The sequence below is a fragment of the Rhizobium sp. BK591 genome, from assembly GCF_014195045.1.
GTDB lineage: Bacteria > Pseudomonadota > Alphaproteobacteria > Rhizobiales > Rhizobiaceae > Rhizobium > Rhizobium anhuiense.
The window spans coordinates 627,730-684,668 of sequence record NZ_JACIAZ010000002.1 but is presented as its reverse complement, the minus strand read 5'-3'; the positions used below and the strand labels follow the sequence as shown (position 1 = coordinate 684,668).

Below are 56,939 nucleotides of genomic sequence, written 5' to 3'. Positions count from 1 at the left end.
TCATCGAAATCGGCGCCGTCGCCTTCACCTTCAACGATGACGGCGCGATCGGCGACATCGTCGGCATTTATGGCGGCCTGCAACAACCGTCCCGGCCGATCCCGCCCGAGATCACCCGGCTGACGGGCATCACCGATGCGATGGTCGAAGAACAGGTCATCGATATCCAGGCGTTGCGGTCCCTGATCGAGCCGGCGGATCTGATCATTGCCCACAATGCCGGTTTCGACCGGCCGTTCTGCGAGGCCTTCTCGACAATTTTCGCCGGCAAGGCCTGGGCATGCTCGGTGTCGGAGATCGACTGGAGCGCCCGGGGTTTCGAGGGCACGAAGCTCGGCTATCTCGTCGGCCAGGCCGGATATTTCCATGACGGCCATCGCGCGGTGGACGATTGCCACGCGCTGCTGGAAATTCTCGATCGAGAGCAGGGCGAGAGTGAAAGCCCGTTCACCGAGCTTTATCGCGCCAGCCAGCGTTCGCGCATCCGTATCTTTGCCGAACACAGCCCGTTCGAGATGAAGGACCACCTGAAGGCGAGGGGCTATCGCTGGTCTGATGGAAGCGATGGCCGGCTGAAGTCGTGGTGGATCGAGGTCGACGAAGACGGCCTCGGCGACGAGCTTTCCTATCTGCGCGCGGAGATTTACCGGTGGAAAGAAGCAGAACCACCGCTCGTGCGGCTGACGGCCTTCGATCGCTTCAAATCCTGATCGCGAAGCGGTTCCGATCGTGACCGCGAAATCGCCCATAGATAGCGACCCATGCAGGCACCGCATAGGTGCAGTGATGCATTGGCGCTGCAACAATCGAAGGTCTCGTACTATATAGAACTCATCGAAGCGAACGAAGCGCCAAGGACTGGCAGCTAGGCTTCGAAAGCCCACGGAAAGGGGATCATTATGAACGTAGCACGCTCTTTTAACAACTGGCGCAAGTACCGTCAGACGGTCGCTGAACTGGGTCGCATGTCCGCACGCGAACTGGACGACCTCGGCATCGGCCGCAGCGAAATCCGCAATGTCGCCCGCGCAGCCATCGCCCGCTAACGGCAACTAAGACTACGCATTTTCGAGACTGTGCCCAGCGCCTGATTCCTCCCGAGCGGGCGCTTTGCTTTTGTGTTTCCGGTGGATGGATCACGGGCAGTCGAGCCGCCCGCTTTTCGCATAACGCATAGCTGCCTTGCAAAGAAATGCCTATCAACTGGGCAAGAAATAAGTATGATTATTTCTATCGAAGCGATGCACCTCCTCCCGCATCCCTTCGATATACAGGCGCCCCATCCTCCTCCCAGGGTCGTCTGTGGAACGACAGCACTCCTCCTCCCAGCTGTCGTTCGGTTCTTTTCGAAAGCCTGCCGCACCTCCTCCCGCGGCAGGCTTTTTCGTTTTGGCCGACATAAATTCGAGCGGGGCTGAGAAACGAGCACCTGCGATCCATCGCTCGGAGATGACAGTTTTCCCGCTTGTGCTTGATTTTATTCCGGATTTCCCGAGGCCGCTTGCTGCCGCGAGCGAGCCTGCAGAAACATATTGACTTCGAACTTGTCGTACAACTATGTAACCGTATGGTTCATTGCCGAGCGGAACGGACGGTCGAACCGAGCCGGCTTTCGCGACAGCAACAACGCTTGACGACAACGAAAACTGAGGAAATTCGACATGCAGATCGACGTCAGACATGCCTCCCATCCCGAGGCTGTGCGCAATTTCGACACCGAAACGCTGCGGCGTCACTTTCTGGTCGAGACCATCTTCGAAGGCGGCGAGATCCGGCTCACCTATTCCCATTACGACCGCATGGTCATCGGCGGCGCCACACCGCTCGATACCGGGCTGACACTGACGGCGCCGACGGCGATCGGACAGGAAACCTTCCTCGCCGAGCGTGAACTCGGCGCGCTGAACATCGGCGGCGCCGGCCGTATCGTCGTCGACGGTACCAGCTACGATCTCGCCAAGTATGATTGCCTCTATGCTGGCAAGGGTGCCAAGGATATCCGGTTCGAGAGCGCCGATGCCGCCAATCCGGCAAAGTTCTATCTGGTCTCGACTCCGGCCCATCAAACGCACCCGACCGTGTTGCTCACCCGCGAAAAGGCCCGTCACCTGACGCCCGGTGAAGCCGCGACGGCCAACAAGCGGTCGATCTACCAGTTCATCCATCCGGACGTCTGCCAGTCCTGCCAGCTCACGCTCGGCTTCACCATGATCGAGCCGGGCAGCGTCTGGAACACCATGCCGGCCCATACGCATGACCGCCGCATGGAAGCCTATCTCTATTTCGATCTCGAAGCCGAGCAGCGCGTCTTCCACTTCATGGGCGAGCCGCAACAGACCCGGCATATGCTCGTCGCCAACGAGCAGGCGGTCATCTCGCCGCCCTGGTCGATCCATTCGGGCGCCGGCACCAAGAACTACAGCTTCATCTGGGCGATGGCCGGCGACAATAAGAGCTTCACCGACATGGACCATATCGCCATTGCGGATCTGAGGTGAGCGCCGTGGCCAATCCCTTCGACCTGTCCGGCAGGACTGCCGTCGTTACCGGCGCCAATACCGGCCTCGGCCAGGCGATCGCGGCGGCGCTGGCCGAGGCCGGCGCGTCGATCGTCGCCGTCGGCCGCTCCTCGATGGACGAAACCGAGGCGCTGGTGAAGCAAGCGGGAAGCCGCTTCCATGTCATCAAGGCCGATCTCGCCAGCATCGAACCGGTAAAGGGGATCGTCGCCGAGACCATCCAGACTTTCGGCGGCCTCGACATCCTCGTCAACAATGCCGGCATCATCCGCCGTGCCGATGCGCTCGACTTCACCGAGGAGGACTGGGATGCGGTGATCGACGTCAATCTGAAGACCGCCTTCTTCCTGTCGCAGGCGGCCGGCCGCCATATGGTTGAGAAGGGCAGGGGCAAGATCATCAACATCGCCTCGCTGCTTTCCTTCCAGGGCGGCATCCGGATCCCGTCCTATACCGCCTCGAAAAGCGGGCTTGCCGGACTGACCAAGCTGCTGGCCTGCGAATGGGCCGGCAAGGGCGTCAACGTCAACGCCATCGCCCCCGGCTACTTCGTGACCAACAACACCACGGCGCTGCGCGAGGATGCCGACCGCAATGCCGCCATCCTTGCCCGCATCCCGGCCGGGCGCTGGGGAACGCCGTCCGAACTCGGCGGTGCTGCCGTATTCCTGGCATCGTCGGCGTCCGACTACGTGCATGGAACGGTGCTACCCGTCGATGGCGGTTGGCTGGCGCGGTGATCCGCCCATTGAACGACGACTGCATAGTTCAAAGTGCGACAGCGCCGCGCGTCTGAGAAGATACGCGGCGCTGTCGGCATCAGGCTGCCGTGACCGGCGTCATTTTGCCTTTCCCGCCGGCATGCGCTAGCAAAAGGATATGAGGCCGGCGCAGCCGCATCGACAGGCAGGATTCAATAGGGATGACGGACAGGGACAAGGTGGTCTTCAACACCATGCGGCAGCCGGTCAATAACCTGCGCAGCGGCCTTGCGGATACGTTGACGGCGCAGATCGAGTCCGGCGACCTGAAACCCGGCCAGCGTCTGCCGACCGAACAGGCGATCATGCAGGCGACCGGCGTCAGCCGGACGATCGTTCGCGAAGCGCTCGCCGCGCTGCGCGCGAAAGGCCTGATCACCACGCGGCAAGGCCTTGGGGCTTTCGTCGCGAACGATCCGACGACCCGATCCTTCTCCATCATTCCCAACGACCTGCAATCGATCGACGAGGTTCTGCGCGTGCTGGAGCTGCGCATGGGGATCGAATACGAAGCCGCTGGCCTTGCCGCATTGAGACGCACGCAGGACGATATCGACCGCATGCAGGATCGTCTCGATGCCCTCGACAAGGCGCTCGAGGAGGGCGGTTACGGCGCGCAGGAGGATTACGCCTTCCACAGGTCCATTCTGGTCGCGACGCAGAACTCCTATTACAGCCGCCTCTTCGATACGTTCGGGGACATCATGGTGCCGCGGCAATGGGCGCGCCTGGACAAGATGACGGCAGTCGAGCGCAAGCGCCATGCGGCACGCATGCGCCGGGAACACCACGCGATATTCGCGGCGATCCGTGACCGCGAGGAGGCCGCCGCACGCCGTGCCATCCGGACCCACCTGTCGAAAAGTGCGGCGCGCTTCGAAGTGTTGCGCGACGCTACGGTATAATCCTTTTTACAGCTCAGGCTTCGGCCTCATCAGCCGCCGCCAGGCGGCGTGGTCGGTGTGCAGATCGACGGAAGCGTGGATCGCGGGAAGAAGCGGTTTGCGTTTGCGCCGGCCGAAGCGCCGTTTGAAGCCCAGGATGTTTTCGACGAAGCTCCTGGTGTAGAGGCCGGGGCCGCTCGAATAGATGCGCCATCCGCCGTCGACAGCGATCTCTCCCGCCTTGACGCGCTCCCATTCGGCCGCCGCCTGGTAGCGGTCATGGAAAGCCGCATCGCTGCTGCTGAAATAGGTATTGCGCTGGCGCAGCGACGCATGCGGCAGCGCTGACGTGATCGAAATCGGATTGACGACGGCGATCGCCTTCCAGAGCTTTTCCGCCTCGGCCTCCAGCGCCAGCGTTTCGCAATAGCGCAGATGCGCATGTACATACATCAAGCCGATCTCGCGGCCGAAGAAGGAGGAGGATTCGGCCCGGCGAAACAGCGTCTCGGGTCCGCCGGCATAGGTCGCCGGCTTCTCCATCAGCCGCACGCCGTCGGGGAAGAGCAGATGCTCTTTAATCAGCTTCATATGATCGCGTCTCTGCGCCGGCGTGAACAGGCCGCCGAGCATTGCCTGCGTCATCGAGATCAGCGAGAAGTGCAGGCCGGTGCGCCGGTCGCTCGGGTGCAGCAGCAATTCGACGCCGTCATGGGCGGGATCGAAGATACCGTAGCCGGCAACGACGCCGTCACGCACGAGATGGTGGTTGAAATCCCGGCGCATCGCGGTTGCGATCTTCCGCAGTCCCTTGGCCTTGTTGCCATGGCCGAGGCGGCGCAGGATCGCGGAATAACGGACGATCTGCTCATAGAGCAGGGCGACGGTCCAACTGCTGACCATCCAGTCGCGCAGATGCGGATCGGCCGGCTGCAGCGAATCGTTCCAGTCTCCCTCGCCATAGCGGATCAGATGCGTTCCCGGGATGAACGCTTCACGGACGGTATCGAGCAGCTTCTCGACATGGATCGCGATGGTATCGGCTTCCCTCGCCCTGGCCATCGTCTTCTCATCGCGCCAGGAGACTTTCTCGTCGAGGAAGGCGAGATCGCCGGTCGCCTCGATATAGTCGCAGAGCGCCTTCAGCGGCCAGACGACGATATCGCCGTGGCTATCGCCCGCCCGGATATTGGCATAGGGCTCCAGCATGAACCATTGCGGCCAGTCGCCTTTCTCCAGATATTGTTCGCTGAAGACGGTCTTCAACACCTCTTTGGCTTCGCGGTCATGCTCATAGGCGAGCAGGAATTCGATCGGACCCTGGCAGGCGTCGCGTGTACCCCAGGCAGCGCCGGTATATTGTTCGAGGCCATGCGGCACGCTCAAATGCACGATGGCGTCATGCGCGAGCCAGGGTAGCAGGGCCGTCTGCGCCGCAAGATCGGGCGAGGTGCTGCCGATCGTTACGCCGCGGACGGCGTTGCGCCAGAATTTTGATGCCGGCGCAAGCATGGCCTCGTCGGCGACGCCGGCCTCATAGCGCTGCGCCAGGCGCTCGGCTTCCGCCGCATCGGTCATCGAACCGACGACGGCGAAGGAAATCACCCGCGTCGGTCGGGATCGGAGCGCGACGAAGGCGCCGTTGCGCGCCACCCCATCGCTATAAAGCAGTTCGTCGCCGCCGATCTCCTCGATGGCATCGGGTGTCGAACTCACCAGCCAATAGCCGGCATCGGGATAACGCTCGCCCCAGAGCCAGGCCGGGTCCGGCCGGAAAAGGATGCGTTTGCCCGAGGTGTCGAATTCGATCTGGCCGCCCGCATCATATTCGCGCTCGCCGAGCACGACATGGCCGAACACCAGGAAGCGGCACGGCGTGCCCTCGACGGAAATGGTCCACTGCATCGCCGCATCCTCGCCGGAGGCGACCGCCGAAACGATGATCGTGCGTTCGGGGAGGCGATAGATCCAGCGGCAATCGCTGAGACCCATTTCGAAAGCCGACGGTACCGCCAGCAGCTGCCAGCCGGCGCCAAGATCCGCCATGATGCGCAGCCCGCTGGCGCGCGTCAGATTGTAGGGGTCGCGGGACACGGAAAAGAGTTTGTGAAAGGAGGTATTGCCGATCGTCAGCTGCGCGGCGAAAATGCCCTGCATCCAGCAGGTCGCGGCAAGCGTCCCATCGTCGAGCAGCATATTCTGGCCGCTACGAACGATCGCGCCGTGGCGGCGGGCCACCATGAGTTCCTTGTCGCGCAGCACGACATGGCGGTTCAAAACGCCGTCGGAGACAAAAAACGACAACAGCTTTCCGCCGACCCGCTCTTCGAGGCTGCGCTGGGGGTAAAGCTGGCTGATCGCCTTTTTGTCCAGCGTTTCGGCCTTCAGCAGGGCGGCATCCTGCAGCAGGCTGCGCACCGGCGCCGCCTCTGCGATATCGGCGGCCGTATTGTCCGTCGTCGCCAGCCCATCGAGCCGCGAAAGGTCGGCATCGCTCGACGCCTCGGGATGGTCGGCGGCGAAGACGGCAAAGAAGGTCGCGGTCGCCCCACTTGCCGGCACGGAGAGCGATTTCGACTGGATGGCGGGACATGCCGTCTCCTGCTGGCGCCGCTTGCTCGGCAGGCTGGTGCCGAAGGGGCCGACCAGCAGATCGTCGAGACGGTTCTTCGCCTGCACCAGCTGGATCGCATCCGTGGCATAGGCAGCCGCGCCATCGACGCAGCCCTGCGCGAGCCAGGGATTGCGGGCGCCCGACTGCTTGAGATTTTGCCGGTTCATCACCACAGGGCCGAATGTCTGATGATCGGCAATATGGTGATCGACATATTGCGAGGCATAGGCTTCGCTGTTCATCAGGAAGCCGCGATCGCCGAGACCGACGTCCTGGATCAGCACCAGATCCGCCGGCAGCGTCCCATCCTTCCGATGCCGGATGGAGACGCGCCAGAACCAGGCCGTTTCGGAAGGATGCAGCTCAAGACGGACGGCGTAGCCGATATCGCCTGTTTCGCCGCTCCAGGAAAGGCTCGTCGCATCGTGCCCGAAGCCGCCATTGGCGCGGGGCCCGACAATCTCGACGACCTCAGGCGCCGCGCCGCCGATGCGCAGATAAAGGCGACTGACGCCGCCAAACAGCGGCGATCCCTGGATCTGGTTGATCTGCACCGTTCCCTTGTCGTCGGCATATTCGATGGCAAACAGCGTGCCGTTCGGCAGGGCCGATACCGACAGGCCGGACCCGTTGCTGATCGTGACGAGGCCAAGCTCCTCGCGTCGAGGCATTTGAAAACTGCGCGTGAGGTTCGGGGCCATTGAGATCTCGTCGATTGGCTTCAGAGGGGAACTGGAGGATGACGCAAAATGATTGAGAGAAATCTTACCGGCGATCGGAAGATCGGCAACTTATCACCTTGGTTTTCACGTTGACGCCGGCCGCCTGGCGAAGGGGACTGAGAGCAGGGCGCAGCCGGTCAGGACGGCGATGACCAGCCAGGCTTCGTTGATCGCCTGGACGCTTGCCGCGGTCTGGACCAGCGGATCGAGCACCGCCGTCGTGTCCGCATCGAAGCTGCCGCTATGTCCCGATATGGCCTGGAGAGGTGCGCCGACAAATGTCGCAGCCTCGATATCGCCGGTTTGAAGACGGGTCCAGAGGCTTTGTCCCAGCGGTTCCGAGCGCGTGTAGATGATGGTGTCGATCAGCGCGATGCCGATCGCCCCGCCGAGATTGCGCATCAGATTGAAAAGACCGCTCGCATCGGGGATGCGATCCGGCGGAAGCGTGCCGAGCGCCAGCCGCGTCGGCGGCAGCAGGCAGAACATGATGGCGACGCCGCGCACGACCTGCGGCCAGAACATCGCGTCATAATCGGAGCGGGGATCCTGAAACGCGCTCATTCCGACACCGATCGCAAACAGGGCGAAACCGGCGGCCGACAGCAGCCGCGCATCCATGCGCTTCTCCAGCGCCACCGCGATCGGCGCGGTGATCAGTTGCGCAATGCCGGTGACCAGCATCGTCATGCCGATTGCGAGCGCGTCATGTCCCCTGATGAAAGCGAGAAAGACCGGCATGAGATAAACCGAGCCGAAGAGGCCGATGCCGAGCACGAAGCTCAGCACCGAGCCGACGAGAAAGTTCCGGTCGCCGAAATTGCCGAGATCGACGATCGGCCGGCTTCGGTAGAGCGTTCGCCCTATGAACGCGCCTCCCGACGCAAGACAGAGGGCCAGCAGGCCGAGCACATAGGCCGAGGTCCAGCCGCTGGTCGGCGCCTCTTTCAGGCTGAGTTCCAGGCTCGTCAACGCGGTCGCCATCAAGAGAAGCGACAGAACGTCGAGATGCCCAAGCTCGGACGGATCGGCCGCCTGCCGCGGCAGGAAGCGCGCCGCCAGAATTGCCGAGACGATGCCGGGGATGATGTTGATCAGGAACAGCCAATGCCAGGAATAGGTCTGCGTCAACCATCCGCCGACGATCGGCCCGACGGTCGGCGCCAGCACCGCCAGCACGCCGGCGATGGTCGTCGCCAGCGCCTGTCGCTCGTTCGGAAAGAGGATGAACACGGCTGAAAATACCGAGGGGATCAGGGTTCCACCGGAAAAACCCTGCAGCACCCGCCAGGCGACCAGCTCACCGAAACTGCCGCTGGCCGCGCAGCCGGCGGAGGCGGCGACGAACAGGCTGATGGCGGTGACGAACAGCCACCGCATCGTCAGAAGCCGCGTCAACAGGCCGGTGAGCGGGATCGCCACCACTTCGGCGATGAGATAGGCCGTCTGTATCCAGCTCATCTGATCCGGATCGATGCCGAGCGCCGACTGAATGGTCGGCAGCGATGTCGCCACCACCTGGACGTCGAGGATCGCCATGAACATGCCGACGCACATCGCCAGAAAGCCGAGCCAGACGATGGCGGGCGTTTCACCAGAACGGGCAGATTCAAGTCGTTCCGACATGCGATGATCCCGCGCACTGCATTCTTCGCTCCCGACTGCGAAAGCCAAGGCTGATCGCGTTTACGATCGAGACGACCGACGGCATGGTTCAAGCAAAGAAATGGACCGCGATTCCGCCAATCGCGACACCATAGTTCGGATGAGGACGGAAGCGATAGAGCCTGCCCACACAAATACGTCACCAACGCAATCGAGCCTGACCGGGAAGGCCAGGCTCGATGTTCGATCGGCGAATGCGGTCCGGGCGTTCTATGCGCCCGGCTCCTTTTGCGGCCAGGACGATTAGCCGCGGAAGAGCGACAGGATGTTCTGCGACGACGAATTCGCGATCGACAGCGACTGGATCGCCAGCTGCTGTTGTGTTTGCAAGGCGGAGAGTTTGCTCGACTCCTCCTCCATATCGGCATCGACCAGCCGGCCCACGCCCGAGTCGATCGAATCGGAAAGCGCACCGACGAAGTCTTCCTGCAGGTCGATGCGCGTCGAGATCGAACCCAGTTGCGCACCGGCAGAGGTCATTGCCGATAGCGCGGATTCGATGGTCGACAGGGCCGACTGGATCTGACCGGTGGTGAAGTTCGTGATATCGAGCGAATAGACGGAATTGCCATATGCATCAGCCGTTCCGAGAATCCCCGTGGAGGTTTCGATCGACCCGCCGCTCATGCCGAACAACACATTGCCCACGGAGCTGGTATCCAGGGTGTATTCCGTCATTTTAACGGAAACGGCGCCGGAACCGTCGCGAACGAAGGAGGATACGACACTTTTCGTGCCATCCGCGCCCGCAACCCAGTTCTCGCCCGAGAACGACGCCGACTGGGCAATGCTCGCCAGCTGTTCCTGCAACTGGCTGATTTCTTCCTGGACCTTGGACTTGTCGACACCGTCCTCGGTTGCTGCGACGAGCTTGGATTTGATCTCGTCGACGACGTCAATCGCATTGTCCATGGCCGTATAGGCCGTATCGACCTTTGCTGCGCCGAGGCCGAGCGCGTCGGACACGGCGGAGAGCGCCTTGTTGTCGGACCGCATCGTGGTTGCGATCGACCAGTAAGCGGCGTTGTCGGATGCGGTGTCGACCCGGTAACCGGTGGAAACACTGTTCTGTGTCGTTTCGAGATTGGAGTTGATGCTGCGCAGCGTCTGAAGGGCAGACATCGCTGAATTGTTCGTATTGATGCTCGTCATGGGAAATTCGCCTGCTTCGGAGGTTGAATGTGTTGCATCCCGGGGAACATCCCGGCCGTGGCGAGCAGCCTCATGCTTATCGATCCGTGTTTCCGATCAATTCGCCACCGTTGGGTTAATTATCGTACTTAAAAGTACCTTAATGGTTAACGCGGCGCGCATGGCCCGATATTTTTCTCGAAACGGGACGTGAAACCTCGGAAGACCCTGATCCGCCGGCCATCTCACGGGCGAATCCTGCATTGATTTCTGCCGAAGAGCTGAGCCGAAAGGTCGCTGCAGAAATTTGAGATCGGCAATTGACGGGTCGGCGGGAAACTGACTATCAATATTAAATCAATTTGATTGACTCCAAAAATAAAGCACAAGGGGAACGTTGGAATGAGATCGAGCAAGAGGGCAATCCGCAATATTTCCGTGTGTGCCGGCTGGGCAGTAGCAACCGCCCTGACGGCATTCGTCGTTTTTGGAGCGGGGGGTGCAGCCGCTGAATCGGTGCTGACGATGCACATCGAAGAGCAGACCAGCTGGGTGCAGAACTTCAATCCCTTCGACCTGGCCGGCCGCCGGCAGAGCACGATGGATTTCATCTACGAGCCCCTGGTCATCTTCAATGCCGAGGATGGCGGCAAGCCAGTGTTTCGCCTGGCGACTGATTATAAATTCTCCGAGGATATGAAATCGGTGACCTATACGCTGCGGTCAGGCGTGAAGTGGTCAGACGGCCAACCGCTGACGTCGGCCGACGTGAAATACACGATCGATCTGATGCTGAAGAACGCCGCCCTCGACACTGTCGGCGTCGGCGAGAGCGTTGCCTCCGTCGAAACGCCGTCGCCGACCGAGGTCAGGATCGATCTCAAGGCGGTGAATTCCGATTTCCCGGAATCGCTTGCGGATCTGGCCGTCGTTCCCGAGCATATCTGGAAGGACGTTTCCGATCCGGTCGCCTTCAAAAACGAGAAGCCTGTGGGCTCCGGCCCGATGACGGAGCTGCGCCGCTTCACGCCGCAGGTCTACGAGCAGTGCCGCAACCCGAATTACTGGGATGCTGCCTCGCTGCACGTCGACTGCCTCCGGCTGCCGCAGATCTCCGGCAACGACCAGATGCTTGCCATCCTGCCGGAGGGCAATATGGACTGGATCGGCTCCTTCATTCCGCAGATCGACAAGACCTTCGTCGCGCTCGATGCCGATCACAACGGCTATTGGCAGCCGCCGGCCGAAACCGTCGCCTTCCAGATGAACTTCAAGAGCGGCAATGAAGGCAACCTCGAGGCCTATAAGGACCTGAATTTCCGTCACGCCTTCAGCCTTGCCATGGACCGCACGTCGATGGTCGATATTGCCGGCTTCGGCTATCCCGTCGTCAACGAACATGCGACCGGCCTGCCGCCACGATTCGAGACCTGGCGCAACAAGGGCGCGGAAGGCGACAAGGACGCCTTCATGGGCTTCGATACCGAGAAGGCCAACAAGATCCTCGACGATGCCGGCTACAAGAAGGGCGCCGACGGCTTCCGCACGACGCCAGGCGGCAAGCCGATCGCCTTCCCGATCATCGTTCCGAACGGCTGGACGGACTGGATCGACGCCGTGCAGATCGCGGTCGAAGGACTGCGCGCCGCCGGCATCAACGCGTCGGTTGCCACGCCGGAATACGAACAATGGCGCAAGCAGATCATCGACGGCAGCTTCGAGGTCGTCATGAACTCCCGCGCCGACGGCGCAACCCCGTTCCGCGGCTATTATCAGAGCCTGTCGACCGCCTATGGCGGGCGCATCACCGGCGCGCCCTCGCGCTATTCGAACCCGAAGCTGGACGCCCTTTTCGATCAATATCTGAAGGCAACGTCGGAGGATGATCACAAGAAGATCTTCAACGACATCCAGCTGCTGATTGCCGACGACTTCCCCGTCGTGCCGGTGTTCAACGGGCCGACCTGGTATCAGTTCTCCAGCAAACGCTTCACCGGCTGGGTCACCGACAAGGATCCCGTCATGAATCCGGAGGATCATGACAATAACCGCATGCGCCTGATGCATCTGCTGCGCCTCAAGCCGGTCAGCTGAGCCTCGCGAAGGAGCGGAAATGCGCGTTTCGAGCCGGCGCCTCGGCGTCTATGCGGTCGCCCTGGCGTTCGCTATCGTCATGAACTTCATCCTTCCCCGGCTCATGCCGGGGAGTCCGGTCGATGCCATGGTCGCCCAGCTCGGCCCGCGGGCGACACCCGCGGCCGTTGAGGCGATCAAGGCGCGCTTCGGCGCGGTCGACCAGCCGATGCTCTGGCAGTTCGTCGATTACGTGAAGGGGCTTGCGACCTTCGATCTCGGCGTCTCGGTCAAATATTATCCCCAGACCGTCGTCCAGGTCCTTGGCCGCTCGACGCTCTGGACGGTCTTTCTCGTGACGACCGCGGTCATCTTTTCGCTCTGCGTCGGTGTCGTGCTTGGCGCGATCTCGGCCTGGCGCCGCGGCGGGCGCTTCGACACGATCGTCTCGCCGCTCTCCGTGATCATGATTTCGGTGCCGCCTGTCATCGTGGCGCTGACGACGCTGTTCGTCTTCGCGGTCTCGCTGCGCTGGTTTCCTGTCGGCTATGCCTATGATCCGAACCTCGATCCTGCCTTCGATTTCACCTTCGTCGGCAGCGTCTTCGCCCATGCGATCCTGCCGGTGCTGACGCTGTCACCGTTCCTGATCGGCGAATTCCAGACGACGATGCGCTCGTCGATGATCTCGGTGCTCGGCGAGGATTATGTGACTATGGGGCGTGCCAAGGGCCTCAGCCACCTCACGGTCATGTTCGGTTACGGCGCGCGCAATGCCATGCTTCCGGTGCTGACCAACCTGGCGCTGATGCTCGGCGCCGTCTTCGGCGGCTCGATCGTTACCGAGATCGTCTTCAACTATCCCGGCTTGGGACTGACGCTCTATACTGCGAGCATCGCCCGCGATTACCCGGTCATCCAGGGACAGCTACTGCTGATGACGCTCGCGACGCTCGGCGCCAATTTCCTCGTCGACCTCATTTATGGGCTCGTCGATCCCAGATTGCGGGAGGCCGTATAATGGGCTTCGGACTCCGGCCTATTCTCAGGCAGAAGAAGGCGCTGGCCGGCCTCGTCATCATTGTTGCCCTGTGGCTGATGGCGCTGTTTGCGCCGATCGTCGCGCCCGGCGAGCCGGGAGCGCGTGTCGGGCGCTCGCACCAGCCGCCATCGATCGAACATGTCATGGGCACCACGAAGATGGGGCGGGACGTCTATCGCCAGTTCGTCTGGGGCGCCCGCAGTTCTCTCTCCGTCGGCTTTGCCACGGGGATTGCCATCACCGTTCTCGGCACGGCCATCGGCCTCGTCGCCGGTTATGCCGGCGGCAGGACCGATGCGGTGCTCGACCTTGCGACCAACGCCGTGCTTGTCGTGCCGAACATGCCGCTCTTAATCCTGCTCGCCTCCTTCGCCGGCACGGTGGGGCCGATGACGATCATGGCGATCATCGCGCTGACCTCCTGGCCCTGGGGCGCCCGCATGACGCGCTCGCAGACGATGGCGCTTCGCAACCGTGATTTCGTCACGGCCTCCAAGATGATCGGAGAGCCGGCCTGGCGCATCATCTTCGTGGAAATCCTGCCGAACCTGACGACGCTGATCGGCATCAACCTCGTCGGCAGCATCATCTACGCCATCGTTGCCCAGACGACGCTCGAATATCTCGGCTTTGGCGATCCCTTGAAGGTCTCCTGGGGCACGATGCTCTACAATGCCCAGAATTCCTCGGCGATCATGGTCGGCGCATGGTGGGACATCGGCGTGCCGGCAGCAGGCATCGCACTGACGGGGCTTGGCCTTGCGCTTTTGAATTTCACCTTCGACGAGATCGCCAATCCGCAGCTGCGCTCCGGCCCGGCGCTGACACGTTGGTTCCGCCTCACCCGCGCCCGCAACCGGGAACTGGAGCTTGGCCGATGAGCGACAATCTGCTGGAAATCGACAAGCTCAATGTCGACTACCTCGTCGACAAGGGAGAGTTTCGCGCCGTCAAGGACGTCTCCTTCACTATCGGCCGCGGCGAGATCTTCGGGCTGGCCGGTGAATCCGGCTGCGGCAAGAGCACGATCGCCTATGCCATCACCCGTCTTTCCAAGGCGCCGGCCTGGATTAGCGGCGGCAGCATCCGGCTCACCGGACAGGATCTCCTGAGGTTGCCGGAACGCGAGCTGCAACGTATCCGCTGGAAGCGCATCGGCATGGTCTTTCAGAGCGCGATGAATTCGCTCAATCCACTGATGCGGGTCGAGGCGCAGTTCCACGACGTTCTCTCCCGGCACACCGGTTGTTCGCGCGAGGAATCAAGAGCTCGGGCCGAGGAGATGTTCCGCCTTGTCGGCATTCCCACCCATCGCATCGGCGATTACCCGCACCAGTTCTCCGGCGGCATGCGTCAGCGCATCGTCATTGCGATCTGCCTGGCGCTGAGGCCCGAACTCATCATCATGGACGAGCCGACGACCGCGCTCGACGTCGTCGTGCAGCGGGAGATCCTCGAGCAGGTCGTCGATCTGCAGCGGAGCTATGGTTTCTCGGTGCTCTTCATCACCCATGACCTGCATCTGATGGCGCAGCTCTGCCAGCGCATCGGCGTCATGCTGAAGGGCGAACTCGTTGAAGTGGGCGACGTGCGGCAGGTCGCCCAGGCGCCGCTGCACGCCTATACCCGCAAGCTCTGGAATGCCATTCCACAGCTTCCGGGCAATCCGCATCTCTCGGGGGTCCTGGCATGAAAGCGGAGACTGATGCTGTTGTCACGGATGCCGTGATCCGGCTCGAAGACATCAAGCGCAATTTCGGCCCGGTCCAGGCGCTGAAAAGTGTGTCCTTCTCGCTCTTTCCCGGCCGGGCATTGGCGCTGGTCGGCGAATCCGGCTGCGGCAAGACGACCTGCGCCCGCATCATCGCGCGTCTGGACAAGCCGACCGGCGGCAGGCTGTTTTTCCGCGGACAGGATCTGACCGCCCGCGGCGAGGCCAAGGATGAGCATCGCTACCGCCGAGAGGTGCAGATGGTCTTCCAGGATCCGTTCTCGTCGCTCAACCCGGCCTTCACCGTCAGCCATCATCTGGCGCGGCCGCTGCAATTGCACCGGCAGAACGGCGCGAGGGCGGATCTTGCCGAAGAGATTGCCAGCCTGCTGGCAAGCGTGGGGCTGGAACCCGATTTGACCCGGCAAAAATTCCCGCATGAGCTTTCGGGCGGGCAGCGGCAGCGCGTCAACATCGCCCGCGCGCTGGCGGTCGCGCCGAGCGTGTTGGTCGCCGATGAGCCGACCTCGATGCTCGATGTCTCCATCCGCAAGGACATTCTCGATCTGCTCGCCACAGTGAAGCGTGAAAACGACTTGGCCATGCTCTATATCACCCACGACATCGCGACGGCCGCACATGTGGCCGAGGAGATCGTCGTGATGTTCGCCGGTCAAATGGTCGAATGGGGCGATACCGATGCCGTCCTCTCCGATCCCCGCCATCCCTATACGCGGTTGCTGCTTTCAGCCGTTCCGGATGGCAGCCGGCCGTTCGTGACGGGCGGAAGCGCGCGTTTCCTCGAACAGGCGGAAAAGGTGCGCTCGCTCAGCCGTCCTGAGTCCACCGTCGTCGAGCAGGTCGGCCCCAATCATTTCATGCGCGCGCTTGGCGGCTCGAATGCCGGAATGCTCGAGAGCTGATTTTCAAAAGGCCAATTCTCAAAAGGCCAATCCTCAAAAGGAAAGAGTGACCATGTCCACATCACGACCGAAAGCCCTGCGGCTTGAAACCCTTTGGAACCCGCCTGCCGACGGCAAGGAGTTTTCCTACGTCCTGCGCCTCAAGAACCTCGGCACCGAGCGGCTTTCGAATTTCTCGCTTTGCGTCAGCGGCCCGGGTCGTGTCGATCCGGCAGGTCGTGTCGAAGGCGCCACGGTTTCGCAGCGGCTCTCGAATTTCACCGAATTCCAGCCGCCGGCCAATTTCGTTCTCGGCGCCGGCGAGACGTGGACGATCTCGGTCTATGCGCTGAGCTGGCAGTTCCGCCACTGGACGGACGGCGCGACGAGCGGCTATCTCGCGCTTTCCGACGGCAGCACGATCGTGCTCACCATAGAGCCGACGCGATCTTCGGTCAGCAACGCGCCGCTGAAGCGTGGCGCCGAGATCTATCCGGTTCCCGTCAACGCGCCGGTTCAGGTGTCAATCATCCCCTGGCCGAACCATGTGGCCGTCACTGCCCGCCGGCCGCTGCCGGCCGGTTTTGCGCCGCAGGCGCAAAGCGCTGAAGGGGAGGCGGCAGCACGCAGCTTCGCAGCGCTGGTCGAGCATCTCTTCGCCGTTGAAGGCATCGTGCGGAGCGAGGCGGAAGGCGCGGTTCCGGTTGTCCTGAAGGAGGCCACCGGGTTCGGACCAGAGGCTTACCGGCTGAGTTTCGAAGGTGAGACGATCACCATCGAGGCAAGCCGCCAGAGCGGCTTCTTCTACGGTCTCGTCACGCTCGGCCAGATCTGGCGCGGCGCAAGGCTGCATCCCCAAGTCTTCCAGTTTCCGGCCGCAGGCGAGATCGTCGACGAACCGTCGATGGGCTGGCGCGGGCTGCATCTCGATGTCGCCCGCCAGTTCTACGGTGCTGCCGAGGTCAAGAAGCTCGTGGCGGTGCTGGCCTGGAACAAGCTCAACCGCTTCCACTGGCACCTTTCCGACGACGAGGCCTGGCGCGTCGAGATCGACGCCTATCCCGCCCTGACCGCGGTCGGCGCCTGGCGCGGCCATGGCCTGGCCGTTCCGCCGCTGCTCGGTTCGAGCCCTGCCCGCACCGGCGGTTATTACACCAAGGCTGCGATCCGCGAGATCGTCGCCCAGGCTAAGAGCTTCGGCGTCGAGATCGTGCCGGAGATCGATGTCCCCGGCCATTGCTACGCCATGCTGCAGGCGATACCGGAGCTGCGCGACCCGGCCGAGGTCGGCAGCTACTATTCGGTTCAGGGCTTTCCCGACAATTGCATCAACCCGGCCCGCGAGAAGACCTACGAGATCATCGAGACGATCCTCTCGGAACTCATCGAGCTCTTTCCGTTCAAGACCATCCATCTCGGCGCCGACGAAGTTCCGCTCGGCGCGTGGTCCGGCTCGCCGGAAGCGCTCGAGCGCCTGCGCACCGTGGCGGGCGACGAGGTGGCCGATGCGCATGCCAAGCGGCTGAACGTCGTGACCAATACCCATGGCGCCGACGACATCCACGGCTCGGGCGCCGCCATCCTGCAGGCGGAGTTCCTGAATCGTGTCCAGCGCTTCCTTGCGAGCAAGGGCTGCATCACCGGCGGCTGGGAAGAGGCCGCCCACGGCGATGTCATCGACAAATCGAAGAGCTATCTCTGCAGCTGGCGCAACGTCGAGGTCTCGGCCGAACTTGCCGAACGCGGCTATCAAATGGTGGTCTGCCCCGGGCAGGTCTATTACCTCGACATGGCGCTCAGGCCCGATTGGGACGAGCCCGGCGCCAGCTGGGCGGGGACTTCGGATGCGGAAAAGCTCTACAATTTCGACCCCATCGGCGGCTGGACGACAGCACAGAAACAGAAGCTCCTCGGCATCCAGGCCTGCATCTGGTCCGAGCCGATGACGGATCGCGCCGTTTTCGACCGCCTCGTCTTCCCGCGCCTTTCCGCCCTTGCCGAAACGGGCTGGACGAAGCCTTCATCCAAATCGTGGGAGCGTTTCAGGGCGCTCGCAGGACTGATGCCGCTGCTCTACGGGCTGCAGCAGTCGTAGCGCCCGGATAGGCCACGGGTTTTGATTTGCGGACTACCCTTGCCATCGCCGGAGGCGGTGATGGCGGGGGATACTGACATTGCTTTCAAAGGGAATTGTCCGGTGCCGCTTCATCTGCCGCGGGCGGCTGACATTCGGCTGCGGCGATACGAATCGGACGTGTTCCAATCGGCGCGCCGGTCGCGCGGTCGATGGTGACGGGATCGATCTCGGTTCCGGTCTCGGCGTCGAAGAAGCGGGTGACGTCACCGCCGCCGCGATGCTTGCGGCCCCAGGCACCGATCGCAAACAGCACCGGCAGAAAGTCGCGGCCAGCCTCCGTCAGCACATATTCATCGCGCGGCGGGCGCTCGGAATAGCGGCGTTTTTCCAAGAGTCCTTCCTCGGTCAACGATGACAGCCGCCCCGTCAGCATCGTCGGGACGATGCCGAGGCTTTTGCGAAATTCATCGAAGCGGGTCAGCCCCGCATGGGCGTCGCGCATGATCAGCATGCTCCACGCATCGCCGACGAGCGCCAGGCTACGGGCGATCAGACAGGGTTGATTCGAAAGATTCTTCATGTCGATATCTTTTTAGTAGTGACTTACTATCAATTTGATAGTAACAGGTTGCGCATAGATGTTCCATGACAAAAACGAAGGCAGACATTGATGAGCAAGAGAGAACGCGGCGTTGCCCTGGTCACCGGGGCTTCCTCCGGCATCGGGCTGGTGACGGCGAAAGCGCTGCGGCACGACGGTTACCATGTGTTCGGCACCAGCCGGAAGCCGATGCCTGATACCGCCGATGGCATCACCATGCTGGTCTGCGACGTCATCGACGATCAATCCGTGCAGGGCGTCGTCGACGAGGTTCTGAAACGCACGGGACGGATCGATCTGCTCGTCAACAATGCCGGGATCGGCCTGCTCGGCGGTGCCGAGGAGTCGACGACGGCGCAGGCCAAAGCCGTCTTCGACGTCAACGTCTTCGGCACGATGCGCATGACCAATGCAGTGCTGCCGGTGATGCGGCGGCAGCGTAGCGGCCGGATCATCAACCTGAGCTCGATCCTCGGGCTGATCCCGGCGCCCTTCAACGCGCTCTACGCAGCAACCAAACACGCGATCGAAGGCTATTCGGAATCCCTCGACCATGAGGTGCGAACGCAGGGCATCCGCGTCGTGCTCGTCGAACCGGGCGTCACTCGCACCTCTTTCGAGGAGAACATCACCCGGCCGGACAAGCCGCTTGCCGTCTATGATGCGGTGCGTGCCGATGCAGAGAAGCTGATGCGCGAGATCGTCTCGAAGGGCGATGCGCCCGAAGTGGTCGCCGCAACCGTCGTCCGGGCTGCCAATGCGCCATCGCCCAAGAGACGTTACACGGCCGGGAAAGCAGCAGGACAGGTGCGTTTCATCCGCCGCTTCCTGCCCGAGTCCTTCGTCGACAAGAGCCTGCGGAAATTCAACAAACTTCCCGATTGATCCTGGCTTGCCGCGCATTGTCGGCTCATCACAAACACGAAAGTTCGCCTTCATGAAAGCATTCCTGATCGATCGCTACAAGAAAGGCGGCGCCCTCAGGCTCGGCCAGAGCCCTGAACCGCAGCTGCGCGAGAATGACGTCATGGTCGAGATCCATGCCGCTAGCGTGAACCCGCTGGATGCCAAGATCCGGGACGGAGAGTTCAAGCTGATCCTGCCTTACCGGCTTCCGTTGGTGCCCGGCAATGATGTCGCTGGTGTCGTGGTCCGGGTGGGCGCCAATGTCCGGCAATTCAAGCCCGGCGACGAGGTCTATGCGCGCCCCGGCAAGGATCGCATCGGCACCTTCGCCGAGTATATCGCCATCGACGCTGCCGATATCGCCCTGAAGCCCGCCAATCTCAGCATGGAAGAGGCCGCATCCATTCCGCTTGTGGCGCTGACCGCATGGCAGGCGCTGGTCGAGCGCGCCAAGCTGCAGAAGGGGCAGCGGGTGCTGATCCATGCGGGCTCGGGCGGCGTCGGCACCATCGCGATCCAGCTTGCCAAACATCTCGGCGCCCATGTGGCGACGACCGTGAGCACGGCAAATGTCGATCTGGTGAAAAGCCTCGGCGCCGATTTCGTGGTCGATTACAAGAAGGACGACTTCGAAAAGGTGCTGAAGGGCTATGACGTGGTGCTGAACAGCCTCGGCAAGGATACGCTGGAGAAATCGCTCGCCGTCCTCAAGCCGGGCGGCAAGCTGATCTCGATATCAGGTCCGCCTGATCCCGACTTCGGCAGGGAAAACGGCTTCGGCTGGCTGCTGCAGCAGGTCATGCGCTTCTTGAGCTTCGGCATCAGGCGGAAATCGAAAGGCCTGGGGATAGGCTATTCCTTCCTCTTCATGACGGCAAACGGCGCGCAACTCGGCAAGATCACCGCGCTGATCGAGGCGGGCGCCATCCGCCCCGTCATCGACCGGGCCTTCCCGTTCGAGAAGACCAACGAGGCGCTGGACTATGTGGAAACGGGACGCGCGAAGGGTAAGGTCGTCATCGCGGTGAAGTGAGGTCTTTAGCCGAGGGGCTTTTGCAGGACATCAAGCGCGGATTGGTTTCGGAAAAGACAAGTGCGGTCGAGCGAAGGACTTCACTGTCGTTGCCGGTAGGCAGAGGGTGTGACGCCTGTGCCCAACTTGAATGCCCGTGTCATATGGCTCTGGCTGCTGAAACCGCAGGCCGAAGCGATCTGCGCGATCGGGTCCATGCCGCACAACATCGATTTGGCGCGCTCGACACGCCGATGGGCCACCCACCCATGCGGGGAAACACCATAGCTTGCCCGGAACATCCGCTGAAAATGAAAGGCGCTGAGCTGCCCGATCGTCGCCAGATCCTGTAGGCGGATCGTCTCACCGAGATGGGCCTCGATATACTCGAGAATACGGCGTCGCACATGAGGAGCGAGCCCGCCGCTGATTGCGCAGGGACGCATCCCGCCAAAACGCGGATCAACGAAAAGATCGTTGATCGCCTGCGTCATTGCTTCTTCAGCCAACAGATGACCGCCCGCCAACATCGCTTTCGTCATCTGCCGCAGCGTGTGCGCCAAGGCGGGTGCCTCTGCGAAGGTCACTTCGGGAAGAGCCATGAGCCGAGCATCGCGGTCAAACGTCTCGGAAAACATCCGGCGCATTTGATCGTCGGGAACATACAGATGCACGAATTCGAAGAAGTCGGTGATTTCCCATTCGGACGAGTGCCCCTGTGGCATGATGCACAGGACCCCTGGACGGCCGCGCACGGGGCTGCCGTCCAGACGACGCGTTCCGGCGCCGCCTCTGAGATAAAGACTGAACGTATGACCGTTCGGCCGCTCATAGCTCATCCTGTCGTGTGCATTGTTCCAGATGGCCGCTGATCGCCCAAAACCCAAATCGATGGATTGTGACATCCGCGCATTGGGAGATGCGGACAAAAACCTGAAAACCGAGAGACGGCTATCTTTCACCAATACTTCCCCATGCCTGGCCACGCCTTGCGAACAATACTGGTCGACGACCCGCATGGCGAGCAGGAAGTCCGGGCAAAGCGATTTCATAGCAAGAATGTGCAAGAGCCCTGCGCGCGGTTCGCCTATTGGTCGCGAAAACGAGGATCACTCCATGGCAAATGCCGCTCTCTTCATCGCGACCGTCCTCATATGGGGGACGACCTGGATCGCCATTGCGATGCAGGTCGGTCCCGTGCCGGTCCTGGTCTCGGTCTTTTACAGATTTGCAGTCGCAGCAGTGATACTCGTCGCCATCCTGGCTGTCATGCGGCGGCTCAAGCTCCCTGCCTTGCGCGATCAACCTTTCATCCTTGCGCAAGCGCTCTGCCTGTTCAGCCTCAATTTCATCTGTTTCTACAGCGCCGCCGCCTCCATCCCGTCCGGGCTGATCTCCGTGATCTTTTCGCTCGCAACGATCTACAACGCCGTCAATGCGCGCCTGTTCTTCGGCGACCGCATTACGGGCCGCACGCTTCTCGCAGCGGCGCTCGGAGCAACCGGGCTCCTCCTGCTTTTCGGCGAGGAGGTTGTCGTCGATTTCGATACGGGCACGTTGAAAGGGATCGGGCTCGCAGCGCTTGGCACGCTCTTCTTCTCGCTGGGCAATATGGCATCGCGTCGAAACAGCGCGGTCGGAATCTCACCGCTGACCGCCAATGCATGGGGCATGGCCTATGGCGCGATCATCCTCCTCTTCCTGATTGCCGTGACGCAAACGCCGATCGTGGCGCCGCCCAACATCACTTATATTGCCGCCCTGTTCTATCTCGCGGCAATCGGATCGGTGATCGGTTTCACCACCTACCTGATGCTGGTGTCCCGCATCGGTTCCTCACGCGCTGCCTATGCCACCGTCCTGTTCCCGATCGTTGCCCTGTCATTGTCGACGGTCTTTGAAGGCTACCACTGGAGCGGTCTGGGCCTGATCGGCCTGGCGCTGACGCTTCTCGGGAACGTGGTCATCTTTGCGCGACCTCTCGCCCGTCGCCCGCTGCAAGCAGATGCGAGGCAGCCGGCCGGCGGATGAGGCCGGCATCGGCAACCTCCCGGGCGCTCTAGCACTTTGAATCTACGCATCGCGCTTTCCGAAAATCGATTCCGATTTTCGGGCCGATGCGCTAGCCGAGCGGTTTTTGCAGGACGTCGAAGCGCGGATTGGTTTCGGAAAAGATCGGCAGCGCGGCGGCGCCGAGGATGGCCGTATCCTTGCCGGTCATGCCGATCATGACGCGAGGCGCGGTGCGCTTCTGGCTGGGGTCGATCGGGGTGTACAGCGGCTCCAGCCGCTCTGCCAGCCGAAGCATCAGCGATGTCGATATGCTGCCGCCGAGCACGATGGTCTGCGGATCGAAGGCCAGTTCCAGAAAATCGACAGTCTGCCGCAGCGGCTGGACGGCCTGATCGAGCCAGGCATCGAGACCCTCACCGCCCCTGGCGATCAGTGCGTCGAGATCGTCAGGCGAAAGCTCCTCGGCATTGGCAATGCCCATGAATTCGTAGGCAACGGTCGGCGAGATGTAGCGATCCAGACAACCGCGCTTGCCGCAGCTGCAGAGCTTGCCATGCGGTTCGACGATGATATGCCCGATCTCGCCGGCATTGTTGCGGCTGCCCTTGTAGAGGTGGCCGTCGAGGAACATTCCCGCACCGATGCCGCCGCCGCCGGCGAGGAAGAGATAGACGAAGCTGCCCAAACCGCGGGCGACGCCGTGAAGACGCTCGCCGATCGCCGCTGCCGTCGCATCGTTCTCGACGAGCACCGGCACCTTCACCCGCTGTTCCAGCTCATGCCCGACAGGAAAGTCCTGCCAGCCGGGCAGGCTCTGCGGGCTGAGAGAGGTTGTGCCGCCATCGGCATAACGGCCGGGCAGGGCCATGCCGACGCCGAGCAGCCGGTTCCGGTCGAATGCGAAGGCCTGCTGAAGATCCTCGACGATTGTCTGGAGAGCCGGCATGGCCCTTTGCGGATCGGGGTGTTCGACATGGCGCTCGATGCGTGCGCAAACGGCGCCGGACAGATCCGTCAGAACGCCGCTTGCGCGCTGGCGGCCGAGTTCGAGGCCAATCGAATAGGCACCGCGTGGATTGATGGTGTAGGGGATGATCGGCTGGCCGCGCGCCAGCTTCTGCGCCTCGGACGGGACGAGAAGGTGCGATCTCTCCAGTTCCTCGACGATATTCGAGACGGTCTGGGCGGTCAGCGCCGTCATCCGGGCGATCGCCGCGCGCGACAAGGGGCCGTGCGTGCGGACAGCCTCGATCACCACACGCCGGTTGTGAGACTTGGCCTGCTCGAGATTCGTGCCAGAGATCGCCTTCATGTCGCCTTCAAAGGAAATGGTGCGTCACCCTTGTCACAAGACGAACAGCGATGAAAGCTCCATTCTTCGCAACGTCTTATTTGCTCAACGGGCTCTGCGTCCTTGCAGGAAGCCGAGGAGCGCTATGCCGGATAATCCGGTGACGGCGCTCAGGATGGCGGTTCCCGAATAGCCTGTCATGAATGTGCCGGCGGCAAAGACCAGCGCGCCGATCCCGGCGCTGGCAAAGATGTTGACGGAGATCAGTGCGCTGCCGAGCCCCGGCCGGTCGGCGATGAGATCCTGCAGATAGGTGATCGGAAAGCTGATGATCGCGGCCGCTCCGATGCCTGCGAGCAAGGTGAGCCCATAGAGGTGCCACGGCTGCGAGGCAAAGCCGAGAAGGCTGAGAAATACGGCATAGATGACGGTGCCGGCGGCAAGCGCCGTCATCTGGCCGGTCTTCCGGGCAATCCGCGACCAGATGATGATGAAGACGACCTCCAGCAATGCGACGATGCCGACAAGAATGCCGACGTCGCTGAGCCTGCCATGCGCAGCACCGGTGGCGATCAACGGCAGAAGGGCGTCATTGAGATGCAGCGTGCTGGTAATCAGCGCCACCCCGCAAATATGCGCGGAGATGCGCGGCGAAACCACCTGGCGCAGCGCGCCGAGATAGCTGAGATGATGGACCGCGGCCATCTCCGTTGCCGACCGCTTGGGCAGGGCGAAGATGATGATTGCCTGGCAGAGCAGACATGAGATGGCGGCAAAGAGATAGGCCGGCAGCATGCTCGATGCGCCGGACAGCATGAGGCCTGTTATCCCCGGGATCAGCACCCAGGACAGCGAGATCATGGCGCGCACACCGGAGTTGGCCGTCACCATGTCGCTTCGGTTCATGCCGTGCATCGCCGCGCGCGCATTGGCAAACAGCAGCGAGTTCAGCGCCCCGTAAATCGGCAGCGGCAGCAAGCCGCTGATGACGAAGACGGCGGCTGTGGGAAAAGCGTAGACCATGCCGTAGCCGGCGATGCCGAACAGGCAGGCGCCGATCATCGTCGACCTGTACTCGCCCAGCCGATCGGCGAGATTGCCGAGCAGGATGCTGATGACGACGTTCACCGCCGCCGAGACAAAACTCAGGAAGGAATAGAGGCCGTCGCTCAAGCCCAATTCGCGGATACCGACGATCGAACGGTAGGGTGCGGTCATCGCCCCCGCCATCCCGAAGGTAAAAATGGCGATCATGCTGGCGCGGATCGCCGGATTGCGGAAGACATCGGGAAAAAGGCGGCTCATGCGGTCATCGATCCGAAGTAAGCCGGCTTCACAACCTGCTCCTCTCGTATTCCTCTAGAGCAATTCCAGGAAAAGTGCGAAGCGGTTTTTCGTCCGGAATTGCGTAAAAACAAAAAGTTAGAGCGGTTCGGCGCTTCCATGAAAAGATGAACCGCTCTGGATTTCAATAATGTTCCGATTGCGAGAAGGTCCGCGCCAGTTCGGCTTGGCCAGCCGTGAGGCCGCAATCGACTGGCAGGCAGACGCCTGTGATCGCTGCGGCAAGAGGACCGGCAAGGAAGGCCACGGCATTGGCGACGTCTTTCGGATCGACGACGCGCTGCAGCGGATACCAGCGGCGAGCTTCCTCGAAAACATTTGGATTGGCGCTTGCGCGTGCTTCCCAGGCCTGCGTCTTCACCGTGCCGGGTGCGACGGCATTGGAGCGGATGCCGAACTTGCCGTATTCCACGGCAACCAACCGGGTAAAATGCAGAAGGCCTGCCTTGGCGGCGCTATAGGCAGGGTGTCCGAAGACATGCAGGCCGTTGACCGAGGCGATGTTGACGACGGAGCCCTTCGAGGCCTTCAGCATGGGCTCGCATGCGCGGAAACATAAGAATGCCGCTTCGAGATTGAGCGCAACGTCCGCCCGCCAGATCTCCGGCGTCGTCTCGTGCAGGTTGGTGGCGCGGGCCGCACCGGCATTGTTGACGAGGGTCCGAACCACACCGATCTCCGCCGCACGCCTTGCCAATTCGGCAATGCTCGTCTCGTTGGTCACGTCGCATCCGACGGCCACGAAACGATTGCCCGGCCCGAGTTTTGACGCCACGGCAGCCGCAGCGGCAGCATCGATGTCGGCGAGCAGCACGACGTCGTGGTCATCGGCGAGCCGTGCGGCGATCGCCGCGCCGATATCGCCTGCAGCGCCGGTCACGATGGCTATCGACTGCGTCATTTCCTGTCGCTCCCGTTCATGAACCTCAATCTCCAAGCAATTGCCGGTCGTCGCCGTCGCGGTGAATGACCAGCTGCTGCTTGATGCGCCGAAGCGTGGTCGTCGCCTTTGGCTGAACGGCGTAGGCGACCAGGCTCGACAGAATATCGACCGTCGCGATGTAGGCGATGCGCGTGGAGGTCGGGCGATAGATATTGCTGCCTTCGGGAAGGTCGATCGGCACGACGATCTCGGCAGCCTTGGCAACCGGGCTTGCCGTCTGGGTCAGAGCGATCGTCTTCACCTTGGCCTGGCGGGCAAGCTCGAAGGCCCGCACCAGCTCCGTATTGCGTCCCGAGAAGGAGGAGCCGATCAACACGTCGCCGGGCCTTGCCGCGGCAGCCATCATCAGCTGCATGCTGTGGTCGGAACTTGCCGTGATGCGCAACCCGAGACGGAAGAGGCGATTCTGGAGTTCGTCCGCGATCATCGACGAATTGCCGCCCGAGCCGAAGGCGTAAATCATATCGGCCTTGGCGATATGCGAAACGGCGGCTTCGATCGCGGCGAGATCAAGCGACCGGTGCAGGAGAAACAACGCGTTCTGGGCCTTGGTGATGATATCCTGGGCCACATCGGCCGGGTCGGTGCTTTTCGATTCCGGTTTCAGATAACGCACGCCGATATGGGCGGTTCGGGCGAGCTGCACCTTGAAGTCGGAGAAACTTTCGCAACCCAGCCGACGGCAAAAACGGGTGACGGTCGGCGGCGATACCTCGGCCCGTTCCGCCAGCTCGATGATCGAGGCGTTCACGGCAAACTCGAAGTCGTTGACGATGATTTCCGCGATGCGGCTCTCGGAGGGGGAGAGCCGGCTCTTGTCTTCCTGCAATGTCGAAAAGATATCCAAACCCGTCCCCCCGATGGCGCGCTATCCATCCTTCTTCTTATAGGCCACGCAGTCGATCTCAACCTTGCAATCGACCATCATCGACGATTGCACACAGGCGCGTGCCGGCGGATGTTCGCCGAAATACTCCTGATAGATTTTATTGAAGGTCCAGAAGTCGCGCGGATCGTCGAGCCAGACGCCGACGCGCACGACGTCCTCGACCCCGTACCCGGCCTCATCGAGGATCGCCAGCACATTGGCGATCGTCTTGTGGGTCTGGGCAATGATGTTACCGTCGATGATTTCGCCATCTTCCATCGCAACCTGCCCGGAAACATACAGCCATCCGTCGGCTTCGACCGCACGTGCGAAAGGCAGCGCCTTGCCGCCGGCGCCGGTTTGAACAGTGCCATAGCGCTTGATGGGCATGCTGAAGTCCTTGCAAATTATTTTCTTGATAAGTTGACAAATGACCATAGAAAGCGGAATTTGACCAGTGAAAAACGCGATTTATGAAAAGAATTTCAATCCGGGGCAAACATGCGCGATCCTTTCCTAAATCCTTTCCCGTCCGACAGTGCCCGGTCTGCGATCTGGGAAATGCTCGTTCCGCGCGATATCGATGCCTTTCTGGCCGCCGACTGGTCGATGGTCGAGCATGACTTCGTCGAAGAGGGCTTCATCGGCATCGACGGTCAGAAGGCCGTCAGCCCCGACAAGTGGCGCCTCGCATTTCCGACGCTGTCGGCCTATCGCGAGGAATGGCTGAGGCAGGCCAGGGATTTCGCCGCACAGAGTTTCGCGGAAGATGCGCGCACGGCGATCTTCACCACGACGACGCTTGAGGATATCGAGATCGAAGGCGACATGGCGCTTGTCCGCAAGAAATTCGACGGCGGCATTTCCAAGCCTGACGGCACCCGCGATATCATGCAATGGCAGACGCTTTATTATTGCAGGCTTCACCAAGGACGCTGGAAAATCTCAGGTTTCACCGGCTACCTGCCGAACCCGATGGGTTGACGCGGGGACGACAACACGAAGGCCACTTTCTTGCGCATTTTCACCGCAGCACTGGCGACCGAGACCAACACCTTTTCCCCGATCTGCGTGGATCGCCGCGCATTCGAAGCCTCGCTTTATGCCCCGCCGGGCCAACATCCGGAAACGCCGACGCTCTGCACCGCGCCGATCACCGTCGGAAGGCGCGTCACCCGAGAAAAAGGTTGGGAGCTGATCGAGGGAACCGCCACCTGGGCCGATCCCGCCGGTCTCGTCAACCGGGCGACCTACGAAGAATTGCGTGACGAAATCCTCGATCAACTCCGCGCGGCAATGCCGGTCGACGCTGTCGTGATGGGCCTGCATGGCGCCATGGTGGCCGCCGGATACGAAGACACGGAAGGCGATCTTCTCGCGCGCATGCGCGAGATGGTCGGGCCCGACGTGCTAATCTGCGCCGAACTCGATCCGCACAGCCATCTCACGGCAAAACGCGTCGCGGCACTCGATTTCGCCGTCTATTTCAAGGAATTTCCGCATACGGATTTCGTCGATCGCGCCGAGGATCTCTGGCGCATCGCCGTGGAAACACTGGAAGGCCGGGTCAAGCCTGATATGTCGGTATTCGACTGTAAGATGATCGACGTCTTCCCGACATCGCGCGAGCCGATGCGCTCCTTCGTCGACAAGATCATGCGGATCGAGAAGGATGATCCGGACATCCTGTCGATCTCGGTGATCCACGGTTTCATGGTGGGCGACGTTCCCGAAATGGGAACGAAGCTGCTTGTCGTCACCGACGACAAGCCGGAAAAGGGCGCGGCTCTGGCGCGCGAACTCGGCCTGGAGCTGTTTTCCAAGCGCGGCACCTTCATGGTCCCGCAGATCGACGAGAAGGAAGCCGTGTCGCGGGCGATGGCCGCCACCGCATGGCCCGTCGTCATTGCCGACGTCTGGGACAATCCGGGCGGCGGCACGGCAGGGGATGCCACTGTCGTCCTGGGCGAACTCCTGGCCCGCGGCGTCACCAGCGCCGCGATCGGCACGATCTGGGATCCGGTGGCCGTGCAGATCTGTTTTGCGGCGGGCGAGGGGGCGGAGATTCCGCTGCGCTTCGGCGCCAAGTCGGCACCCGGCACCGGCAATCCCATCGACGGTACCGTGAAGATCGTCAAGCTCTTGAAGAATGCCGAGATGCAGTTCGGCGAGAGCCTCGCACCTTTCGGCGATGCCGCCCATATCGTGCTTGACGGCATCGACATCATCCTCAATTCCACCCGCGCCCAAAGCTTCGATCCGAGCCTTTTTTCGGTGATGGGCATCGATCCCACCAGGCAGAAGATCCTGGTGATCAAATCCACCAACCACTTCTTCGCCTCCTTCTCGAAGATCGCAGCGGAAATCCTTTACTGCTCCGCCGGAACGCCCTATCCCAATAATCCGGCAACGACGCCATACCAGCGGGCACCGAAGACCATCTGGCCGATCGTCGCCGATCCACATGGGATAGAACGCGGAGCCGCCTAGATGCCTGACACCCCGTTTGCCGTCGTCGCCAAGGCGGGCGACAGGATCGCCGATCTCTCGACGCCGCGTCCCGTGATCGACGAAGACAGGCTGGCGGCAAACATCGCCCGCGTTCAATCCTATATGGATCAGCACGGGCTGAACTTCCGGCCGCATATCAAGACGCACAAGATCCCGGCCCTGGCCGTCGCGCAGACTGCCGCGGGCGCCAAGGGCATCAATTGCCAGAAGGTGACGGAAGCCGAAGTCTTCGCCGCAGCCGGCTTCGAGGACATCCTCATCACCTTCAACATCCTCGGACCGCAGAAAATCGAGCGGCTGGCCAGGCTGAACGACAGGATTTCAGCGCTGAAGGTCGTCGCCGACAGCGAAGTGACGGTAGACGGCCTGGCAGCACATTTCTCCGGCCACAAGCCGCTGAACGTCCTGGTCGAATGCGATACCGGCGGCGGCCGCTGCGGCGTACAGACGCCGGGGGAGGCGGCCTCGCTCGCCAAGCGCATCGCCGCCGCCGACGGACTGACCTTCGGCGGCATCGTGACCTATCCGAAGCCGCAATCGGCGGCCGCCGTGGAAGCCTTCATCGCTGAAACGCTGGCACAGCTGAAAGCCGAAGGCATAACCTGCCAGATCGTCAGCAATGGCGGCACACCCAGCCTCTTCGAGGCCCATCTCGTCAAATCGGCCACCGAACACCGCGCCGGCACCTATATCTACAACGACCGCCAGATGGTGCGCATGGGCCATTGCACCGAGGACGATTGCGCCATGCATGTGCTGGCGACCGTGGTGTCACGGCCAAATGCCGACCGCGCCGTCATCGATGCCGGCTCAAAGGCGCTGACCTCGGATCTCCAGGGCTTCAGCGACTACGGCCTGATCGTCGGTTATCCCCAAGCGCGGATCACCAGCCTCTCGGAAGAACACGGCGTCATCGACCTCGCGAATTGCACCGGCCCCCGCCCGCAGATCGGCGAGAAGCTCTTCATCATCCCGAACCACACCTGCGTGGTCTCCAACCTGTTCGATACGATGGTCTTCCATCGCGGCGGCATCGTCACCCGCGTCGAGGAAGTCGCGGCCCGCGGTCTCGTCTGGTAGGGGTCCGTTCAGGTCAGGGGAGTGACGCAAAGCTCGCGCATGGGACATTTGCGCGCCGACCGACCTTGCTCGGGGCTAGTATGAAGGGCGCGATCAACGCCACTCCTCATCCGTACGGTCACTTTCATAGCGCAGGTGCCTGCGGTCATGGTGCTCCCGAGTGGTTTCAGTCCCGGCCATCTCGATCCTCCGTAGTCTTCGCAAACCACAGAGAATCACAAATTACTGAAATCACTCAACTTAATTTGCGGCTGGCTCTTACATTCGGGCTGGTAGGGGTTGTCCAGCCCGACCGCGAACTCCTGTCGAAAGCTTCTCTTGCTACGGCGACCTCCGGCAGTTTCACCAACGTCCACTTGTGGAGTTCTTGGAGGGGTTCACGTAACGTCTGGCCAAGTGGCGTCAGCTGATATTGTACAGCCACTGGCGACAGTGAAATTACCTCTCTCGCTATGAGACCGTTCCGTTCAAGGCGACGGAGGCACTGAGTGAGAGCCTTCTGAGTCACGCCTTGCAAGCGGCGGCGAATGGCATTGAAGCGCTGCGGTCCGTCATCAAGAACCGCGATCACCATCATCGACCACTTGTCAGCAATCTGATCGAATAGAGCTCGGCTCGGACATTCAGAAGAAAAGCAGAGCGGTTCCAGTTCAAGCATGATGGTTTCCTTCGATATACCTAGGCGACTTCAAGTGCCTGATTGACGCTAGGTTTACTTCATATACCTGTAGCTTCGTTCAACGCAACGGAGTTCTACTGATGCCCAGTCCCAATACAAGCAGCCTGTTTCGACCCTTCACGATCCGGTCGCTTGAACTCAAAAATCGCATCGTCATGGCGCCCATGACCCGCCTTTTTGCGTCTGAAGGCGTGCCGGGGTCGGCGAGCGCTGATTACTATCGGCGCCGGGCAGAAGGTCGCGCCGGACTGATCTTATCTGAAGGCACCGTGGTCAATCGCCCTGCCTCCCGCAACGACAGCGGAATCCCGTTCTTTCATGGCGATGCGGCACTGCAGGGGTGGAAGAATGTGATTGACGCTGTCCATGGTGCTGGAGGTCGTATGGGGCCACAGATCTGGCACACGGGAGCGACGCGCTACATCAATAATTGGGAGCCCGATGCCCCGGTGGAAAGTCCGTCCGGTCTCGACGCACCCGGTGACGCGCGCGGCGTGGCGATGACCGAAGAGGACATCGCAGATACTATCGCAGCCTTCACCAAAGCCGCGGCAGACGCCAAGCGGCTTGGTTTCGACACCATCGAGATCCACGGCGCGCACGGCTATCTGATCGATCAATTCTTCTGGGCGGGCACCAATCTGCGGACGGACCGGTACGGCGGACCAACGATTAAGGAACGCTCGCGCTTTGCGGTCGAGATCGTCAGCGCCATGCGTGAAGCGGTAGGCCCCGACTTCCCGATCATCATGCGCGTCAGTCAATGGAAGCAACAAGATTTCAGCGTGCGCCTCGCAGAAACGCCAGCAGAAATGGAGACCTGGCTATTACCGTTGGTCGAGGCGGGAGTCGATGTCCTTCACATGTCGCAACGCCGCTTCTGGGAACCGGAATTCCCGGAGATTGACGGCGAGAATGGTCTCAATGGCGCAGGCTGGGCAAAGAAAGTGACGGGTGCCGCAACAATCGCGGTCGGATCGGTGGGCCTTGACAACGACGTTACTGCCAGCGCCTTCGTCGGCAAGGGATCAACCACAGCTAGCCTCGATCGCTTAATCGAGCGAATGGATCGGAATGAGTTCGACCTGATTGCGGTGGGTCGCGCGCTGCTCACTGATCCGAATTGGGTCGCCAAAGTTGAAGACGGCGGTTTTTCGGGATTGAAAGGGTTCGACCCAACTTCCTTATCCGAGTTGGTCTGACGCAAAGGGGTGGGCGCATGGGCCATTTGCACGGCCGACCGGCCTTGCTCGGAGCTGACATGAAGGGCGCGATCAACGCCCACTCCTCACATACAATGGCTTGCATAGCGCCGGTGCCTGCGGTCAACAAGCGTGTTGACCGAACGAGAGGGCCCAGCAATCAAGTGACCTTTGGCAGTCTCGCTTTGATCTTTCGTCCTCGCGATGCGTCTGGATCTGTTGGGAACGAGCTGGCCTGCGTAAGTCATCAAGTCCACCAATGCCTTCCTCTGTACAGCATCGATTATGCCCCCAACGCTTGCCGAGATCGCGCTCGCCGACACCGAGCCGGCTCAAGCGGCCGTCGGATTGATCAGGTTCATATCGATTTCGGTCAGTTCCACGCGCCGCTCGAAGGCAATGCCCGCCTCGTCGAAGAGGTGGCAGTCCGCAGCATTGATGCCGGTTGCGACAGGCGCATCCGCGCGGATGCCGACGCTGCCGGGCAGCATGGCGCAGAAATTCTCGGCTTCGCCGTTCAGCGAGGCGTAAGCGACCGTATTTGCCCCGAGGCGCTCGATGACCGTCGGCGTCACGGTAAAGACGATATCGCCGCCGCCGAGCTGGATATGCTCCGGCCGGATGCCGAGCGTCAATGCCTTGCCGGCCATGCCGTCACGCGGCGTCACGGGCAGAACGGCTGTCTGGCCTTGATAATCAACCTCGACGCCATTGGCGCTGACGCCCTTGCAGGTCACGGGAAGAAAATTCATTTTCGGATTGCCGATGAAGCCGGCGACAAACTGGTTTGCCGGCTTGTGATAAAGCTCCAGCGGCGCCCCCGTCTGCGAGATATCGCCGGAATCGAGCACCACGATACGATCGGCCATGGTCATCGCCTCGACCTGATCGTGCGTCACATAGATCATCGTCGCCTTCAACTGCCTGTGCAGCTTGGCAAGCTCGATGCGCATGTCGGCGCGCAGTGCTGCGTCGAGGTTGGAAAGCGGCTCGTCGAACAGGAAGATCTTCGGTTCGCGCACGATGGCGCGGCCGATCGCGACGCGCTGGCGCTGGCCACCGGAGAGCATGCCGGGTTTCTGCTGCAGCCGCTGTTCGAGGTGAAGGATGCGGGCGGCATTTTCCACCTTGGCCTTGAGCTTTTCCTCTTCCATCCTTTCGACGCGAAGCGGGAAGGCAATGTTTTCGAAAACAGTCATGTGCGGATAGAGCGCGTAGGACTGGAACACCATGGCGATGCCGCGCTTGACCGGCGGCAGGTCATTGACCCTGATACCATCGATAACGATATCGCCCGCGCTCGTCGCGTCGAGACCGGCAATCATGCGCAGCAGGGTGGATTTGCCGCAGCCTGACGGGCCGACGAAGACGACGAACTCGCCGTTCCTCACCTCGAGCTGCACGCCCTTCAGAACTTCGTAGTCGCCATAGAACTTCTGAACTTTGTTGAGAAGGAGCTGTCCCAAAAATCTGTCTCCACCGGCGGCCTTGTCGCACATTCGATCGGGGAGGGATCGCGGGCTGTGCACCCGCGATCCCAAAGAGTCCAAAGCGGTTTACTTGAACGCTTCGATTTCGCCGGCAGCCTTCTTCAGCGCAGCTTCCGGTTCGGCCTTGCCCGTCACCACCGACTGAATCATCTCGATGATCGAGTTCTGGAAGCCCTTGTAGTCGGTGAAGAGCGGTTCGGGACCACCATAGTTGATACCCTCGATGAGCGGCTTCCAGTAAGGATCCTTGGCGACGAACTCGTCGACCTTTGCCGACGGGCGCAGCGGGGTCAGGCCGGCACCGCCCTGCAGCTCGTATTCCGACTGGACGTCGGGCGAGGTGATGAACTTGGCGAATTCCGTCGCCTTCTCCTCGACCCCCGAACCCTTGAAGATCGCCAGGCTGTCGGTGATCAGCAGCGTGCCGGGCCCCTTGGCGTCGGGACCCAGCGGCAGCGTCGCAATGCCCCAGGCAATCTTCGTCTCCTTCAGCCTGGAGGCGGCGCCCGATCCTGCCTGGATCATGGCGACCTTGCCGTCGAGGAAGATGGCGCGGACTTCGTTCTGCTCATAGGCCGTCGGGCCTTCCTCGGAGTAGGGGACGATATCCTTGTAGGCCTTCAGTGCGGCGAGAATCTGTGGGCTGTCGAGCGTGACCTTGCCTTCGGCATCCGTCACCGCGCCGTTGTTGGTGTAAACCCAATGCATGAACTGGTGCATCGTGTTGTCGAAGGTCTTGGCGGAGAGACCGAAGCCCGGAATGCCGGTCTTTTCCTTGATGGTCTTGGCCATCTCGATTTCCTCAGCCCAGGTCTTCGGCGGCTTCTCGGGATCGAGGCCGGCCTGCTTGAAGAGGTCCTTGTTCCAGTAAAGCGCCTTGGTGGAGAAAGCGATCGGGACGCCCCACTGGGTATCCTCGAAGGTCACCGTGTCGACGATGTGCGGATAGTAGCTCTTCTTTTCGTCATCGGTCATCGGCACCGGGACGATCAAGTCGTTCTGCGCGAATTCCTTCAGCGTGCGCGAGCCGACATAGGCCATGGCAACGGGCGTGCCGGCGGCGGCGAGCGTCGTTGCCTTGTCCTGGCACTGCGCCCAGCCGACAACTTCGGGCGTGACCTTCCAACCTGCGTTCTTTTCTTCCCACTGCTTGATGTATTTGGTATGGACCGGGTCGATCGTGTCGCCGCAATAGATCCAGCTGATTTCCTTGTCGGCCGCCTGGGCAGTGACTGCGGTCAATGCCGTCGAACCGAGCAAGGCGAGGGCCATCAGGCCTGTCTTGATGGTAATGCTCACGTCGTGACTCCCATTCTTGTGTTAGCTGTTCACTCGTTTTTTGGTCTTATTGTTTCACCGCACCGGCGGTCAGCCCGCCGACAAGGTAGCGCTGAAGGAAGAAGATGACGACCATCGCCGGCGCGATACCGACGAAGGAAGCCGCCATCAGTTCGTTCCAGATGACCTCCTGCTTGCCGAAGTAAGCAAAGAGCCCCACCGGCAAGGGCATGTATTCGCTCTTCGAGTTGAACGTCAGCGCGAAGATGAATTGCTGGGCGTAAGCGCCGATGAAGGTGGTTATGGCGACGACGATAATCCCCGGCATCGCAATGGGCAGGATGACACGGCGCAGCGTGTAGAAATGGCTGGCGCCATCCATGTAGGCCGCTTCGTTGAGCTCCTGTGGAATGCGGATCATATAGGTGCGCAACAGCCAGATCGCCGACGGGATCAGGAAGGCGACGCCCGGCACGATCATGGCGAGATAGGTGTTGAGCACGCCCATGCTGCGCATCAGCCGGAAGAGCGGGATCAACAGCACGGCGCCGGAGAACATGTTCACCGTCAGGAACGCGCCGAGCAGGATCCCCATGCCCTTGAATTCGAACTTCGCGAAGGCGTAAGCCGCCGGAATGACGAGGCAGAGCACGATCAGCGTGACGATGATCGAGATGAAGAACGAGTTGAAGATATAGCGCCCGAAGCCCGGCACGCTGATCCACATTGTCCGGTAGGCTTCGAACGAGCCGTTCTCCGGCCAGAAGCGGTAGGGCGAGGAAAAGAGCTGGGCGAGCGGCTTCAGCGACACCAGGAAGCCCTCGACGAAGGGCGACAGCACGAAGAACAGAAACATTGCGATGCCGCAATAGATCAGGATGATTTCCCACCAGCGGTAACGGTCGATCATGGAGGCACTGCTCATGCGCGCTTCTCCGGATTGAGACGGCGGGTGACGCGGAAATAGGCGAAGCAGAAGAGCGACAGGAAGATGCAGATCAACACAGCGCGCGCTGCACCTTCCCCGTATTTCTTCGAACCGATCGCCGTCTGATAGGTATCGATGATCATCGTCGTCGTCTCGCCGCTCGGTCCGCCCTGCGTCAGGATCCAGATGATGTCGAACGAGTTGAAGGTGGCGATCAGCGACAGCATCGACATGGTGATGATCGCCGGAACCATCAGCGGCAGGGTGATGCGGCGGAAGCGGTACCAGCGGCCGGCGCCGTCGGTCCAGGCAGCCTCGTAGAGATCCTTCGGAATGGATTGGATCGCCGCCAGGAAGTAGATCGTCACCAGCGGCACACCAATCCACACATCGGTGATGATCGTTGCCCAGAAGGCGGTACTGCCATAGGCGAGGAAGGCGACCGGGCCGTCGACGAGACCGAAGCGCTGCAACAGGCCTGATATCATTCCGAACTGGCCGTTATACATCCAGCCCCACATGAAGATGCCAATGGCCATCGGCACGATCCATGGCGGCATGGTCAAAAGCCGGAATAATGAGCGCCCCGGCACCGCCGCATTCAGCATGCATGCGCCGAAGGTGCCGATCACCATTTTCAGGGCGACCGAGAAGAACGTCCAGATGAAGGTCCGGAAGATGACTTCCGCAAACCGCTCATTGAAGATCTTCTCGTAGTTGATCCAGCCCACCCAATTGGTGGTCTTCCTCAGCGATGCATCGGTGAAGGAGAGAATGAACGTATCGACCAGCGGATAGGCGACGATCGCCAGAACATAGAGGACAGCCGGGAGAAGAAGGATCCAGGCGAAGATGACCGTGCTTCTTTGAACACTCATCTTGCCGCTCTCCTCAAGCCGCTCTTGCGTGAAGGGCTTCGTCGAAACGGTCCCAGATCGGTCTGAGATCGACGACCGTTTTCTTCATCCTCGCCTCGTCCATCGCCAGAGCCAGAATGCCGGCTTCGAGCGCATTCAGCGTGGAAACGGGAAGTTCGAGCCCGGTGCGCACGCTTTCAAGCAGGTCGCTCGCCATCTGTTCATCGGCGCCGTAATGCTGGGAGAGCTCGGTGGCGGCATATTTGTTTTCGACCACCTTGTTGCCGGTCAGCTGTTCGTGAACGTCGAGATAGCCGCGCACGAAATCGCCTTCGGCCATGCCGCGCGACCCCATGATGGCGAAACGGCGGAACTGGTCGGGCACGTTCAGATTGGTGTGAAAGTTCATGCCGACGCCATTGGCATATTCGACGATCGCCACCTGATAGTCGATGATATCGGCATCGCTGTCGAAGACCTTGTCCGAGCCCATCCATCCGCTCGGCTTGCGGTGAAAAAGTTCGAGGTCGTTGATGCCCTCGCGCGCCGGATCGTTGGCCGGAGTAAAGCTCTTGCGGCCGCCGAAACTGGCGACGCGTTCCGGCCGTGCGCCGACGACGCCATTGTAAAGATCAAGGTCATGGCAGCATTTCTCCAGCATGAAGCTGCCGGAGTAACGCTCATAGCGGCGCCAGTCGCGCATGAAGAAGGCGCCGTGATAAGGCTCGATATGTTCGGAGGCCTCGATCGACACGATCTGACCGAGCTTGCCCTCGGCCTGGATGGCGCGGAGATCCTTATAAAGAGGGGAATAACGCAGCACGAGACCGACCATCAGCCGCTCGTGGCCGAATTTTGCCATCAGATGGGCAAGCTCGATGCTTTCTGCGATGGTCGTGACGATCGGCTTTTCACAGAAGACCTTGAGACCGGCCTGAAGGCCGAGCCTGATATGGTCGAGATGGAGGTGATTGGGGGAGCCGATCATCAGCAGATCGAGCTTTTCGGAAGCGAGGAGTTCTTCCGGCGAACCATAGGCCTTGCCGACTGAAATGCCCTTTTCCGTCAATCCGGGAAGTCCGGCGGGTTCCGGATCCACATAGCCGACAATGTCGAAGCTGCTATCGATTGCCTTGAAAACATAGCCGAGATAGCCGAGCCGGAATCCTAGCCCAATGATTCCCACTTTCATGCCGATCAAGTTCCCATTTAGTAATTTATTTTCTTTAAGTTGGGACAAAAATCGAGAGGCGTCAATAGAAAACGGGCCTCATAGCGCGAGTATGAAATTAATTTTCATAGATCGATAGCCGGCGGCCCATTGCTTGCAACAACTGGGCGGACGCGGTTCGCCAGATGGACGTTGGCGCGCATCCTCCCGAAGCCAAGTCAGTCATTCAGCGCCGGTTGCCCCAGCCGACAAGCTCACGCGAAACTCGCGAAATGTTGAAAAGAGTCGCGAGCTTACCTGTGTAGGATGGTGCGAGAACAAGGAGGCAGGAGGAGCCATCATGACGCGTATGACAGCCAAGGATTTCCCTCAGGAACTTCTCGAACTCTACGATTATTACGCCCACGGGAGAATTACCAAGCGTGAGTTTCTCGACCGGGCCGGCAAATTCGCCGTCGGCGGCGTGACGGCCGCCGCCATTCTTGCGTCGCTGAGCCCTGACTATGCGCTGGCGACCCAGGTCGAGTTCACCGATCCCGATATATCAGCCGAATACATCACCTATCCCTCGCCAAAGGGAAATGGAGATGTGCGCGCCTATCTCGTCCGCCCGAAAAACGTGACCGGCAAAGTTGCGGCCGTGGTGGTCGTTCACGAGAACAGGGGCCTGAACCCCTATATCGAGGATGTGGCGCGCCGCGTGGCAAAGGCGGGTTTCGTAGCACTTGCCCCGGATGGCCTGACGTCGGTCGGAGGCTACCCCGGCAATGACGAAAAGGGGCGGGAGCTTCAGCAGAAGGTCGACCCGGAAAAGCTGATGAACGACTTCTTCGCGGCGGTCGAATTTTTGATGCATAACGATCTCACCACCGGCAAGGTCGGCATCACCGGCTTCTGCTATGGCGGCGGCGTCGCCAACGCCGCGGCGGTGGCCTATCCGGAACTTGCCGCAGCCGTGCCCTTTTACGGCAGGCAGCCGCGCGCCGAGGACGTGCCGAAGATCAAGGCGCCCTTGCTTCTCCATTATGCCGGGCTGGACAAGGGGATCAACGAAGGCTGGCCGGCCTATGAAGCTGCGCTGAAGGCATCGGGAAAAACATTCGAGGGCTACATCTATCCCGACGTCAATCACGGCTTTCACAATGATTCCACCCCTCGCTACGACGAAGCGGCAGCCAAGCTCGCCTGGCAGCGAACGGTCGACTGGTTTACGAAATACCTCGCCTAGAAGTCCGCGGCCTGAACGTTGATGTTGGCGGGGAGATTTTCCCCGCCGCCGATCCGCCGCCGTGGCTTGTCAAGGCGACTGATGGTCGGTGATCAGTCTCCAGACGGCATCGTCGCCGGACAGGTTTTCAAAATCGGCAAGCTTGCGAAGCTGCAGGAAAGAGGCCTCGGACACATTCCGATTTCCCCAGCGCAAGCAGTCCATGAACTTGACTTCGCGTTCATGCACACTCATCGGCGCTTCGAGCGATCCCTTTGCATGCAAGCGAGACTTGCTCAAGATGCCCCCATCGCGCGTCGTGACGGTGACGACGTGCGGGAGGCGCTCCACGCCTTTTTCCTCTTCGGCCGAATAGGACTGCATTTCGATGCACGGCATGAATTCCCGGATTTCCGGTCGCCCAATCTCCTGCCGCGTAAAGTCCGAAAGGCTAAGAGATCCCTTGAGGAAGGCTGTCGCCAGGCAGTACTGCATCGAGAAGCGGGCCTGCATCTCGTCGGCAGGGTTGGGATAAGCGAGGTTGCGGGCAGCGGATATGCCGACTTTCGTCTCGATCCTGGCAATGTCGCCAGCCAGAAGCCCATGCTCCTGCTTCAGATCCAGAAGCGCGTCGATGGCGCGATGGGTCGAGGCGCAACAGGGATGGCGCTTGGTCACCACGCCTCGGCTTTCGATGATATGTTCCTCCTCGAAGGTCAGGCCCTGCCAGCCCTTGGCATCATCGTCCCCGAAAAGATCGAGGAAACCTTGCGGCCGCTCGAGGATATCCGGCCGCCCGCTCATGCCGGCCAGCGCCATGCGCGCCGCGTCCACGGCATGGCGCGCGGCAATGCCGGCGTGAAGCGGTTTGGCGGTCGTGCCGAATTGCCCTTTCGGGCCGCAGGCGAAGCTCGTCGCCAGGCTCATCGCCGCGACGAGTCTCTCTTCGTCGGCGCCGAGAAGCCGTGCCACGCCAGCCGCAGCCCCGATGCTGCCGACCGTCGCCGTTGCGTGCCAGCCCCTGTTGTAGTGAGAGGGATTGACGCCAAAGCCGACCGCCGCCTGCGCTTCCAGCCCGGCCAAATAGGCCTCGAGAAACCGTCTTCCGCTTGTCACCTTGCCGCTGGTCAGAACCGCCAGCAGTGCGGGCACCAGCACCGCGGAAGCATGCGCCCTCGCCGGATGGAAATTGTCATCGAAATCCAGCGCATGCGCCGCGGTTGCGTTGATGAGCGCGGCGAAAGAGGGCGAGGCGGAGCCGCCGGTGACGAGCCGCGCTTCGCCGCCTTGGGTGATTTCCCCGTCGAAGGCGCGGATGAGTGCGGCAACGCTTTGATCGCTGCTGCCTGCAATCATGCAGCCGATGGTGTCCACCACAGCATCTCTTGCCCGGTCCATCGCGCGGTTTGAGAACGCCGTTCGCGACAGGAGCTGTTCCGCGATCTTCCGGAGAATGGTGGCCATTGACGAAAGTCTTTCCGTGAGTTTGGTTCTCCGCGGAAAATGTTCAACTTTCCGCAGCGCCGCAATCTTATGCGGATCGCGGGTAGGGCTATCGACATTGGAGATAGAATGGCGCGAGACACGAGTGCGGCGATCAGCCTGAAGCATATCGAGGCCTATGACGCCATCGCCGCGACGGGCTCGACGATCGCCGCTTCCGTCGAGCTCGGGATCTCGCAATCGAACGCCAGCCGCTTGCTGCAGCAACTGGAAGAGTATCTCGGCGTCCGGCTTTTCGACCGGGAAAAGAACCGGCTTCAACCGACCCGCGAGGGGCTGCAGCTCGGCCCGGAAATCCGGGCCATTTCCGACCGGCTGCGGGCCTTGAAAACCGCGGCGATGGAGCTCGAGAGCGGTCGCTCGCGCGAGATCATGCTGCGGCTCGCCTTTCCCTCCAGCCTTTCCTCGACGCGCATTCCGAAGCTGGTGAAGAATTTTCTCGCCGCCAATGGTCCGATGCGCGTCGAAGTCGCGTCCGGCAGTTATCTGGCAATTGAACGGATGGTGGCCGACGGCGAGGCCGATCTCGGTTTCGCGCGTCTGCCGCTGATGAGCCCGGGGTTGAAACAGGAGAAGATCCTGTCGTCGCGGATTGTTTGCGTCCTGCATAATGATCATCCCAAGGCCGGCAGCCGCCTATTGTCGGTCGGCGAGCTGAAGGGGCAGGATCTGATCATGCTGAACAGGGAGCGGCCGGTTCGCCATGAGCTGGAGGCGTTGTTCTACAAGGCCGGCATCCGCCAACGCCCCCTGCTCGAGGCGCATTCGGTGGCGAGTGCCTGCGCTCTGGCCGCCCAAGGGCTCGGCATTGCGCTGGTCGGCGAGATCATCGCCCGCGAATATGCGACGCTGCCGCTGCAGTTCATTGCGCTCGAACCGGAACTGCCGGTTGCCTACGCGCTGATCAGCGGAGAGAAATTTCCGATGCCCAAGGCCGCCAGCCTTTTCCTTCAAAGCATTTCGGACTGGGCATGATGACGGTGCTTGGACTGTCCCGGGGGATCGCAAGCGCATGAATATCAAGCAACTGGAAGTCCTGCGCACGCTTCTGGCGACGGGGTCGACGATTGCCACCGCAAAGACGATGGGTCTCAGCCAGTCCGGCGTCAGCCGCCTCCTCCAGCAGCTCGAGGCGGACCTTTCGATGTCGCTTTTCGTCCGCGACAAAGGCCGTCTCATCCCCACCCCCGAGGCCCTGCTTCTTGCCCGCGATGCCGAGAACATCTTGCTGGCGGTCGATCGGATGTCGGGTCATGCGGAGGACCTAAGAAGCGGCGCCGCCGGTCCGGAGATCGTCCGCATCGGCCTGCCGAGCAGCATGTGGGAGCATTTCGCGCCGGCCATGCTGGTCGATTACATCAACGATTTCCCCGGTGTGCGAATCGAAACCTTCTTCGAGACGACGACTGCGATCAACAAGCTCGTCGAGCAGAGGGTGATCGATTTCGGCTTTCTGCGCATGGAGGGCGAGAGCGGACCGGGCATCGAGGTCGAGCGGGTCGCCACCGGCGAAAGCGTCTGCGTCGTTCCGAAGGATCATCCTCTTGCGAAACTGGAGGAAATCACGGTCAAGAATTTGCGCGACGTTCCTCTCATTCTGATCGGGCGCCAACGGCCGAACCGCATGGCGCTCGACCAGACCTTCCGGCGAGCCGGCATCAAGCAGATCGTCAAGATCGAGACACATACCAACAGTTCCGCCTGTTCCTATGTCGCGCATGGCCTTGGGGTCACGATCATCAGCAGCTTTTATGCCAATCTCTATCGCCACCTGCCGGTGGTTCACCGTCCTTTCGTGCCACGCGCGACCCAGGAATTCGGATTGGCGAGGGCGGTCGGGACGCCACTCTCGATTGCTGCCCACGCTCTGAGCGACGCCTTGAAGCGACAGATCCGGCTTTCGCAAAAAGGCGTTTGAAATCAAATTTTTAGCCTGAAACCTTACGCGAACGCAGTCGCTTTGGTTGCGGTCGTATTCCGCATAGACTTATGACGGAATCGCATAATATTGCGGATATTTCTTCATTCGATCATAGTCTGCGGCAACGAAACCGATGGCGCCGGGCACAGTCCGTCGCCCATCGCGGGGAACAAAAATGCTGAAATTCGTCCTGAACCGCCTCCTGATGGCATTGCCGACGATCGTCCTCGTTTCGGTGACTGTCTTCACCCTGATCCGCTTCATACCCGGCGATCCGGCGGCACTGATGCTGGGGGATATGGCTGAGCCGGATCAGATCGCGGCAATGCGCTCGGAACTCGGCCTCGACAAATCGCTGCCTGAGCAGTTCCTGATCTGGACCGCCAATGTCGTGCAGGGTGACTTCGGCCGCTCGATCGTCAATGACGAGGCGGTGCTGCCGCTCGTCGCTTCACGTTTTCTGGTCAGCGCCGAAGTCGTCGTCGTCGCCGTGCTTCTGGCAAGCCTCATCGCCGTGCCGGCCGGCGTCATCGCCGCCTGGCGGCAAAACAGTCTGACGGACCTTGCGCTGGTCGGCACGGCCACGATCCTGCTGTCGATCCCGACATTCTGGCTCGGCCTCCTGCTTCTGCTTTTCTTCGGCTTGAAACTCAGCTGGCTGCCGGTGCTCGGCTATGTCTCGATCGGCAGCAACCTCACCGGCGGCCTGCTCTATCTCGTGCTGCCGATCATGACCCTGGTCATTCACGAGATGGGTGTGTTGATCCGCATGGCACGCGCCTCGACGCTGGAAGTGCTGCGTCTCGACTATATCACCCACGCCCGGGCCAAGGGGCTTTCCGAAAGCGCCGTCCTCTGGCGGCACGCCTTCAAGAATGCCTTCGGCCCGACCTGGACAGTCATCGGTCTGATCCTCGGCAATCTGCTCGGCGGCATTGCCGTCATCGAGACGGTCTTCACCATTCCGGGGCTCGGGCGACTGATGGTCGACAGTATTTTTGCCCGCGATTACCCGGTGATCCAGGGGTGTCTGCTGTTCGTCTCGCTTTCCTATGTGCTGGTCAATTTGGTCGTCGACCTGCTCTATCCCTTGTTCGATCCGCGGGTAGTCGCCGAATGAAAAACGTCACGTTCAACGGCTTCATCGGCAGCATTCTGATTGCCGCATTGCTCATCTCCGCTGCGATCGGCCTTTTCTGGACCCCCTATGATCCGATGAAGCTCGGCTTCACCGCGCGGCTGGCGGCGCCAAGCAGCGCCCACTGGCTCGGAACCGACGAATTCGGCCGCGACGTACTCAGCCGCCTGATCGTCGGCGCCCGGGCGAGCGTCTGGATCGGCACCTTGACGGTCACATTCGCGACGGTCTGCGGTACGTTGATCGGTCTCGTCAGCGGTTACGCCCGCGGTTGGATCGATGCAGTCATCATGGCCGTCAACAATGCGCTTCTCGCCTTTCCGGGCATCCTTCTGGCGCTCGGTTTGCTCGCCGTCTTCGGCGCCAACCAATATGGCATCATCTTCGCGCTGGGCATTGCCTATTCGCCCTCGATGGCCCGGGTTGTCCGGGGTGCCGTTCTGTCGCTGCGCGAGCGGGAATTCATCGAGGCTTCCAAGGTGATGGGCAATGGCGAGCTCTACACCATGTTCCGCCATATCCTCCCCAATTGCATCGCCCCGATCACCGTGCTTGCGACCTCGATGTTCGGCTGGGCGATCCTTTCGGAAAGCGCGCTCAGCTTTCTCGGCCTCGGCGTGCCGCCACCGGCGCCCACCTGGGGCAACATGCTGGCCGCCGGCCGGCCATTCATCGAGCAGGCGGTCTGGCTGGGTCTCTTCCCGGGCCTGGCGATCGCCCTGACGCTCCTCGGCATCAATCTTCTGGGCGACGCTCTTCGAGACAAGCTTGATCCGCGGATGAGGGGACTGAAATGACCAAGGAAACGCTTTTGAATGTCCGCAACCTGTCGCTTCAGGTCGCCGGCACCGGTGTGCAGGTCGTCAAGAACTTGAGCTTCGACATCGCGCCAGGCGAGATCTTCGGCATCGTCGGGGAAAGCGGATCGGGCAAGACGCTGGCAACACGCGCCCTGATCTCGCTGCTGCCGGCGCCGATCAAGGTGATCGGCGGCTCCGTTGCCTATAAGGGACGCGACGTGCTTGCGATGAGAGCTGCGCAATTGCGCCAATTGCGCGGTGCGGAAATCGGTGTCGTCTTCCAGGAACCGATGACCTCGCTCAATCCCTCGATGACCGTCGGCCGCCAACTCGAAGAAGGGTTGCAGCTGCATACGAAATTTTCGCAGGAAGAGCGGCGCAGCCGGATCCTTGACATGCTGAACCGGGTCGGGATCCGCGATCCCGCCGGGGCGCTCACTTCCTATCCGCATGAATTCTCGGGCGGCATGCGCCAGCGCATCATGCTGGCATCGGTCATGCTGCTGAAACCGGCGCTGTTGATCGCCGACGAGCCGACGACGGCGCTCGATGCCGTGATCCAGCGCGATGTCATGGAATTGATGGTGGAACTGACGCAGGCGGAAGGCACCGCCGTGCTGCTGATCAGTCACGACCTGCCGATGGTTGCCCGCTACACCAACCGCATCGTTGTCATGGAAAAGGGCGTGATCGTCGAAGAAGGACGCACCGCCGAGCTGCTCGACGCACCACAGCGTGCCTATACGAAGAAACTGCTTTGCTCCCTGCCGTTCCGCGGAGAGACCCGGACGATCGACAAGACCAAGGCGCCGATGGTCTCGGCACGGGATATCGTCGTCGATTATCCGGGCCGGCGGTCGCTGATGAAGAAGGCAACGCCAAAGCGGGCGCTGCATGGCGTCAGCATCGATATCCACGAGGGCGAAGTCGTGGCACTGGTCGGCGGTTCGGGTTCCGGCAAGACCACGCTCGGCCGCACCATTGCCGGACTGGTCCGGGAGAGCGAAGGCGATATCCGGTTCAGAGGACGCAGCCGCGACGACAACTGGATGGACTATCGGCTGAATTGCCAGATGGTGTTCCAGGATCCTTATTCCTCGCTCGATCCGCGCATGACCATCGTCGCGCTTGTGGAAGAAGCGCTGCGGCTCGTTCCCGATCTCGACGCTGCGGCAAAGCGCAAGCGCGCCCTGGAGACGCTGGAGGAAGTCGGGCTTGGGGCCGACTACGCCGGGCGCTACCCGCATGAGCTTTCGGGCGGCCAGCGTCAGCGCGTGGCGATTGCCCGGGCCATTGCGCGCCGGCCGAAATTCCTGATCGCCGACGAACCGGTATCGGCCCTCGACGTGACGGTCAGGGCGCAGGTGCTCGAACTCCTGTCCGATCTGCAAAAACGCTACGGCTTTTCCTGCCTGTTCATCAGCCACGATCTCGGCGTGGTCGAACAGGTGGCCGATCGTGTCGTCGTCATGCAGGACGGCCGGATCATCGAGCAGGGCGACCGCGATACGGTTTTCGACAGCCCGAAGGAGGCCTACACACAACGGCTTCTCTCGGCCATCCCCGCTCTGGACCACAATGCTCAGGGCGGCGTGATCCTCAAATGGCGCCTGGAGAACTGATATGACGACGATGATTGAATCCGCAAAGCTTGCGGAGCGATTGAATGCGATCTGCGATGCCCAGCCTTTCGTGACACGCTTCATGGTGCGTGCGCTCGGCAGCGGAGAAACGATCGGCAGAGGCGCGGACGAGGAAACGCCCTCCGCCAGCACCCGAAAGACCTCGATCATGATGGCAGCCTTGAAGGCCGCGCATGAAGGCCGCCTGGATCTGGACGAACGGATTACCTACGAAAAGCGTTTCGCCGAGGAAGTGGCAAGCGGGATGTTCCGCTATCTCAGCCCCGGAATCGTCATATCGCTGCGCGATGCCATCACCGGCATGATGGTGCTGAGCGACAATGTCTGCACCAAGATGGTCTTCGAAAGGCTGACGCTCGAAGAGGTCGACAATTATTGCAAGTCGATCGGCATGACAGGCACCAACCATCGCTTCCTCATCCCTCCCTTGGCGCTGTCGCCCGATCATTCCTTGAAGGCCGTCACCACGACGACGGCGCGGGATCAGGTCTATCTGCTGCAGACCATCCTGGATGCGCAGGATTCGCGGGACGCTGCGGACCGGCTCGGCTGCTCGCAGGCGCTGTGCGCTTACGCGCTTCAAACCCTGAAGAACCAGATCCTGCGCTATGCCATTCCTTCCCGGCTGCCGTTCGGGGTGCTCGTCGCCCATAAGGGCGGCACGGGAAAGCGTGGCCGCATGAATGCCGGCATCGTCTATCGCGACGGGACCCCCTTCTACATCATCGCCGCCTATACCGACGACGTGCCGCAGGAAATGCCGGACGGCACACCTGGCTATACGGTCGCGCTCGAAACCATCGGCAGGCTTTCACGCGCCTGCTGGGATGAACTCCGATCCTAACAATCCATAAAAGAGGGTAGAACAATGCATAAGCTTCTTCTCGCAGGCACCATGTTGATGGCGATGGCCGGCGTGGTCGATGCCCGCGATATCGTCGTGGCGCAAAGTTCCGATTTGCGCAGCGCCAATCCAGGCGTCAATCGCGACGGCAATACCGATGGCGTCATCCTGCATATTGTCGAAGGGCTCGTCGGCTATGCCAACAACGGCGAGGTCAAGCCGCTGCTGGCAAAGAGCTTCGAAGTCTCGGCGGATGGGCTGAGCTACAGCTTCAAACTGCGTGACGACGTCAAATTCCACAACGGCAAGAAATTGACCGCCGATGACGTCGTGTGGAACTGGAACCGCTATCTCAAGCCCGAAACGAAATGGACCTGCCTTCCTGACTTCGACGGCAGCGGCAGCGTGCATGTTACCGGGGTCAAGGCAGTCGATGCTTCGACCGTCACCATCACGCTGGAAAGGCCATCCGCGGTCTTTCTTGGCCTGATGTCGCGCCCCGAATGCGGTTACACCGGGATCATCTCCCCGGAATCGGTCGGTGCGGACGGAAGCTTCATCAAGCCGATCGGCACCGGTCCCTTCAAATGGGATGAATGGAAGAAGGGCGAATATATCCATCTCGCCAAGTTCGACGATTATGTCTCGCCCCAGAACGACGGCAAACCCGACGGCATGGTCGGCTCGAAACGCCCTCTCGTCGATGGCATCAAGTTCATGGTCATTCCCGATGCTTCGACCGTAAAGGCCGGGCTTCAGTCCGGCGTGCTCGATACCGCGGAGATTTCGCCGGATCTCATTCCCGAATTCAAGACGAGCGACACGATGCAACTGATCGTGGCGCGCAACAACGGCAAAAATCTCTTCTACATCCAGACGCGCGACAAGGTTCTGAGCAATCCCGGCGTGCGCCGCGCGATGGCGATGGCACTCGATCTCGACCAGCTCGTCGAGGCAGCCTCCAATGGCACCGGCACCGCCAACGGTTCGATGGTTTCGCAAGACTCGCTCTACTTCGACGATGTCCAGAAGGAGCGTCTGCCCTACGACATCGAGGCCGCAAAGAAGGAGCTTGCGGCCGCCGGCTACAAGGGCGAGCCGATCACCATCATCGCCAACAAGCGCAGCAACGTGCCAAGCTTCCCGGCCGCGGTGATGGCGCAGGCCATGATGCAGCAGGCAGGTCTCAACGTGCAGATCGAGGTGCTCGACTATGCGACGCAGGTCGATCGTCGCCGCTCCGGCAACTACCAGATCATCTCGCAATCGGTCGCGCCGCGGCTCGATCCGGCGCTGATGTACGGCTTCTATGTCGGCAACAAGGACAAGAACGCTTCGTTGATGTGGGATGACCCGAAGGCAGTCGAGTTGATGAAGGCGGCCTATGGGGAGCCCGACCAGGCGAAGCGTCAGGCGATCTTCGACGAGTTTCACACGCTGATGCTCAAGGAAATGCCGGGCATCTTCCTCTATGACATGGTCGATGTCTGGGGCGCGACCAAGAAGCTGAAGGGCCAGCCCGTCTGGCAATCGAATGCCCGTCTTTGGGAAGTTTCGCTCGACAATTGAGCATGAACGGCCGCGCCCGGTGGGTCGGGCGCCGCGATCCCGTTTCGACAGTGAACAGGAGAGCCGGCAGGCAGCCCTGCCGGGTCCGGTGAAACACATCCCTGTGGCGGCAGGACAGACAGCGAGGAAATGCCATGAATCTTGACGCGATCAGCTCCATTGCCGCGACGATCGAAAAGATGAAACCGGATTATATCACCCTCAGCGACGGTATCTGGGATTTCGCGGAGCTGAAGTTCGAGGAGCGGCGCTCGTCGCAATTGCTGGCCAGGGCACTCGAGGAAAACGGCTTTGCCGTGCGCCGCGGCGTCGCAGGCATGGAAACGGCCTTCATCGGCGAATCCGGCAGCGGCAAGCCGGTGATTGCTTTCCTCGGCGAATTCGATGCCCTGGCCGGAATGAGCCAGACCGCCGACGTGGCCGAGCCGCATCCCCAGGCGGCGGGAGCAACCGGTCACGGCTGCGGGCATAATCTGCTTGGTGTCGGGTCGTTGATGGCGGCGGTTGCACTTGCCCGCCACCTCAAGGAGAACAATCTGCCCGGCACGGTGCGCTATTACGGCTGCCCGGGAGAGGAGGGCGGTTCCGGCAAGACCTTCATGGTTCGTGCCGGCGCATTCGATGATGTCGATGCCGCCCTGACCTGGCATCCGGCTCCGTTCAACGGTGTTCGCTCGACGAACAATCTTGCCGTTCTCGAATATTACTATCGCTTCAGGGGTGTCGCGGCGCATGCCGCCAACAGCGCCCATCTCGGCCGTTCGGCGCTCGATGCGGTCGAACTCATGAATGTCGGCGTCAATTTCCTGCGCGAACACATGCCGCAGGATTGCCGCGTTCACTACGCGATCACCGACACCGGCGGCAGGGCGGCCAATGTCGTGCAGGCTAGCGCCGAGGTTCTCTATCTGATCAGGGCGCCCGACATGCCGCAGGCGCTTGAGCTTGCCGGGCGCGTCGAGAAAGTTGCACGAGGTGCGGCGATGATGACCGAAACCGAAGTCGAGATCGTGTTCGACACCGCCTCGACCAACCTTCTTCCCAACATCACGCTGGAAACGGCGATGCACGAGAACATGGTCGCGCTCGGGCCGATAGCCTTCGACGAGGCCGACATCGCCTTCGCCAGGAAAATCCAGGCTACCTTCACTGAGGAAGCAATCAGGAGCAGCATCCGCCTCTATCAGATCAAGGGCGATGTGTTCTCCAATGCCAAGGTCGATGGCTCGACGCCCTTGCACACCGGTCTGCGCGATTTCGAAGGACAATCGCATTTCCGGGCCGGATCGACCGATGTCGGCGACGTCAGCTGGGTGACGCCGACCGCGCAATGCTGGGCGCCAGCCTGGGCGATCGGCACCAATCCCCATACCTGGCAGGTCGTCGCGCAGGGAAAAAGCCCGGCCGCGCACAAGGCTATGGCACATGCGGCCAAGACGCTTGCGACAACGGGGCTCGCATTGATGTCGTCACCCGACCTCCTGGCAGCCGCGACGGACGAGTGGCGAGAAAAGACCAGCGGCAAAGCCTATACATGTCCGATCCCCGACAATGTGATGCCCGCAACGGTTCATGGCCGATAGTTCCCGTCTCCGTCTGCTGTGACAGCGACCTGCATCGCACCCGCTTGCAGGATCCCATGAAAAAGCACTAAGGGTATGGAAGTCGAAAGCGCGGAACTGAGGCATTCACCGCTTTCGAACCTCCAACACGTCGGAAAAGGCAAAGATGACAAGCTCCGAATGGCGGGTGGGAGTGCTGTTTTCCAGAAGCGGAATTAGCGAAATTACGGAAACCGAGCACTTTCTTGGCACCGCACTTGCGATCGAGGAAGTCAATGCGGCGGGGGGCGTGCTTGGCAAGCCCATCGTTCCGATCGCCTATGATCCGGGCGGGGACCAAACCGCCTATCGCAATCTGGCCCGGCGCCTGCTGGCCGATGACGACGTCAACATCATTTTCGGTGCCTCGATGTCGGCCAGCCGAAAGGCGGTGCTGCCGATCGTCGAACGGCACAACGGACTGCTGTTTTATCCGTCGATGTATGAAGGTTTCGAATATTCGGAGAATGTGGTGTATACCGGCGCCACCCTCAATCAGAACACCTTCGCGCTTGCGGAATACCTTCTGCGCCACCATGGACGCCGGATCTACTTCGTCGGCGCGGATTATATTTATCCGCGCGAATCCAATCGGGTCATGCGGGATGTGGTAGAGGCAAAGGGCGGTGAAGTCGTCAGCGAGCGATATCTTCCTCTTCATGCCGACGAACAGACCTTGCGTTCGGTTATTTCCGATATCGTCCGTCTCAAGCCCGATGCCATCTTCTCGACGATCATCGGCCGGCCGGCACAGTGTTTCTACCGCATGTATGCCGAGGCCGGAATCGATCGGACGCGGGTTCCGATTGCCAGCCTGACCATGGCCGAGAGTGAAATTCGCGAGATCGGAGCCGACGCCTGCACCGGCCATATTCTTTCGGCGACCTATTTCCAGACGGTCGAGAACGAGGCGAACGAGCGCTTCGTGGGGGCATTCAAGGCCCGTTTCGGCCAGGACTTCACCACGAGCGTCTGGTCGCAACCGGCCTATGCGCAGGTTCACCTTTTCGCCCGCGCACTTGCCCGGGCCGGCTCGCTCGAGACCCATCGTATTTCCGAAGAAATCCTTCTGGAGGATTATCTTGCTCCAGAGGGCCGGATCAACTTCGACGCCGATACTCGTCACCTCTGGTTGCATCCCCGCATCGGCGTGGCGCGCGCCGATGGGCTCTTCGACATCGCCTGGCAGGCGCCTGGCCCGATCCGGCCGGACCCGTATCTGACGGCGTCGCGGTTCGAAGACGTCTGGCTGGAGGCCTGAGATGGCGGGACCGAGTAGGATCGTTCAGGATCTGCGGCGCGCACGCGTTCTGGTTGTCCATCCGCGTGACGAGGACGGCAACGTGCTGATCGCTCACCTCAAGCGCCTTGGTTGCGAGGTCCGGGCCACCTGGCCGCTTCCGCCAGCCTTGCCTCCCGACGTGGATACCGTCTTCCTGCATGTCGAGGATGTGCATGTCGAGCACGCGCTTGAGATCATCGACCTCCAGCAGACGGCGATCATCGCCATCGTGACCTATGAGAGCCCGACAGCCCTCCAGGCGATTATCGATCTCAACGCCCACGGCGTTATCAGCAAACCGTTGCGGCCGCTCGGCATCCTGACGCAATTTGCGCTTGCACGCTATCGGCAGAGCTACGAAAAGCGGCTCGCCGGCAAGGTGCAGAAACTCGAGGAAACCTTGAAAAGTCGCCGGTTGGTCGAAAAAGCCGTTTCAGCGCTGCGGGCCATGAATGGTCTCGACGAGGCCGCGGCCTATAAGCTCTTGCGCGATCAGGCGACGTCAAAGCGCGTTCCGATGGCGACGATCGCCGAATCCATCATTGCCGCGCAAGACACCATGAAAAGCCTCGGACTTTCCATTGGCGCAAAAACTCAACCTTAAGTTGCTAACGCTTGCGTCGCTGAAAATGCCTGCTGAAGCGGCTTGACGGTCACATTCTTTCGTGCAAGCCTAAAGACAACGAGCAGGTTTGCTCAGCGGCAGGGCTGCCGCATTCACATCATGGCTATGTAGCCTCTGGTTCACGGATTGAATTCCGTGCCAGAGGTTTTTTGCGTTTGGAGACAAGATTGAGTGTCAAGACCTCAACCGCACGGACGGTAACCGTCGCAACCGTCCAGTTCGAACCGATCATCGGTGATCGCGCCGGTAATCTCGCGGCTATCGAGCGGCTGGCGAAGGCGGCGAAGACCCAAGGCGCGGAGATCGTCGTTCTGCCGGAACTGGCCGATAGCGGCTACAACTTCCGTGACGGCGACGAGGTTGCCGCATTGGCCGGCCCGGTACCCGGCGGCCCGAGTGCCGAGACGCTCCGCCGCCTTGCCGAGGAGTTTGGCCTTTACATCGTCAGCGGCATTGCCGAGCAGGATGGCGACCGGTTTTACAACAGTGCTCTTCTTTGCGGCCCCGAGGGATATATCGGCAAATACCGCAAGCTCCATCTGTGGAACAACGAAAACCGTCTTTTCAGAAAAGGCGATCTCGGACTGCCGATATTCGACCTGCCTTTTGGCCGTATCGGCATTGCCATCTGCTACGATGGCTGGTTTCCGGAAACGTTTCGTCAGTTGGCCCTGGCCGGCGCCGAGCTGGTCTGCGTGCCCACCAACTGGGTCCCGATGGCCGGTGCCGAAGGCGTTCCCGAGCCGATGGCCAATATCCTCCATAAGGCGGCCGCCCACACCAATGGCCTTTACATCGCCTGCGCCGACCGGATCGGCATCGAGCGCGGCCAGTCCTTCATCGGCCGCAGCCTGATCGTCGGCCCGCAGGGTTGGCCGATCTCTGGTCCGGCCAGTGCCGATCGCGAGGAAATCCTCCTTGCGCAAATCGATCTGTCGAGCGTGACGGAAACCCGCACGCTCAACAGCTTCAATCATCTGCTCGGCGACCGCCGAGCCGATGTCTACGGGTAATGTCAATCCACTCAAGAAAGGGGAACAAAATGCAAATGAAAACCATAATCCTGACACTGGCATCTGCGGCATTCGCCAACGCAGCCTTCGCCGAGGATCCGATCAAGATCGGCGTGCCGGTCGGGCTTTCAGGCGCAAACAGCGTGGTTGCGCCGTCCGTCGTCCAAGCTGCGGAGCTCGCCGTCGAAGAAATCAATGCCAAAGGCGGCGTGCTCGGGCGGCCATTGGAGCTTGAGATCGCCGACGATGCATCAGGGGCGGCCGGCGCGCAGAAGGCCTTCGATTCCCTGGTTTTCCAGAAGGAGGTGAACGTCATCATCTCCATGGAGACGAGTGCTGCGCGCAATGCCGGCCTGCCGATCGTTTCCAAGGGTGAGGTGCCATACATCTACACGTCCTTCTACGAAGGCAAATCCTGCAACGCCAATCTTTTCGTCGATGCCTGGGTTCCAGAACAGCAGGTGCCGCCTGTCGTCGACAATTTCATCAGCAAACAGGGCGCAAAGAAGTTCTTCCTGATCGGTTCGGACTATGCCTTCGGACGCGGCATGCTGACCTTCGCCAAGGGCTATATCGAAAAAGCCGGTGCTCAGATCGTCGGCGAGGAATATCTGCCGATCGACGGCAGCGATTGGACGGCCATCATCTCCAAGGTCCGCTCCTCCGGCGCCGATGCGATCATCACCTCGACGGCCGGCGGCGCACCGAACGTGACCTTGACCAAGCAGTTGCGTTCGTCTGGCGTCACCCTGCCTTACGGCAATCTCGCGGTCGACGAAGGCACCGCCAAGAGCATGGGCGCGGATGCCAAGGACATCTTCCTTTCGGCCTCCTACGTCACCGGCATCGACAGCCCGGAAAACAAGGCTTTCCTCTCGGCCATGGACAAGAAGTTCGGCAAGGAACTGCGCACGCCGAACGATCTCTCCGTGCCGCAATATGAAGCGATCTACCTTTACAAGGCAGCCGTCGAAAAGGCTGGCAACACGGATACGGCGGACGTGCTCAAAGCCCTTCCTGACGTCTCCTTCACCGGTCCGCGCGGCAAGATCTCCATGAACAAGCAGCACCACGCGCCGCTGACGATGTATCTTGGCCAGGTCAAGGACGACGGCAGCGTTGCAGTCGTCGATAGCTTCAAGGACGTCGATCCCGGCGATCAGTGCCCGAATCTCTGAAACCAGCGTGGCGGGGCAGGGCGCCCCGCCTCCAGCATCGGAGTTCTAGAAATGACGCTCTTTCTCGATATCGTCAGCACTGCGGCCATTCTCTTCATCGTTGCCGCCGGGCTGCTTGCGATCTTCGGCGTGCTGAAGATCATCAATTTCGCGCATGGCGCATGGCTGACCATCGGGGCTTACTGCGCTGTTGTCGTCAGCGGGTTCGGTCTCAATCCATGGCTTGCCATCCCCTTTGCGTTTCTGGTCGGCGCGATCCTCGGCGGTGTTGCCGAACGGTTCATCGTACGGCCTCTCTATCGCCGCCCGCTCGACGCCATTCTTGCAACCTGGGGCCTTGGCATCGTCATCGGCCAGCTGATCACGCTGTGGTTTGGCCGCGACGTGCAGTTCACGCCGGCGCTGCTGCCGGGCACCTTCGATCTCTTTGGCACCGGCTACTCGGCCTACCGTCTTTTCGCCATTGTCGCCGCCATCTGTCTGGGTCTCGGCTTCACCTTGCTGCTCGATGGGACAAGGCTTGGTCTCTCCGCCCGGGCAGTCATCATGAACGAAACCCTGGCGCGCGGGCTCGGTATCGATACCGAAAAGGTGCGGCTCGCGACCTTCATGATCGGCACCGGCCTTGCGGCCCTTGCCGGCGTGCTGCTCGCGCCGCTGACCAGCGTCGATCCCAATATGGGCGTCGCCTGGCTGACGGGCGCCTTCATGCTGGTGATGGTCGCAGGCTCTTCTTTCACTGCGCTTGCTGCCGCCTGCCTCATCTTCGGGGCCGCCCAAGTGCTCGTCAGCACCTATTTCAGCCCAATCCTCGGCGGCATCACCGTGGCCGTCCTCTGCGCGATCACACTGCGCATACGTCCGAAGGGATTTGCCCGTGCCTAATAGACAAAAACTCCGGCTTGTCCTTCTTCTGACGCTGGCGCTCGCGGCTCTCCTGCTGATCGTCATCGGACCGATGTTTCTCGGCCGCTTCAGCCTTAACGTGCTGACGCGTTCGATGATCTACGCCATGCTGGCGATTACCGTCGACTTGCTCTGGGGCTATACGGGCGTTCTCACCTTCGGGCAGGCGGCATTCTTTGGCGTGGGCGCCTATGCCACCGCCATGGTTCTCACCCATATCGGCGCAAGCCCGGCGCTTTTCGTCGTCGCCCTTGTCGCCGCCGTGTTCGTTCCGCTCGTGCTTGGCTTCGCCGTCGGCTGGCTGTCGTTCTATCACGGATCGACACCGCTCTATGCCACCGTGATCTCGCTCGTGGTGCCGATCGTCGTCACCCAACTCATCTTTTCCGGCGGCACCTGGACCGGTTCGTCGAGCGGCCTTGTCGGTTACGAAACCCTCCCGCTCGGGCTTCCCGGCTATTTTCGCCTGTCGGGCGCGTGCCTGCTGGTCTTGGCCGTTCTTGCCATCGTCTTCGTCCGGTCGGACGCCGGCCGTCTGCTGGTTGCAATTCGCGACAACGAAGCCCGCATCGCCTATCTCGGCATGAACCCCGCTCGGCTGAAGATCGTCCTGACGGCCGTTCTGGCTGGCGTATGCGGCCTGGCCGGCTTCCTTTATGCCAACGCATCCGGTGTCGTCGCACCCGAGAATACCGGCTTCGTATTCGGAACCGAACTCGTCGTCTGGACGGCGCTCGGTGGCCGGGGAACGATCATCGGACCCTTGTTCGGCGCAATCGGCATCGACTATCTGAGCGCCAGCCTTTCGGGCGATCTGCCCTTCCTGTGGCAATTGATCATCGGTGCGCTCTTCGTCGCCATGATCATCCTTTTGCCGGGCGGCCTCGCTTCCCTGGTGACGCGATTCCTGCAGTCGGCCAACTCCAGCAGCACTCTGAAGTCCTTGCCGACGCGCATCGTCGCCGAGGACGGTCCGTTGGCAGGCAAAAGCCTTCTGTCGATCCGCGGTCTCGGCAAGTCCTATGGCAGCCTCTCCGTCCTCAAGGGCATCGACCTTGAAATCGGCGCCGGAGAACTCGTCAGCCTGGTTGGCCCCAATGGCGCCGGCAAGACCACGCTGATGCGTTGCCTGTCGGACGGTACCCAGCAGATCGAAGGTCAAGTGGATATCATCGGCACGAATATCGCCGGTCATGCACCGGAACGGATCGTCGCTCTCGGCGTCGGCCGCAAATTCCAGGTTGCCAGCATCTTCGACAGCATGACCATCGGCGAATGCCTCAAGATGGCGCGTTTCAGCCGCGAGACACCCAGTCCGATGCGATCGCTCGCCGAGATCATGCTGCCGGCCGCTGCAGCTGAGATCCTGACGCTCACCGGCATGGCCGACATGTTGGACAAGCCGGTCTTGCTGCTGTCGCATGGTCAAAGGCA

General features: G+C 61.2%; 51 protein-coding genes (2 of these 51 only partly in view). 33 read left to right on the top strand and 18 right to left on the bottom strand.

Features of this window, described 5'->3' with window-relative positions; all coding sequences use genetic code 11:
- Together FHX10_RS10310 and FHX10_RS10305 are read left to right on the top strand one after the other, a co-directional pair.
- Nucleotides 1-710 carry the 3' portion of a 3'-5' exonuclease gene (locus tag FHX10_RS10310; RefSeq protein ID WP_097544646.1) on the top strand. Its footprint begins 271 nt before the window's first position, so 710 of the gene's 981 nt are visible here — the last part of the coding sequence; its start codon lies beyond the left edge, outside the window; its stop codon occupies nucleotides 708-710.
- Between the two features lie 189 nt (nucleotides 711-899).
- Nucleotides 900-1,046, top strand: a complete 147-nt coding sequence (locus FHX10_RS10305) for a DUF1127 domain-containing protein (protein WP_003548073.1) — start codon at nucleotides 900-902, stop codon at nucleotides 1,044-1,046.
- A 153-nt stretch (nucleotides 1,047-1,199) separates the two neighbouring features.
- On the opposite strand, the gene FHX10_RS10300 is transcribed toward FHX10_RS10305, so the two are convergent.
- Nucleotides 1,200-1,682: a hypothetical protein gene (locus FHX10_RS10300; protein WP_132573343.1), complete on the bottom strand. Its 483-nt coding sequence runs from the start codon at nucleotides 1,680-1,682 to the stop codon at nucleotides 1,200-1,202.
- On the opposite strand from FHX10_RS10300, the gene kduI reads away from it, so the two are divergent.
- The 3 genes from kduI to FHX10_RS10285 all read left to right on the top strand — a co-directional run bounded on the left by kduI (nucleotide 1,662) and on the right by FHX10_RS10285 (nucleotide 4,185).
- The gene (gene kduI, locus FHX10_RS10295; protein ID WP_097630896.1) at nucleotides 1,662-2,498 is read left to right on the top strand and encodes a 5-dehydro-4-deoxy-D-glucuronate isomerase; all 837 of its coding nucleotides are present in this window, start codon (nucleotides 1,662-1,664) and stop codon (nucleotides 2,496-2,498) included. The two genes, FHX10_RS10300 and kduI, sit on opposite strands and share 21 nt — an antisense overlap.
- Nucleotides 2,495-3,259 (top strand): 2-dehydro-3-deoxy-D-gluconate 5-dehydrogenase KduD, encoded by a 765-nt coding sequence (gene kduD / locus FHX10_RS10290; protein ID WP_280178053.1) that lies wholly within the window; start codon nucleotides 2,495-2,497, stop codon nucleotides 3,257-3,259. The genes kduI and kduD overlap by 4 nt, the downstream gene beginning before the upstream one ends.
- Nucleotides 3,260-3,441: 182 nt before the next feature.
- Nucleotides 3,442-4,185, top strand: a complete 744-nt coding sequence (locus FHX10_RS10285; RefSeq protein ID WP_097630897.1) for a FadR/GntR family transcriptional regulator — start codon at nucleotides 3,442-3,444, stop codon at nucleotides 4,183-4,185.
- A gap of 6 nt (nucleotides 4,186-4,191) precedes the next feature.
- Here the strand turns inward: FHX10_RS10285 and FHX10_RS10280 are convergent, their stop codons facing one another.
- The 3 genes from FHX10_RS10280 to FHX10_RS10270 form a co-directional block, all read right to left on the bottom strand.
- Nucleotides 4,192-7,479: a GH36-type glycosyl hydrolase domain-containing protein gene (locus tag FHX10_RS10280; protein ID WP_097630898.1), complete on the bottom strand. Its 3,288-nt coding sequence runs from the start codon at nucleotides 7,477-7,479 to the stop codon at nucleotides 4,192-4,194.
- A 105-nt stretch (nucleotides 7,480-7,584) separates the two neighbouring features.
- The gene (locus FHX10_RS10275) at nucleotides 7,585-9,126 is read right to left on the bottom strand and encodes a DHA2 family efflux MFS transporter permease subunit (protein ID WP_097544649.1); all 1,542 of its coding nucleotides are present in this window, start codon (nucleotides 9,124-9,126) and stop codon (nucleotides 7,585-7,587) included.
- 282 nt (nucleotides 9,127-9,408) lie between these two features.
- Entirely contained in the window at nucleotides 9,409-10,317 is a 909-nt protein-coding gene (locus FHX10_RS10270) for a flagellin (RefSeq protein ID WP_063476216.1), read from the bottom strand.
- A gap of 381 nt (nucleotides 10,318-10,698) precedes the next feature.
- Here FHX10_RS10270 and FHX10_RS10265 point away from each other — a divergent pair, with 381 nt between their 5' ends.
- From FHX10_RS10265 to FHX10_RS10240, 6 genes are read left to right on the top strand one after another with little or no spacing between them, the layout of a single operon-like run.
- On the top strand, nucleotides 10,699-12,390 hold the full coding sequence (locus FHX10_RS10265) for an ABC transporter substrate-binding protein (protein WP_132573341.1): 1,692 nt from the start codon (nucleotides 10,699-10,701) through the stop codon (nucleotides 12,388-12,390).
- 19 nt (nucleotides 12,391-12,409) lie between these two features.
- Nucleotides 12,410-13,390, top strand: a complete 981-nt coding sequence (locus FHX10_RS10260) for an ABC transporter permease (protein ID WP_097544651.1) — start codon at nucleotides 12,410-12,412, stop codon at nucleotides 13,388-13,390.
- The gene (locus FHX10_RS10255; protein ID WP_063476213.1) at nucleotides 13,390-14,292 is read left to right on the top strand and encodes an ABC transporter permease; all 903 of its coding nucleotides are present in this window, start codon (nucleotides 13,390-13,392) and stop codon (nucleotides 14,290-14,292) included. The genes FHX10_RS10260 and FHX10_RS10255 overlap by 1 nt, the downstream gene beginning before the upstream one ends.
- Entirely contained in the window at nucleotides 14,289-15,104 is an 816-nt protein-coding gene (locus tag FHX10_RS10250; protein WP_097544652.1) for an ABC transporter ATP-binding protein, read from the top strand. The genes FHX10_RS10255 and FHX10_RS10250 overlap by 4 nt, the downstream gene beginning before the upstream one ends.
- On the top strand, nucleotides 15,101-16,045 hold the full coding sequence (locus FHX10_RS10245; protein WP_097630900.1) for an ABC transporter ATP-binding protein: 945 nt from the start codon (nucleotides 15,101-15,103) through the stop codon (nucleotides 16,043-16,045). Before FHX10_RS10250 ends, FHX10_RS10245 begins: the two co-directional genes overlap by 4 nt.
- A gap of 52 nt (nucleotides 16,046-16,097) precedes the next feature.
- Complete coding sequence (locus FHX10_RS10240; protein WP_097630901.1) at nucleotides 16,098-18,119, top strand: beta-N-acetylhexosaminidase; 2,022 nt, start codon at nucleotides 16,098-16,100, stop codon at nucleotides 18,117-18,119.
- Between the two features lie 85 nt (nucleotides 18,120-18,204).
- Here FHX10_RS10240 and FHX10_RS10235 read toward each other — a convergent pair whose 3' ends face one another.
- The gene (locus FHX10_RS10235; RefSeq protein ID WP_097630902.1) at nucleotides 18,205-18,681 is read right to left on the bottom strand and encodes a winged helix-turn-helix transcriptional regulator; all 477 of its coding nucleotides are present in this window, start codon (nucleotides 18,679-18,681) and stop codon (nucleotides 18,205-18,207) included.
- A 90-nt stretch (nucleotides 18,682-18,771) separates the two neighbouring features.
- Here FHX10_RS10235 and FHX10_RS10230 point away from each other — a divergent pair, with 90 nt between their 5' ends.
- Complete coding sequence (locus tag FHX10_RS10230; RefSeq protein WP_184389284.1) at nucleotides 18,772-19,587, top strand: oxidoreductase; 816 nt, start codon at nucleotides 18,772-18,774, stop codon at nucleotides 19,585-19,587.
- Between the two features lie 52 nt (nucleotides 19,588-19,639).
- A complete protein-coding gene (locus FHX10_RS10225; protein WP_097630904.1) occupies nucleotides 19,640-20,641 on the top strand; it encodes an NADP-dependent oxidoreductase in 1,002 nt (333 codons plus the stop codon).
- Nucleotides 20,642-20,721: 80 nt separating this feature from the next.
- On the opposite strand, the gene FHX10_RS10220 is transcribed toward FHX10_RS10225, so the two are convergent.
- The gene (locus FHX10_RS10220) at nucleotides 20,722-21,459 is read right to left on the bottom strand and encodes a helix-turn-helix domain-containing protein (protein ID WP_097630905.1); all 738 of its coding nucleotides are present in this window, start codon (nucleotides 21,457-21,459) and stop codon (nucleotides 20,722-20,724) included.
- A gap of 277 nt (nucleotides 21,460-21,736) precedes the next feature.
- On the opposite strand from FHX10_RS10220, the gene FHX10_RS10215 reads away from it, so the two are divergent.
- The gene (locus FHX10_RS10215) at nucleotides 21,737-22,651 is read left to right on the top strand and encodes a DMT family transporter (protein WP_097630906.1); all 915 of its coding nucleotides are present in this window, start codon (nucleotides 21,737-21,739) and stop codon (nucleotides 22,649-22,651) included.
- 91 nt (nucleotides 22,652-22,742) lie between these two features.
- Here the strand turns inward: FHX10_RS10215 and FHX10_RS10210 are convergent, their stop codons facing one another.
- The 5 genes from FHX10_RS10210 to FHX10_RS10190 form a co-directional block, all read right to left on the bottom strand.
- Entirely contained in the window at nucleotides 22,743-23,945 is a 1,203-nt protein-coding gene (locus tag FHX10_RS10210) for an ROK family transcriptional regulator (RefSeq protein WP_097594720.1), read from the bottom strand.
- Nucleotides 23,946-24,029: 84 nt separating this feature from the next.
- A complete protein-coding gene (locus FHX10_RS10205) occupies nucleotides 24,030-25,229 on the bottom strand; it encodes an MFS transporter (protein ID WP_097630907.1) in 1,200 nt (399 codons plus the stop codon).
- Nucleotides 25,230-25,392: 163 nt separating this feature from the next.
- Nucleotides 25,393-26,169 (bottom strand): SDR family oxidoreductase, encoded by a 777-nt coding sequence (locus FHX10_RS10200; RefSeq protein WP_047613294.1) that lies wholly within the window; start codon nucleotides 26,167-26,169, stop codon nucleotides 25,393-25,395.
- 25 nt (nucleotides 26,170-26,194) lie between these two features.
- Nucleotides 26,195-27,058 carry a MurR/RpiR family transcriptional regulator gene (locus FHX10_RS10195; RefSeq protein WP_047613292.1) on the bottom strand — a complete coding sequence of 288 codons (864 nt, stop codon included), beginning with the start codon at nucleotides 27,056-27,058 and terminating at the stop codon, nucleotides 26,195-26,197.
- A 21-nt stretch (nucleotides 27,059-27,079) separates the two neighbouring features.
- The gene (locus FHX10_RS10190; RefSeq protein ID WP_012555064.1) at nucleotides 27,080-27,469 is read right to left on the bottom strand and encodes a RidA family protein; all 390 of its coding nucleotides are present in this window, start codon (nucleotides 27,467-27,469) and stop codon (nucleotides 27,080-27,082) included.
- Nucleotides 27,470-27,580: 111 nt separating this feature from the next.
- Here FHX10_RS10190 and FHX10_RS10185 point away from each other — a divergent pair, with 111 nt between their 5' ends.
- Genes FHX10_RS10185 through FHX10_RS10175 form a run of 3 tightly spaced genes read left to right on the top strand, consistent with a single transcriptional unit; the run spans nucleotide 27,581 to nucleotide 30,670 of the window.
- Nucleotides 27,581-28,063: a hypothetical protein gene (locus FHX10_RS10185; protein WP_047613290.1), complete on the top strand. Its 483-nt coding sequence runs from the start codon at nucleotides 27,581-27,583 to the stop codon at nucleotides 28,061-28,063.
- 30 nt (nucleotides 28,064-28,093) lie between these two features.
- The gene (locus FHX10_RS10180; protein WP_097630908.1) at nucleotides 28,094-29,569 is read left to right on the top strand and encodes a M81 family metallopeptidase; all 1,476 of its coding nucleotides are present in this window, start codon (nucleotides 28,094-28,096) and stop codon (nucleotides 29,567-29,569) included.
- Complete coding sequence (locus FHX10_RS10175; RefSeq protein WP_097630909.1) at nucleotides 29,570-30,670, top strand: D-TA family PLP-dependent enzyme; 1,101 nt, start codon at nucleotides 29,570-29,572, stop codon at nucleotides 30,668-30,670.
- Nucleotides 30,671-30,905: 235 nt separating this feature from the next.
- Here FHX10_RS10175 and FHX10_RS10170 read toward each other — a convergent pair whose 3' ends face one another.
- Nucleotides 30,906-31,328, bottom strand: coding sequence for a winged helix-turn-helix transcriptional regulator (locus tag FHX10_RS10170; RefSeq protein WP_097630910.1), 423 nt, complete (start codon nucleotides 31,326-31,328; stop codon nucleotides 30,906-30,908).
- Nucleotides 31,329-31,429: 101 nt separating this feature from the next.
- Here FHX10_RS10170 and FHX10_RS10165 point away from each other — a divergent pair, with 101 nt between their 5' ends.
- Nucleotides 31,430-32,551 (top strand): NADH:flavin oxidoreductase, encoded by a 1,122-nt coding sequence (locus FHX10_RS10165; protein WP_132573337.1) that lies wholly within the window; start codon nucleotides 31,430-31,432, stop codon nucleotides 32,549-32,551.
- 332 nt (nucleotides 32,552-32,883) lie between these two features.
- On the opposite strand, the gene FHX10_RS10160 is transcribed toward FHX10_RS10165, so the two are convergent.
- The 5 genes from FHX10_RS10160 to FHX10_RS10140 form a co-directional block, all read right to left on the bottom strand.
- A complete protein-coding gene (locus FHX10_RS10160) occupies nucleotides 32,884-34,017 on the bottom strand; it encodes an ABC transporter ATP-binding protein (protein ID WP_097630912.1) in 1,134 nt (377 codons plus the stop codon).
- A 90-nt stretch (nucleotides 34,018-34,107) separates the two neighbouring features.
- Complete coding sequence (locus FHX10_RS10155) at nucleotides 34,108-35,313, bottom strand: ABC transporter substrate-binding protein (protein WP_047613511.1); 1,206 nt, start codon at nucleotides 35,311-35,313, stop codon at nucleotides 34,108-34,110.
- Between the two features lie 73 nt (nucleotides 35,314-35,386).
- Nucleotides 35,387-36,244: a carbohydrate ABC transporter permease gene (locus FHX10_RS10150; protein ID WP_097630913.1), complete on the bottom strand. Its 858-nt coding sequence runs from the start codon at nucleotides 36,242-36,244 to the stop codon at nucleotides 35,387-35,389.
- The gene (locus FHX10_RS10145; RefSeq protein WP_047613282.1) at nucleotides 36,241-37,125 is read right to left on the bottom strand and encodes a carbohydrate ABC transporter permease; all 885 of its coding nucleotides are present in this window, start codon (nucleotides 37,123-37,125) and stop codon (nucleotides 36,241-36,243) included. Before FHX10_RS10145 ends, FHX10_RS10150 begins: the two co-directional genes overlap by 4 nt.
- 13 nt (nucleotides 37,126-37,138) lie before the next feature.
- On the bottom strand, nucleotides 37,139-38,296 hold the full coding sequence (locus tag FHX10_RS10140; protein ID WP_097544667.1) for a Gfo/Idh/MocA family protein: 1,158 nt from the start codon (nucleotides 38,294-38,296) through the stop codon (nucleotides 37,139-37,141).
- A 319-nt stretch (nucleotides 38,297-38,615) separates the two neighbouring features.
- On the opposite strand from FHX10_RS10140, the gene yghX reads away from it, so the two are divergent.
- Nucleotides 38,616-39,503, top strand: coding sequence for a YghX family hydrolase (gene yghX, locus FHX10_RS10135; protein WP_028756487.1), 888 nt, complete (start codon nucleotides 38,616-38,618; stop codon nucleotides 39,501-39,503).
- A 69-nt stretch (nucleotides 39,504-39,572) separates the two neighbouring features.
- Here the strand turns inward: yghX and FHX10_RS10130 are convergent, their stop codons facing one another.
- On the bottom strand, nucleotides 39,573-40,946 hold the full coding sequence (locus FHX10_RS10130) for an MmgE/PrpD family protein (protein WP_097630914.1): 1,374 nt from the start codon (nucleotides 40,944-40,946) through the stop codon (nucleotides 39,573-39,575).
- 39 nt (nucleotides 40,947-40,985) lie between these two features.
- On the opposite strand from FHX10_RS10130, the gene FHX10_RS10125 reads away from it, so the two are divergent.
- The 14 genes from FHX10_RS10125 to FHX10_RS10060 all read left to right on the top strand — a co-directional run.
- Nucleotides 40,986-41,960, top strand: coding sequence for a LysR family transcriptional regulator (locus FHX10_RS10125; RefSeq protein ID WP_179869518.1), 975 nt, complete (start codon nucleotides 40,986-40,988; stop codon nucleotides 41,958-41,960).
- Between the two features lie 37 nt (nucleotides 41,961-41,997).
- The gene (locus FHX10_RS10120) at nucleotides 41,998-42,903 is read left to right on the top strand and encodes a LysR family transcriptional regulator (protein ID WP_097630916.1); all 906 of its coding nucleotides are present in this window, start codon (nucleotides 41,998-42,000) and stop codon (nucleotides 42,901-42,903) included.
- 178 nt (nucleotides 42,904-43,081) lie between these two features.
- Complete coding sequence (locus tag FHX10_RS10115) at nucleotides 43,082-44,026, top strand: ABC transporter permease (RefSeq protein WP_047615028.1); 945 nt, start codon at nucleotides 43,082-43,084, stop codon at nucleotides 44,024-44,026.
- Complete coding sequence (locus FHX10_RS10110; protein ID WP_017992060.1) at nucleotides 44,023-44,841, top strand: ABC transporter permease; 819 nt, start codon at nucleotides 44,023-44,025, stop codon at nucleotides 44,839-44,841. The genes FHX10_RS10115 and FHX10_RS10110 overlap by 4 nt, the downstream gene beginning before the upstream one ends.
- On the top strand, nucleotides 44,838-46,466 hold the full coding sequence (locus FHX10_RS10105) for an ABC transporter ATP-binding protein (protein ID WP_097630917.1): 1,629 nt from the start codon (nucleotides 44,838-44,840) through the stop codon (nucleotides 46,464-46,466). The genes FHX10_RS10110 and FHX10_RS10105 overlap by 4 nt, the downstream gene beginning before the upstream one ends.
- Nucleotide 46,467: 1 nt before the next feature.
- Nucleotides 46,468-47,331: a serine hydrolase gene (locus FHX10_RS10100; RefSeq protein WP_047615024.1), complete on the top strand. Its 864-nt coding sequence runs from the start codon at nucleotides 46,468-46,470 to the stop codon at nucleotides 47,329-47,331.
- A gap of 24 nt (nucleotides 47,332-47,355) precedes the next feature.
- The gene (locus FHX10_RS10095; RefSeq protein ID WP_097630918.1) at nucleotides 47,356-48,900 is read left to right on the top strand and encodes an ABC transporter substrate-binding protein; all 1,545 of its coding nucleotides are present in this window, start codon (nucleotides 47,356-47,358) and stop codon (nucleotides 48,898-48,900) included.
- A gap of 134 nt (nucleotides 48,901-49,034) precedes the next feature.
- A complete protein-coding gene (locus tag FHX10_RS10090) occupies nucleotides 49,035-50,483 on the top strand; it encodes a M20 family metallopeptidase (protein WP_097630919.1) in 1,449 nt (482 codons plus the stop codon).
- A 145-nt stretch (nucleotides 50,484-50,628) separates the two neighbouring features.
- Nucleotides 50,629-51,762, top strand: a complete 1,134-nt coding sequence (locus FHX10_RS10085; protein ID WP_097630920.1) for a transporter substrate-binding domain-containing protein — start codon at nucleotides 50,629-50,631, stop codon at nucleotides 51,760-51,762.
- A 1-nt stretch (nucleotide 51,763) separates the two neighbouring features.
- Nucleotides 51,764-52,387, top strand: a complete 624-nt coding sequence (locus FHX10_RS10080; RefSeq protein WP_028756477.1) for an ANTAR domain-containing response regulator — start codon at nucleotides 51,764-51,766, stop codon at nucleotides 52,385-52,387.
- 188 nt (nucleotides 52,388-52,575) lie between these two features.
- Nucleotides 52,576-53,421, top strand: a complete 846-nt coding sequence (locus FHX10_RS10075; RefSeq protein WP_097630921.1) for a nitrilase family protein — start codon at nucleotides 52,576-52,578, stop codon at nucleotides 53,419-53,421.
- Between the two features lie 29 nt (nucleotides 53,422-53,450).
- Nucleotides 53,451-54,599: a substrate-binding protein gene (locus tag FHX10_RS10070; protein ID WP_097630922.1), complete on the top strand. Its 1,149-nt coding sequence runs from the start codon at nucleotides 53,451-53,453 to the stop codon at nucleotides 54,597-54,599.
- A gap of 51 nt (nucleotides 54,600-54,650) precedes the next feature.
- Nucleotides 54,651-55,484, top strand: a complete 834-nt coding sequence (locus FHX10_RS10065) for a branched-chain amino acid ABC transporter permease (RefSeq protein ID WP_028756474.1) — start codon at nucleotides 54,651-54,653, stop codon at nucleotides 55,482-55,484.
- Nucleotides 55,477-56,939, top strand: partial view of an ABC transporter permease subunit gene (locus FHX10_RS10060; protein ID WP_245434808.1) — the 5' portion only. It continues 295 nt past the right edge of the window; only the first 1,463 of its 1,758 coding nucleotides appear in the window; it begins with the start codon at nucleotides 55,477-55,479; its stop codon lies beyond the right edge, outside the window. Before FHX10_RS10065 ends, FHX10_RS10060 begins: the two co-directional genes overlap by 8 nt.

What these genes read in the sequence shown, in the direction of transcription:
- FHX10_RS10125 (WP_179869518.1), top strand. Translation starts at nt 40,986, where the DNA reads ATGTTCAACTTTCCGCAGCGCCGCAATCTTATGCGGATCGCGGGTAGG.
- FHX10_RS10305 (WP_003548073.1), top strand. Translation starts at nt 900, where the DNA reads ATGAACGTAGCACGCTCTTTTAACAACTGGCGCAAGTACCGTCAGACG.
- FHX10_RS10190 (WP_012555064.1), bottom strand. Translation starts at nt 27,469, where the DNA reads ATGCCCATCAAGCGCTATGGCACTGTTCAAACCGGCGCCGGCGGCAAG.
- FHX10_RS10155 (WP_047613511.1), bottom strand. Translation starts at nt 35,313, where the DNA reads ATGGCCCTCGCCTTGCTCGGTTCGACGGCATTGACCGCAGTCACTGCC.
- FHX10_RS10215 (WP_097630906.1), top strand. Translation starts at nt 21,737, where the DNA reads ATGGCAAATGCCGCTCTCTTCATCGCGACCGTCCTCATATGGGGGACG.
- FHX10_RS10260 (WP_097544651.1), top strand. Translation starts at nt 12,410, where the DNA reads ATGCGCGTTTCGAGCCGGCGCCTCGGCGTCTATGCGGTCGCCCTGGCG.
- FHX10_RS10270 (WP_063476216.1), bottom strand. Translation starts at nt 10,317, where the DNA reads ATGACGAGCATCAATACGAACAATTCAGCGATGTCTGCCCTTCAGACG.
- FHX10_RS10145 (WP_047613282.1), bottom strand. Translation starts at nt 37,125, where the DNA reads ATGAGTGTTCAAAGAAGCACGGTCATCTTCGCCTGGATCCTTCTTCTC.
- yghX (WP_028756487.1), top strand. Translation starts at nt 38,616, where the DNA reads ATGACGCGTATGACAGCCAAGGATTTCCCTCAGGAACTTCTCGAACTC.
- FHX10_RS10170 (WP_097630910.1), bottom strand. Translation starts at nt 31,328, where the DNA reads ATGCTTGAACTGGAACCGCTCTGCTTTTCTTCTGAATGTCCGAGCCGA.
- FHX10_RS10280 (WP_097630898.1), bottom strand. Translation starts at nt 7,479, where the DNA reads ATGGCCCCGAACCTCACGCGCAGTTTTCAAATGCCTCGACGCGAGGAG.
- FHX10_RS10120 (WP_097630916.1), top strand. Translation starts at nt 41,998, where the DNA reads ATGAATATCAAGCAACTGGAAGTCCTGCGCACGCTTCTGGCGACGGGG.
- FHX10_RS10205 (WP_097630907.1), bottom strand. Translation starts at nt 25,229, where the DNA reads ATGAGCCGCCTTTTTCCCGATGTCTTCCGCAATCCGGCGATCCGCGCC.
- FHX10_RS10110 (WP_017992060.1), top strand. Translation starts at nt 44,023, where the DNA reads ATGAAAAACGTCACGTTCAACGGCTTCATCGGCAGCATTCTGATTGCC.
- FHX10_RS10210 (WP_097594720.1), bottom strand. Translation starts at nt 23,945, where the DNA reads ATGAAGGCGATCTCTGGCACGAATCTCGAGCAGGCCAAGTCTCACAAC.
- FHX10_RS10235 (WP_097630902.1), bottom strand. Translation starts at nt 18,681, where the DNA reads ATGAAGAATCTTTCGAATCAACCCTGTCTGATCGCCCGTAGCCTGGCG.
- FHX10_RS10230 (WP_184389284.1), top strand. Translation starts at nt 18,772, where the DNA reads ATGAGCAAGAGAGAACGCGGCGTTGCCCTGGTCACCGGGGCTTCCTCC.
- FHX10_RS10065 (WP_028756474.1), top strand. Translation starts at nt 54,651, where the DNA reads ATGACGCTCTTTCTCGATATCGTCAGCACTGCGGCCATTCTCTTCATC.
- FHX10_RS10225 (WP_097630904.1), top strand. Translation starts at nt 19,640, where the DNA reads ATGAAAGCATTCCTGATCGATCGCTACAAGAAAGGCGGCGCCCTCAGG.
- kduI (WP_097630896.1), top strand. Translation starts at nt 1,662, where the DNA reads ATGCAGATCGACGTCAGACATGCCTCCCATCCCGAGGCTGTGCGCAAT.
- FHX10_RS10175 (WP_097630909.1), top strand. Translation starts at nt 29,570, where the DNA reads ATGCCTGACACCCCGTTTGCCGTCGTCGCCAAGGCGGGCGACAGGATC.
- FHX10_RS10265 (WP_132573341.1), top strand. Translation starts at nt 10,699, where the DNA reads ATGAGATCGAGCAAGAGGGCAATCCGCAATATTTCCGTGTGTGCCGGC.
- FHX10_RS10255 (WP_063476213.1), top strand. Translation starts at nt 13,390, where the DNA reads ATGGGCTTCGGACTCCGGCCTATTCTCAGGCAGAAGAAGGCGCTGGCC.
- FHX10_RS10085 (WP_097630920.1), top strand. Translation starts at nt 50,629, where the DNA reads ATGACAAGCTCCGAATGGCGGGTGGGAGTGCTGTTTTCCAGAAGCGGA.
- FHX10_RS10245 (WP_097630900.1), top strand. Translation starts at nt 15,101, where the DNA reads ATGAAAGCGGAGACTGATGCTGTTGTCACGGATGCCGTGATCCGGCTC.
- FHX10_RS10115 (WP_047615028.1), top strand. Translation starts at nt 43,082, where the DNA reads ATGCTGAAATTCGTCCTGAACCGCCTCCTGATGGCATTGCCGACGATC.
- FHX10_RS10285 (WP_097630897.1), top strand. Translation starts at nt 3,442, where the DNA reads ATGACGGACAGGGACAAGGTGGTCTTCAACACCATGCGGCAGCCGGTC.
- FHX10_RS10100 (WP_047615024.1), top strand. Translation starts at nt 46,468, where the DNA reads ATGACGACGATGATTGAATCCGCAAAGCTTGCGGAGCGATTGAATGCG.
- FHX10_RS10240 (WP_097630901.1), top strand. Translation starts at nt 16,098, where the DNA reads ATGTCCACATCACGACCGAAAGCCCTGCGGCTTGAAACCCTTTGGAAC.
- FHX10_RS10220 (WP_097630905.1), bottom strand. Translation starts at nt 21,459, where the DNA reads ATGAGCTATGAGCGGCCGAACGGTCATACGTTCAGTCTTTATCTCAGA.
- FHX10_RS10185 (WP_047613290.1), top strand. Translation starts at nt 27,581, where the DNA reads ATGCGCGATCCTTTCCTAAATCCTTTCCCGTCCGACAGTGCCCGGTCT.
- FHX10_RS10165 (WP_132573337.1), top strand. Translation starts at nt 31,430, where the DNA reads ATGCCCAGTCCCAATACAAGCAGCCTGTTTCGACCCTTCACGATCCGG.
- FHX10_RS10090 (WP_097630919.1), top strand. Translation starts at nt 49,035, where the DNA reads ATGAATCTTGACGCGATCAGCTCCATTGCCGCGACGATCGAAAAGATG.
- FHX10_RS10275 (WP_097544649.1), bottom strand. Translation starts at nt 9,126, where the DNA reads ATGTCGGAACGACTTGAATCTGCCCGTTCTGGTGAAACGCCCGCCATC.
- FHX10_RS10140 (WP_097544667.1), bottom strand. Translation starts at nt 38,296, where the DNA reads ATGAAAGTGGGAATCATTGGGCTAGGATTCCGGCTCGGCTATCTCGGC.
- FHX10_RS10105 (WP_097630917.1), top strand. Translation starts at nt 44,838, where the DNA reads ATGACCAAGGAAACGCTTTTGAATGTCCGCAACCTGTCGCTTCAGGTC.
- FHX10_RS10070 (WP_097630922.1), top strand. Translation starts at nt 53,451, where the DNA reads ATGCAAATGAAAACCATAATCCTGACACTGGCATCTGCGGCATTCGCC.
- FHX10_RS10080 (WP_028756477.1), top strand. Translation starts at nt 51,764, where the DNA reads ATGGCGGGACCGAGTAGGATCGTTCAGGATCTGCGGCGCGCACGCGTT.
- FHX10_RS10130 (WP_097630914.1), bottom strand. Translation starts at nt 40,946, where the DNA reads ATGGCCACCATTCTCCGGAAGATCGCGGAACAGCTCCTGTCGCGAACG.
- FHX10_RS10250 (WP_097544652.1), top strand. Translation starts at nt 14,289, where the DNA reads ATGAGCGACAATCTGCTGGAAATCGACAAGCTCAATGTCGACTACCTC.
- FHX10_RS10095 (WP_097630918.1), top strand. Translation starts at nt 47,356, where the DNA reads ATGCATAAGCTTCTTCTCGCAGGCACCATGTTGATGGCGATGGCCGGC.
- FHX10_RS10150 (WP_097630913.1), bottom strand. Translation starts at nt 36,244, where the DNA reads ATGAGCAGTGCCTCCATGATCGACCGTTACCGCTGGTGGGAAATCATC.
- FHX10_RS10200 (WP_047613294.1), bottom strand. Translation starts at nt 26,169, where the DNA reads ATGACGCAGTCGATAGCCATCGTGACCGGCGCTGCAGGCGATATCGGC.
- FHX10_RS10300 (WP_132573343.1), bottom strand. Translation starts at nt 1,682, where the DNA reads ATGTCTGACGTCGATCTGCATGTCGAATTTCCTCAGTTTTCGTTGTCG.